The organism is Kribbella sp. NBC_01484, from assembly GCF_036227145.1.
GTDB lineage: Bacteria > Actinomycetota > Actinomycetes > Propionibacteriales > Kribbellaceae > Kribbella.
In genome coordinates this window covers 6,341,214-6,398,373 of record NZ_CP109437.1, presented here as the reverse complement: position 1 = coordinate 6,398,373, position 57,160 = coordinate 6,341,214, and the positions used below count along the sequence as shown (strand labels likewise).

52 protein-coding genes and 2 riboswitches (2 of these 54 only partly in view) are annotated in these 57,160 nt (G+C 69.5%); of the genes, 15 read left to right on the top strand and 37 right to left on the bottom strand.

Features of this window, described 5'->3' with window-relative positions; genetic code table 11:
- The 7 genes in view from OG555_RS31120 to OG555_RS31090 are tightly spaced (at most 11 nt apart) and all read right to left on the bottom strand, a layout consistent with a single transcriptional unit that may run on beyond the window.
- A protein-coding gene (locus OG555_RS31120; protein WP_329476113.1) for an SDR family NAD(P)-dependent oxidoreductase crosses the window boundary here: on the bottom strand, positions 1–529 show its 5' portion. Its footprint begins 200 nt before the window's first position; the window shows 529 of its 729 coding nt (coding positions 1–529); its start codon is at positions 527–529; its stop codon lies off the left edge, out of view.
- Positions 526–1,254: a GntR family transcriptional regulator gene (locus tag OG555_RS31115; protein ID WP_329476112.1), complete on the bottom strand. Its 729-nt coding sequence runs from the start codon at positions 1,252–1,254 to the stop codon at positions 526–528. Before OG555_RS31115 ends, OG555_RS31120 begins: the two co-directional genes overlap by 4 nt.
- A gap of 7 nt (positions 1,255–1,261) precedes the next feature.
- Complete coding sequence (locus tag OG555_RS31110) at positions 1,262–1,657, bottom strand: RidA family protein (RefSeq protein ID WP_329476111.1); 396 nt, start codon at positions 1,655–1,657, stop codon at positions 1,262–1,264.
- On the bottom strand, positions 1,657–2,745 hold the full coding sequence (locus tag OG555_RS31105; RefSeq protein WP_329476110.1) for an Ldh family oxidoreductase: 1,089 nt from the start codon (positions 2,743–2,745) through the stop codon (positions 1,657–1,659). Before OG555_RS31105 ends, OG555_RS31110 begins: the two co-directional genes overlap by 1 nt.
- Positions 2,742–3,521 (bottom strand): ABC transporter permease, encoded by a 780-nt coding sequence (locus OG555_RS31100; protein WP_329476109.1) that lies wholly within the window; start codon positions 3,519–3,521, stop codon positions 2,742–2,744. Before OG555_RS31100 ends, OG555_RS31105 begins: the two co-directional genes overlap by 4 nt.
- Complete coding sequence (locus OG555_RS31095; protein WP_329476108.1) at positions 3,518–4,330, bottom strand: ABC transporter ATP-binding protein; 813 nt, start codon at positions 4,328–4,330, stop codon at positions 3,518–3,520. Before OG555_RS31095 ends, OG555_RS31100 begins: the two co-directional genes overlap by 4 nt.
- An 11-nt stretch (positions 4,331–4,341) precedes the next feature.
- The gene (locus tag OG555_RS31090; protein WP_329476107.1) at positions 4,342–5,367 is read right to left on the bottom strand and encodes an ABC transporter substrate-binding protein; all 1,026 of its coding nucleotides are present in this window, start codon (positions 5,365–5,367) and stop codon (positions 4,342–4,344) included.
- Between the two features lie 378 nt (positions 5,368–5,745).
- Here OG555_RS31090 and OG555_RS31085 point away from each other — a divergent pair, with 378 nt between their 5' ends.
- Complete coding sequence (locus tag OG555_RS31085; RefSeq protein ID WP_329476106.1) at positions 5,746–7,107, top strand: sensor histidine kinase; 1,362 nt, start codon at positions 5,746–5,748, stop codon at positions 7,105–7,107.
- A gap of 1 nt (position 7,108) precedes the next feature.
- The gene (locus tag OG555_RS31080) at positions 7,109–7,765 is read left to right on the top strand and encodes a response regulator transcription factor (RefSeq protein WP_329476105.1); all 657 of its coding nucleotides are present in this window, start codon (positions 7,109–7,111) and stop codon (positions 7,763–7,765) included.
- Between the two features lie 3 nt (positions 7,766–7,768).
- On the opposite strand, the gene OG555_RS31075 is transcribed toward OG555_RS31080, so the two are convergent.
- Complete coding sequence (locus OG555_RS31075; protein ID WP_329476104.1) at positions 7,769–8,320, bottom strand: MarR family winged helix-turn-helix transcriptional regulator; 552 nt, start codon at positions 8,318–8,320, stop codon at positions 7,769–7,771.
- A gap of 115 nt (positions 8,321–8,435) precedes the next feature.
- Between OG555_RS31075 and OG555_RS31070 the strand changes: the two genes are divergently transcribed.
- Complete coding sequence (locus OG555_RS31070) at positions 8,436–9,098, top strand: FMN-dependent NADH-azoreductase (protein ID WP_329476103.1); 663 nt, start codon at positions 8,436–8,438, stop codon at positions 9,096–9,098.
- Positions 9,099–9,138: 40 nt separating this feature from the next.
- Here the strand turns inward: OG555_RS31070 and OG555_RS31065 are convergent, their stop codons facing one another.
- The 9 genes from OG555_RS31065 to OG555_RS31025 form a co-directional block, all read right to left on the bottom strand.
- A complete protein-coding gene (locus OG555_RS31065) occupies positions 9,139–9,972 on the bottom strand; it encodes a putative RNA methyltransferase (protein WP_329476102.1) in 834 nt (277 codons plus the stop codon).
- Between the two features lie 12 nt (positions 9,973–9,984).
- Positions 9,985–10,839 (bottom strand): ABC transporter permease, encoded by an 855-nt coding sequence (locus OG555_RS31060; RefSeq protein WP_329476101.1) that lies wholly within the window; start codon positions 10,837–10,839, stop codon positions 9,985–9,987.
- Entirely contained in the window at positions 10,826–11,746 is a 921-nt protein-coding gene (locus OG555_RS31055) for an ABC transporter ATP-binding protein (RefSeq protein ID WP_329476100.1), read from the bottom strand. The genes OG555_RS31060 and OG555_RS31055 overlap by 14 nt, the downstream gene beginning before the upstream one ends.
- Before the next feature lie 128 nt (positions 11,747–11,874).
- Positions 11,875–12,993, bottom strand: a complete 1,119-nt coding sequence (locus OG555_RS31050; RefSeq protein ID WP_329476099.1) for a LolA family protein — start codon at positions 12,991–12,993, stop codon at positions 11,875–11,877.
- Positions 12,994–13,129: 136 nt separating this feature from the next.
- Positions 13,130–13,732, bottom strand: a complete 603-nt coding sequence (locus tag OG555_RS31045) for a hypothetical protein (protein WP_329476098.1) — start codon at positions 13,730–13,732, stop codon at positions 13,130–13,132.
- The gene (bluB, locus tag OG555_RS31040; protein ID WP_329476097.1) at positions 13,729–15,129 is read right to left on the bottom strand and encodes a 5,6-dimethylbenzimidazole synthase; all 1,401 of its coding nucleotides are present in this window, start codon (positions 15,127–15,129) and stop codon (positions 13,729–13,731) included. The genes OG555_RS31045 and bluB overlap by 4 nt, the downstream gene beginning before the upstream one ends.
- A complete protein-coding gene (locus OG555_RS31035; RefSeq protein WP_329476096.1) occupies positions 15,126–16,478 on the bottom strand; it encodes a cobyrinate a,c-diamide synthase in 1,353 nt (450 codons plus the stop codon). The genes bluB and OG555_RS31035 overlap by 4 nt, the downstream gene beginning before the upstream one ends.
- A gap of 25 nt (positions 16,479–16,503) precedes the next feature.
- Positions 16,504–17,118: a cob(I)yrinic acid a,c-diamide adenosyltransferase gene (gene cobO, locus OG555_RS31030; RefSeq protein WP_329476095.1), complete on the bottom strand. Its 615-nt coding sequence runs from the start codon at positions 17,116–17,118 to the stop codon at positions 16,504–16,506.
- Position 17,119: 1 nt separating this feature from the next.
- Positions 17,120–19,201 carry a putative cobaltochelatase gene (locus OG555_RS31025; protein WP_329476094.1) on the bottom strand — a complete coding sequence of 694 codons (2,082 nt, stop codon included), beginning with the start codon at positions 19,199–19,201 and terminating at the stop codon, positions 17,120–17,122.
- 69 nt (positions 19,202–19,270) lie between these two features.
- A riboswitch (cobalamin riboswitch) is annotated at positions 19,271–19,412 on the bottom strand.
- Positions 19,413–19,727: 315 nt separating this feature from the next.
- On the opposite strand from OG555_RS31025, the gene OG555_RS31020 reads away from it, so the two are divergent.
- Positions 19,728–22,667 carry a helix-turn-helix transcriptional regulator gene (locus OG555_RS31020; RefSeq protein WP_329476093.1) on the top strand — a complete coding sequence of 980 codons (2,940 nt, stop codon included), beginning with the start codon at positions 19,728–19,730 and terminating at the stop codon, positions 22,665–22,667.
- Here OG555_RS31020 and OG555_RS31015 read toward each other — a convergent pair.
- The 3 genes from OG555_RS31015 to OG555_RS31005 all read right to left on the bottom strand — a co-directional run bounded on the left by OG555_RS31015 (position 22,661) and on the right by OG555_RS31005 (position 24,937).
- On the bottom strand, positions 22,661–22,933 hold the full coding sequence (locus tag OG555_RS31015; protein WP_329476092.1) for a hypothetical protein: 273 nt from the start codon (positions 22,931–22,933) through the stop codon (positions 22,661–22,663). The genes OG555_RS31020 and OG555_RS31015 overlap by 7 nt on opposite strands.
- A 100-nt stretch (positions 22,934–23,033) precedes the next feature.
- A complete protein-coding gene (locus OG555_RS31010) occupies positions 23,034–23,906 on the bottom strand; it encodes an LLM class flavin-dependent oxidoreductase (RefSeq protein ID WP_329476091.1) in 873 nt (290 codons plus the stop codon).
- 11 nt (positions 23,907–23,917) lie between these two features.
- The gene (locus OG555_RS31005) at positions 23,918–24,937 is read right to left on the bottom strand and encodes an aldo/keto reductase (RefSeq protein ID WP_329476090.1); all 1,020 of its coding nucleotides are present in this window, start codon (positions 24,935–24,937) and stop codon (positions 23,918–23,920) included.
- Positions 24,938–25,020: 83 nt separating this feature from the next.
- On the opposite strand from OG555_RS31005, the gene OG555_RS31000 reads away from it, so the two are divergent.
- From OG555_RS31000 to OG555_RS30990, 3 genes are all read left to right on the top strand, one after another.
- Positions 25,021–25,620, top strand: coding sequence for a TetR/AcrR family transcriptional regulator (locus tag OG555_RS31000; protein ID WP_329476089.1), 600 nt, complete (start codon positions 25,021–25,023; stop codon positions 25,618–25,620).
- 90 nt (positions 25,621–25,710) lie between these two features.
- Positions 25,711–26,109 carry an ATP-binding protein gene (locus OG555_RS30995; protein ID WP_329476088.1) on the top strand — a complete coding sequence of 133 codons (399 nt, stop codon included), beginning with the start codon at positions 25,711–25,713 and terminating at the stop codon, positions 26,107–26,109.
- On the top strand, positions 26,103–28,622 hold the full coding sequence (locus OG555_RS30990) for a helix-turn-helix transcriptional regulator (protein WP_329476087.1): 2,520 nt from the start codon (positions 26,103–26,105) through the stop codon (positions 28,620–28,622). The genes OG555_RS30995 and OG555_RS30990 overlap by 7 nt, the downstream gene beginning before the upstream one ends.
- 26 nt (positions 28,623–28,648) lie before the next feature.
- Here the strand turns inward: OG555_RS30990 and surE are convergent, their stop codons facing one another.
- From surE to OG555_RS30965, 5 genes are all read right to left on the bottom strand, one after another.
- Positions 28,649–29,413 carry a 5'/3'-nucleotidase SurE gene (gene surE / locus OG555_RS30985; RefSeq protein WP_329476086.1) on the bottom strand — a complete coding sequence of 255 codons (765 nt, stop codon included), beginning with the start codon at positions 29,411–29,413 and terminating at the stop codon, positions 28,649–28,651.
- 22 nt (positions 29,414–29,435) lie between these two features.
- Positions 29,436–33,173: a cobaltochelatase subunit CobN gene (cobN, locus tag OG555_RS30980; protein WP_329476085.1), complete on the bottom strand. Its 3,738-nt coding sequence runs from the start codon at positions 33,171–33,173 to the stop codon at positions 29,436–29,438.
- A 6-nt stretch (positions 33,174–33,179) separates the two neighbouring features.
- A riboswitch (cobalamin riboswitch) is annotated at positions 33,180–33,335 on the bottom strand.
- Positions 33,336–33,405: 70 nt separating this feature from the next.
- Entirely contained in the window at positions 33,406–34,383 is a 978-nt protein-coding gene (locus OG555_RS30975) for a DUF3500 domain-containing protein (protein WP_329476084.1), read from the bottom strand.
- Positions 34,374–35,054, bottom strand: coding sequence for a phosphoglycerate mutase family protein (locus OG555_RS30970; protein ID WP_329476083.1), 681 nt, complete (start codon positions 35,052–35,054; stop codon positions 34,374–34,376). The genes OG555_RS30975 and OG555_RS30970 overlap by 10 nt, the downstream gene beginning before the upstream one ends.
- Positions 35,045–35,974: a cobalamin biosynthesis protein gene (locus OG555_RS30965; RefSeq protein WP_329476082.1), complete on the bottom strand. Its 930-nt coding sequence runs from the start codon at positions 35,972–35,974 to the stop codon at positions 35,045–35,047. Before OG555_RS30965 ends, OG555_RS30970 begins: the two co-directional genes overlap by 10 nt.
- A 42-nt stretch (positions 35,975–36,016) precedes the next feature.
- On the opposite strand from OG555_RS30965, the gene OG555_RS30960 reads away from it, so the two are divergent.
- Genes OG555_RS30960 through OG555_RS30935 form a run of 6 tightly spaced genes read left to right on the top strand, consistent with a single transcriptional unit; the run spans position 36,017 to position 41,132 of the window.
- Complete coding sequence (locus tag OG555_RS30960; RefSeq protein WP_329476081.1) at positions 36,017–36,820, top strand: serine hydrolase; 804 nt, start codon at positions 36,017–36,019, stop codon at positions 36,818–36,820.
- Positions 36,817–37,881, top strand: a complete 1,065-nt coding sequence (locus OG555_RS30955; RefSeq protein WP_329476080.1) for a mandelate racemase/muconate lactonizing enzyme family protein — start codon at positions 36,817–36,819, stop codon at positions 37,879–37,881. Before OG555_RS30960 ends, OG555_RS30955 begins: the two co-directional genes overlap by 4 nt.
- Complete coding sequence (locus tag OG555_RS30950; protein ID WP_329476079.1) at positions 37,878–38,744, top strand: C40 family peptidase; 867 nt, start codon at positions 37,878–37,880, stop codon at positions 38,742–38,744. The genes OG555_RS30955 and OG555_RS30950 overlap by 4 nt, the downstream gene beginning before the upstream one ends.
- A gap of 23 nt (positions 38,745–38,767) precedes the next feature.
- Entirely contained in the window at positions 38,768–40,051 is a 1,284-nt protein-coding gene (locus tag OG555_RS30945; protein ID WP_329476078.1) for an ADP-ribosylglycohydrolase family protein, read from the top strand.
- A gap of 29 nt (positions 40,052–40,080) precedes the next feature.
- Positions 40,081–40,872, top strand: a complete 792-nt coding sequence (locus OG555_RS30940; protein WP_329476077.1) for a class I SAM-dependent methyltransferase — start codon at positions 40,081–40,083, stop codon at positions 40,870–40,872.
- A 53-nt stretch (positions 40,873–40,925) separates the two neighbouring features.
- On the top strand, positions 40,926–41,132 hold the full coding sequence (locus tag OG555_RS30935) for a hypothetical protein (RefSeq protein WP_329476076.1): 207 nt from the start codon (positions 40,926–40,928) through the stop codon (positions 41,130–41,132).
- 357 nt (positions 41,133–41,489) lie between these two features.
- Here the strand turns inward: OG555_RS30935 and OG555_RS30930 are convergent, their stop codons facing one another.
- The 4 genes from OG555_RS30930 to OG555_RS30915 all read right to left on the bottom strand — a co-directional run bounded on the left by OG555_RS30930 (position 41,490) and on the right by OG555_RS30915 (position 44,946).
- On the bottom strand, positions 41,490–42,452 hold the full coding sequence (locus tag OG555_RS30930; protein WP_329476075.1) for a hypothetical protein: 963 nt from the start codon (positions 42,450–42,452) through the stop codon (positions 41,490–41,492).
- A 395-nt stretch (positions 42,453–42,847) separates the two neighbouring features.
- The gene (locus OG555_RS30925; protein WP_329476074.1) at positions 42,848–43,954 is read right to left on the bottom strand and encodes a TerC family protein; all 1,107 of its coding nucleotides are present in this window, start codon (positions 43,952–43,954) and stop codon (positions 42,848–42,850) included.
- Positions 43,955–44,205: 251 nt separating this feature from the next.
- Positions 44,206–44,565 (bottom strand): MmcQ/YjbR family DNA-binding protein, encoded by a 360-nt coding sequence (locus tag OG555_RS30920; protein ID WP_329476073.1) that lies wholly within the window; start codon positions 44,563–44,565, stop codon positions 44,206–44,208.
- A gap of 12 nt (positions 44,566–44,577) precedes the next feature.
- Positions 44,578–44,946, bottom strand: a complete 369-nt coding sequence (locus tag OG555_RS30915) for a VOC family protein (protein WP_329476072.1) — start codon at positions 44,944–44,946, stop codon at positions 44,578–44,580.
- 66 nt (positions 44,947–45,012) lie between these two features.
- Between OG555_RS30915 and OG555_RS30910 the strand changes: the two genes are divergently transcribed.
- Complete coding sequence (locus tag OG555_RS30910; RefSeq protein ID WP_329476071.1) at positions 45,013–45,942, top strand: nitrilase-related carbon-nitrogen hydrolase; 930 nt, start codon at positions 45,013–45,015, stop codon at positions 45,940–45,942.
- A 4-nt stretch (positions 45,943–45,946) separates the two neighbouring features.
- On the opposite strand, the gene uvrB is transcribed toward OG555_RS30910, so the two are convergent.
- The 6 genes from uvrB to coaE form a co-directional block, all read right to left on the bottom strand.
- Positions 45,947–48,052, bottom strand: coding sequence for an excinuclease ABC subunit UvrB (gene uvrB, locus OG555_RS30905; protein WP_329476070.1), 2,106 nt, complete (start codon positions 48,050–48,052; stop codon positions 45,947–45,949).
- A 1,184-nt stretch (positions 48,053–49,236) separates the two neighbouring features.
- Complete coding sequence (locus tag OG555_RS30900) at positions 49,237–50,031, bottom strand: hypothetical protein (RefSeq protein WP_329476069.1); 795 nt, start codon at positions 50,029–50,031, stop codon at positions 49,237–49,239.
- A 34-nt stretch (positions 50,032–50,065) separates the two neighbouring features.
- The gene (locus OG555_RS30895) at positions 50,066–50,953 is read right to left on the bottom strand and encodes a hypothetical protein (protein ID WP_329476068.1); all 888 of its coding nucleotides are present in this window, start codon (positions 50,951–50,953) and stop codon (positions 50,066–50,068) included.
- Positions 50,950–52,011 (bottom strand): hypothetical protein, encoded by a 1,062-nt coding sequence (locus OG555_RS30890; RefSeq protein ID WP_329476067.1) that lies wholly within the window; start codon positions 52,009–52,011, stop codon positions 50,950–50,952. Before OG555_RS30890 ends, OG555_RS30895 begins: the two co-directional genes overlap by 4 nt.
- Complete coding sequence (locus tag OG555_RS30885) at positions 52,008–53,213, bottom strand: zinc ribbon domain-containing protein (protein WP_329476066.1); 1,206 nt, start codon at positions 53,211–53,213, stop codon at positions 52,008–52,010. Before OG555_RS30885 ends, OG555_RS30890 begins: the two co-directional genes overlap by 4 nt.
- A 137-nt stretch (positions 53,214–53,350) precedes the next feature.
- On the bottom strand, positions 53,351–53,968 hold the full coding sequence (gene coaE / locus OG555_RS30880) for a dephospho-CoA kinase (protein WP_329476065.1): 618 nt from the start codon (positions 53,966–53,968) through the stop codon (positions 53,351–53,353).
- Between the two features lie 102 nt (positions 53,969–54,070).
- Between coaE and OG555_RS30875 the strand changes: the two genes are divergently transcribed.
- On the top strand, positions 54,071–54,664 hold the full coding sequence (locus OG555_RS30875) for a hypothetical protein (RefSeq protein WP_329476064.1): 594 nt from the start codon (positions 54,071–54,073) through the stop codon (positions 54,662–54,664).
- A 75-nt stretch (positions 54,665–54,739) separates the two neighbouring features.
- Here OG555_RS30875 and rpsA read toward each other — a convergent pair whose 3' ends face one another.
- A complete protein-coding gene (gene rpsA, locus OG555_RS30870) occupies positions 54,740–56,218 on the bottom strand; it encodes a 30S ribosomal protein S1 (RefSeq protein ID WP_329476063.1) in 1,479 nt (492 codons plus the stop codon).
- A 252-nt stretch (positions 56,219–56,470) separates the two neighbouring features.
- Positions 56,471–57,160: the 3' portion of a phosphotransferase family protein gene (locus OG555_RS30865; protein WP_329476062.1), read on the bottom strand. It continues 201 nt past the right edge of the window; the window shows 690 of its 891 coding nt (coding positions 202–891); its start codon lies off the right edge, out of view; the stop codon is at positions 56,471–56,473.

Below are 57,160 nucleotides of genomic sequence, written 5' to 3'. Positions count from 1 at the left end.
GCGCGACCACGTTCACGCGGACCCGGTGCTGAACCATTTCGGCGGCCAGTGTCTTGGCGAAGGCAGTCAGTGCGGCCTTGCTCGACGCGTACGCCGCCGCACCGGCGTACCCGGTGACAGCCATGCCCGACGTGAACACGACCACCGATCCCGACCGCCGCGCCACCATGTGCGGTACGACGGCCTGGCACGTCCACACCACTCCGTCGAGGTTCACCTGCAGAGTCCTGGTCCACTCGGCCGGGTCCATCTCCAGCACCGGCGACCGAGGCTGGACAGCCGCTCCGGCGACTAGTCCGTCGATCCGGCCGTAGCGGTCGACGACAGCCGAGACACCCGCCTGCAACGAGGACCGGTCCGCCACGTCGACCTCGACGTACTCGACCGCAGCGTCGGCCGGCTTCACGACGTCGAAGACCACCGCCGTGCCACCGGCGGCGTTCACGGCCGCGGCCAGCGCCGCACCGATGCCCTGCGCACCACCGGTGATCACGACGACCTCACCTGTCGCGTCGAAGCTCACCTTCATGACGTCTCCTTCTGCTTCGACGTCTCGTGCTGCTTCCCCTCGGCCCGACTCGTCATAGTCTCGGTGATCCGCTGGAATGCGCCGGCGAGGTGGTTGCGCAAGGCCTGCTCGGCCCCGTCCGAGTCGCGCGCGAGACAGGCGTCCAGGATGGCCTGGTGCTCCTGCCGGTTCCGCTCGATCAGGAAGGCGGTAGGCCGGCTGCCGAACCGGTACCGCTCGCTGTTCTGCCAGACCGGCTCGATCGCTCGCGGCAACCACTGCGACCCGCTCGCCCGGTAGATGGCGAAGTGGAAGTCCGCATGCGCCTGCCGGGCACCCGCCGAGTCGTGCGCCCGGGAGAGCTGGAGGTGATCGGCCAGTGCGGCCGCCGCCTTCTCGAAGTCGTCACTGGTGAACCGCCCCGCGGCGGCACGGACTGCCAGCGACTCCAGGGCCAGCCGGGTCTCGTGGGTGTCGCGCAGGTCCTCCAGCGACAGATCGCGCACCCACGCGCCGCGGTGCGGGATGATCTCGACCAGTCCGAGCGCCTCGAGTCGGCGGAGCCCTTCCCGGACCGGCATCTGGCTCATCTCCAGCCGATTCGCCAGCTCCACCAGGCGCAACGGCGTACCGCTGGGAAGCTCACCGGACAGAATCAGCTGGTGCAGCTCGGCCGCGGCGTGCTCCGCGAGCGTACGACGCCCGCCCTTGCCCCCACCTGGAAGCAACTCCAACGGCCCGCTCATGCGCGGATCATGAGATCACCGCGATCGCGTTGATCTCGATCAGGTAATCAGGGTGCGCGAGCTTGCTGACCTCGATCATGGTCGAGGCCGGCAGCGGTTCGGCGAAGTACTGCGCCCGGATCTCGTGGATCTTGGCGAAGTCCTCCATGTTGCGCACGTACACATCCACCCGGCAGACGTCCGCGAGCGTGCCACCGGCCGCCTGGACCGCGGCCCGCACGTTCTCACACACCTGCCGGGTCTGCTCCCGGATGTCGCCGACGCCGGCGATACCGCCGTCCGGGCGGCGCGCGGTCATCCCGGAGACGAACACCAACCGCCCGGTCGCCTCGATCGTGGTCGCCTGCGAGAACACCCCGTTCGGGGTGTGCAGCGCGGTCGTCGAAACCTGTGTCTTCGCCATCAGCTCAGTAACCCTCCCGCCGGAACGACGGCACCGACCGCCCGCGCGGCCGCCAGCAGCCCGTCCAGCCCCGACCTCTCGATCAGTACGCCGTGCCGCCGCTGATGTGCTGCCCGGTCCGCCTCGATCTCCCCCGGCAGATGCAGCCGGTTCACCCCCGGCGCCGTCGCACTGCCCCGGACCCGCGCGGCCAGCCCGGACGAGCGCCGCCGGAAGCTCTCCACGCCGCCCATCAGCTCCGGGTCGATGGCCAGGAACAGGTGGGCACAGTCGTTCGGCCGGTCCGGCTCCCGGTACAGCGGCCGGACCTGGTCGCCCCAGCCGCCGCCGCTCAGCACGCCGGTCAGTACGTCGATCATCAGCGCCAGCCCGAAGCCCTTGTGACCGGCGGCCGGCAGCAACATCCCGAGCACGGCCTCGTCGGGGTCCGAGGTCGGGATCCCCGACGGGTCGGTCGCCCAGGTGTCCGGGATCGGCCGGCCGGCCGACGCCGCCAGCCGGATCTTGCCCAGGGCAACGGCCGACAGGGCCATGTCGAGCACGATCTCCACGCCGGCCGACGTCGGCACCGCGATCGCCAGCGGGTTGTTGCCGACGATCCGCTCGGCCCCGCCCGGGGCCGGCATCAACGGCGTGGTGTTGGACATTGCGATACCGATACACCCGGCCTGACCGGCCTGCATGGCCCAGCGGCTGGCCGCACCGAAGTGATGTGCGTTGCGGACCGACACCAGGCCGATGCCGAACTGCCCGGCCCGTTCGATCGCGTGCCCCATCGCCTGCGGGCTGGACAGTTGCCCCATGCCGCCGCGCGCGTCCACGACCATCGCGGCGCCGGCGTCGTACAGGATGTCGAGCTCGCGTTCGCGGGTGACGCCGCCGGCGTTCAGGCGCTCGACGTACATCGGGACGAGCATGACGCCGTGCGAGCTCACGCCGCGCAGGTCGGCCTCGACCAGCGCGGCGGCGATCTTCGCCGAGTCGGCCGGGTCGAAGCCGAGCGCACTGAACACCGCCGAGACAGTCGCTTCCAGCCACGCAGGCCGGACCAGAACGCGCGGATCCGCGTCGGAGGCTTGAGCCGTCATCGGGTCTCCTGGGCCCAGGGGAGCAGCAGGTGCTCCAGTAGGACCAGGCTGTAGAACAAGACGATGCTCATGATGCTCAGCAAGGTGATCGCGGCGAATGCCAGCGTGGTGTCGGCACTCGCGCCGGACTGCTGGATCACGTAGCCCAGACCGCGGGTGGCGCCGACGAACTCGGCGATCACCGAACCGATCACCGCCAGCGAGATCGCCACCTTCAGCCCGGTGAAGATCTGCGGCATCGCGTAACGCAGCCGCAGCTTGAAGAACTCCTGGGCCCGGCTCGCGTTCAGCGACCGGAGCAACTCAACCAGTTCCACCGGCGTCGACTTCATCCCCTGCGCGGTCGAGATGACCACCGGGAAGAAGCACATCAGCAGCACCATCACGACCTTGGGCAACTGCCCGAAGCCCATCCACACCACCAGCAGCGGCGCGACCGCGATCTTCGGGATCGCGTTCACCATCAGCAGCAGCGGGTAGACCAGGCGCTCCAGGACCGCCGAGCGGACGATCACGATCGCGATCGGCACACCGATCACGATCGCCAGGACGAAGCCTTCGATCGTCTCCAGCAGCGAGACCCCGGTCTCCTTCAGCAGGTACACCGGCTGCTCGGAGAACTTGCTGATCACATCGCCCGGGCTGGGCAGCAGGAACGGCTCGATCGAGAACACGACCGTGGCCAGCCACCACAGCGCGATCGCGCCGATCAGGCCGATGATCGGAAGGACGACGGCGGCGGCCGGTGAACCGGTCAGCCAGGAGCGCTTGCTCATCGCTGCCGCACCTCGTCGACCGGGCGCTGCGCGGTCTTCTCGGCCAGCAGTCCGTGCAGCCGGACACTGATCTGCGCCACCTCGGTCAGGTGCGCGTCCTGGCCGAGACTGCGCGGCCGCGGGATGTCGATGTCGACGACCTCACGCATCCGGCCCGGCCGCGGCGTCAGCACGACGACCCGGTCGGCCAGCACGATGGCCTCCTCGATCGAGTGGGTGACGAACACGATGGTGGTGGACAGCTCCATCTTGATCCGCTGCAGTTCCTCGGACAGCTCGGTCCGGGTCAGCGCGTCGAGCGCGGAGAACGGCTCGTCCATCAGCATCACCTGCGGGTCGCGGATCAGCGACCGGCACAGCGACACGCGCTGCTGCATGCCGCCGGACAGCTCGTGCGGCAGCCGCCGCTCGAACCCCTGCAGGCCAACCATCTCGAGCAACTCGTGGGCCCGGTCCCGGTACGCCGCCCGGCTCCGGGACTCCCGCCGGTCGCCGGCGCCCCCGTCGATCTCGACCGGGAGCATCACGTTGGACAGCACCGACCGCCACGGCAGCAGGGCCGGGCGCTGGAACATGAACGAGACGTCCCGGCGCGGCCCGGTGACGGGCTCGCCCGCCACCTGGACCGCACCGGACGTCGGGGAGATGAGTCCCGCGATCAGCCGGAGCAGGGTGGACTTGCCACACCCGGACCGGCCGATCAGCGTGACGAACTCGCCGTCGCGGACGTGCAGGTCGATCTTCTCGAGGGCCGTGACCTGGCCCTCGCGTCCGTCGAAGACCTGCCCGACACCGTCCAGCTGGATCATCGACAGGATTCTCAGGCCTTCGGAGCGAGGCTGACGGTGACCACGTCGTCCGGAGTCACCGAGCCGGGCTGCGGAATCGCCTTCGCGTTCTCGAGCAGTTTGATGATCGTCTTCACCCGGTCCACATCGACCTCACCGAGCGGGCCCTTGAAGTCAGTCGGCTTGGTGTAGTCCTTCATGATGGTCAGCTCTTTGGTGGCGACCTCGAGATCGGTGTTCGGCACGTACTTCTTCAGGATCGCGGCGGACCCGGCCGGGTCGTCGACGGTGTCCTGCAGGCCCTTGAGCAGCGCACCGGTGAACTTCTTCACCTGGTCCGGGTGGTCCTTGGCCAGGTCGGACCGGGTGATGATCGCGTTGCCGTAGAGGTCCGGCAGAGCCTTGCCGTACGACAGCGTGATGGCCTTGCGGTGCTTCGGGTCGGCCTTCTCGATCAGCGGCTGGCCGACCACGAACTGGCCGATGCCGTCGACCTTCTTGGTGGCGAGCAGGTTCGGCAGCGCCGGCGGCGGCGACGGGATGAACTTGACCGAGTTCGGGTCGATGCCGACCGCGTTGGCGTAGACCGGGAACATCACCGTGTTGGTCGAGCCCGGCTGGTCGCCGATCTGCTTGCCGACCAGGTCCTTCGGCGTGTTGATGCCGTAGCCCTCGAGCGACATGATCGCGGCCATCGACCGCTGGTGGATCATCCCGACCGTGGTGACCGGCAGCTTCTGCTTGCCCAGGGTGATGACGACCGCGGTGAAGTCGCCGATGCCGTAGTCGGCCTGGCCGCCGGCGACCAGCTTCATCACGTCGACCGTGCCGGAGCCCGGGTTGATCGTGACGTCGAAGCCGGCGTCCTTGAAGTAGCCCTTGTCCAGGGCCACATAGGCGTAGGCCTCCCGGCCGAAGGTGTTGAACGAGGTCAGGTAGCTGACCTTCGTCAGGCCGCTGTCCGCTGCCTTGTTCTTGTCGTCACCGTTGTTACAAGCACTGACCAGGGCGAGCCCCAGGACCGCCACCAGTGCGATGACGGAACGCCTCAACCTCATATCGACCTCTCTCGTTCCGATATTTGATCAAACATCAAATATGGAAAGGTGGTCAATCGGCCCTCCGGGGACTTCACGGTGATTTCACATCCACCGCGCCGATCCTCGCCGAGCCTACCGGCCACCTGTCCTGGAGCCGTTCCCCATACCTGTCCGTGGTCGGACCGGCATCCCGCCCCGACCACAGACCGTACCCGTCCGGACAGCAGATCGCGACGTCCACCGGCTCCGAACCCGTCCCTACCCCGTCAAATTTGCGTTAACCCTCACTTCCGGGACGACTCAGGCCACCCTCCGAGGGGCGCCGGATCCAGGGGGTTTCCCGCGATCCCTCCGGGGAGGGAGGTGGCCGGAGACGGGATTTGACACGATGAGGGGGTGACGTACGGACTGGTGCGTGGGTCGGCGCGTCCCGCGCGCGAGCCGGGTCGCCGGTCGTCGCCGCTGCGCCGCTGGGCGTCGTACGCCGGACACGCGGTGACCAGCCTGGTCCGGACGTCGACGTACCTGCGCTGGGTCTATCTGCTGCTCGGCGCCGCGCTGGTCCTGGCGTTCATCCTGGTGGACAGTGCGCTCGGCTCGGTGGTCGAGGAGCTCCAGCTGCCGAAGGTTGCCGCCGGCATCGTCCTCGCGATCCTGGTGGCCGGGCCGCCGCTCGTGCTCGGCATGCTGCCGGCGGTTCGCGAGGTCGAGGGCATCGCGGTCGAGTCGCTGCTCGACGTGCGGTTCGAGGAGCGTCCGCTCGGTCCGGCGCGGACCGGAGCGCAACGACGGCGTACGGCGGTCTGGTTCTGCCTGCACCTGGTCGCCGGCGGTGTCGTCGGCATCCTCAGCACGATCGTGTTCGGGGTCGGCGCGATGTGGCTCGCGGCGCCGTTCCGCTCCCCCGGCCCGCACGACATCGTCCCCGGGATGTCGTACGACATCAGCGGCACCTGGACCGACATCTGGCTGCCGGCGGCCGCGCTGGCCGGGATCGTCGTGCTGTTCATGCTGTCCGCCGCGGTCGGCGCGCTGCTCGCCCACCTGGCGCCGCGCGTCCTCGGCCCGACCGCCGCGGAGCGGATCGAGCTGCTCGAGCGGCAGACCGCAACCCTTGCCGAGCGCAACCGTCTGGCCCGGGAGCTGCACGACAGCGTCGGGCACGCCCTGAGTCTGGTCACCATCCAGGCCGCCGCCGCGCGCCGGGTGCTGGCGACCGATCCGGAGTTCGCCGAGACCGCGCTGGCCGCGATGGAGACGTCCGCCCGGGCCGCGCTGGCCGACCTCGACCACGTCCTCGGCCTGCTCCGCGACGACCGTCGGCCGGGTTCCCGGACCAGTCCCCAGGCGACCCTCGGCGAGCTCGACCGGCTGGTCGACGCGACCAGGGCCGGCGGGATCACGGTCGAGCTCGAACGCTCCGGCGATCTCGACCAGCTGCCGGCGGCGCTGTCCCGGGAGGCGTACCGGATCATCCAGGAGGGCCTGACCAACGCGATCCGGCACGCCGGTCACCCTGCCGATGCGCTCAGCGTGGACCTGTCGATCCGGCTCGACGCCACCGGACTGCGGCTCGTCGTGACGAACCCGGTCAGCGGGCCGGTCGACGGTCCGGCGGACCACGCGGGCGGCGGCCGCGGACTGGCCGGCATCCGTGAAAGGGTCGCCGTACTGCGCGGGACCGTGGATGCCGGCCTGACCGGAGACACCTGGCGGCTCGCGGTCACGTTGCCGGTCAGCGTGACGACGAAGGGATGACATGAACGTGTCGGTGGTCGTGGTCGACGACGAGCCGCTGATCCGCAGCGGGCTGCGCGCCATCATCAACGCCGAGCCCGACCTGACGGTCGTCGGTGAGGCCGGTGACGGCGCGGAGGTGCTCCCGGTGGTCCGCCGGACCGGCCCCGACGTCGTGCTGATGGACGTCCGGATGCCGGCCGTGGACGGCATCCAGGCGACCCGGTTGCTGCTGGAGAACCTCGACCCGGCGCCGCGCGTCCTGGTCGTCACGACGTTCGAGAACGACGACTACGTGTACGACGCACTCCGCGCCGGGGCATCCGGATTCCTGCTGAAGCGGACGCCGCCGGACGACATCATCGCCGCGATCCGCACGGTCGCCGGGAGCGAGTCGCTGTTGTTCCCGGAGGCGATCCGGGCCCTCGCGCTGGCGCACGTGGGCACGCACGCATCCCGGCCGACCGGCCTGGACGAGTACCAGCTGACCGATCGCGAGCAGGAGGTCCTGCGGTTGATGGCCCGCGGCCTGTCGAACGCGGAGATCGCCGAGGAGCTGATCCTCGGACTGCAGACGGTCAAGACGCACGTCGCCAACGTCCTGGCCAAGCTGAACGCGCGGGACCGCACGCAGGCCGTCATCCGCGCGTACGAGTCAGGCTTCGTACCGCTGCACTGAATCTCAGGTGTCGGCCAGGTCGACGGAGTCGTCAGCCAGGACGCACGCGTTGTGCAGCGGGTCGATCGCGTCGGCCCTCATCGCCACCCGCTGCAGGAGCAGGCGGAAGCTGGAGCGCTCGGACTCGTCGAGGATGCCGAGCACCTCCTGCTCAGCGGTGGCCAGGCGGCGCTCGAGGTCGCAGAGCGTCTCCAAGCCCTGCTCGGTCGGCACGATCAGCCGCGCCCGCCGGTCGGCCGGATCGGGCTGGCGCTGCACCAGACTCGCCTTCTCCAGGTCGTCCAGCAGGTAGGTCATCACCGTCCGGTCCACGCCGAGCAGCGCGGCCAGATCCAGCTGGCGCTTGGGGCCCTCGGAGTTCGTGGTCGCCAGGACCTGGTAACCCCGCGGCCCGCCCGGTATGTCGTCCAGCGCGGCGGCCGCCGCCTTCGCGTACCGCCGGAACACCACGCCCAGCGCCCAACCGAGGTCGGACTCCACGGGCGCGCCGCTGGCGGTCCCGGGCTCGGCCTCTCGGGTGGCCCGGGTCGCGACCTCGGGCGAAGAACTGCTCACGTTCCCATCGTACGTGGTGTATGCCACTCGGAATACGATCTGACTTGAATATGTTCTGCTGCACAGACTATCTTCAGAACAGCCTAACTCTCACACTCCGATGGAGATCTACGACATGAGCACTCTGCTACGCGTCGACGCGAGCATCCGCGTGGACGGATCGGTCAGCCGCGCCCTGGCGGACAGCGCGGAGGCCGCCTGGAAGGCGGAGCACCCGGACGGCGTCGTGGTCCGGCGCGACCTCGGGCTGCACCCACTGCCCGCGACCGCCTGGCCGGCCCTGGCCGGAGCCATGCTGGGCCAGGAGTCCGCTGCCGACAGCATGCCGGTGGCGGAAGCGAAGGCCCTCGCCGAGGAACTCGCGGCCGAGGTCAAGAACGCCGACGCGATCCTGCTCGCCGTACCGCTGTACAACTACGGCATCGCACAGCACGTGAAGACCTGGATCGACCTGTTGCTGATCGACCAGGAACTGGTCCGCGGCCCCAGCCCGACGGCCGGCCGCCCGGTCATCTTCACGCTGGCTCGCGGTGGCGGCTACAGCCCCGGCACCCCGAGGCACGGCTGGGACCACGCCACGCCGTACCTGGAGCGCGTCTTCGGCGACATCCTCGGCATGAACATCCGCACCGCCGCCGCCGAGCTCACCCTCGCCCCGGTCACCCCGGGCATGGAGGAGCTCATCGACGCCTCCAAGGTCTCCGAGTCGGCGGCCCACGTCACCGCCGAGGAACACGGCACCGTGGTAGGCCGCGCGCTCGTCGGCAAGGCCGCCTGACAGGTGTCGGACGCCCGCCATGTGAGTGGCGGGAGTCCACCTAGACGGGCCGCCAGGTCGACAGCGTGACCGACAGCGTGACGATCGCCGGTTCGGGCAGTACGGCGAGCCGCCCGGTGAGCTCCCGGTAGTTGACGTGCCGCGCGCTCGGCGTCATCAGCACCAAATGCTCGACCGCTGTTCGGTCGAGCCGCATCGTCTCCTCGATCACCTCGCTGCCGGACCGGACGAACACCCCGGCGAACGACTCCTGCAGCCGGCGCTCTTTCTCCTCGTCCACCGTCACGAGCCCCAGTACGCCGACCAGCTCGGCAAGGTGCTGCTGATTCGGTGTGACCACCAGCAATGTGCCGTCAGGCGCGAGTACCCGGGCCATCTCAGCGGCGTTGCGCGGGGCGAACACGTTCAGCATCAGCTGGGCCGAGTCGTCCAGCAGTGGCAGCTCCTGCCAGGCGTCGCACACCACCGACCCGATCCGCGGATCCGCCCTTGCCGCGCGGCGAGCGGCGTACCGCGAAACGTCCAAGGCGACCCCGCGCCGGCTGGTTGCGGTGCCGAGGACGCCGGCCAGGTAGTAGGCGGTGCCGGCGCCGACTTCCACCACCAGGTCGTCGTCACGCAGACCCGCGGCTGCCAGGATGAGCGCGTCCCGGATCGGCGCGTAGTGGCCGCTGCCGAGGAACACGGTCCGGGCGCCGATCATCCCGGCCGAGTCGCCGTCGATCCCGGTGGATGCCGAGGGCAACAAGTTGAGGTAGCCCTGCTTGGCCAGGTCGTAGGCGTGGCCGCGCGGGCAGCGCGCGGTCCGGTCGGTCAGGGCGAGGGCGTCGCCGCAGACGGGACAGCGCAGTACCGCTACCAGGTCGGCCTCCACCGGCCCAGCCTCTCAGGTGATGTCGCGGCTGGTGATCCGGGCCCAGGCGGCGGTGTAGAAGACAGCCAGATACCCGGCTTGCAGCAGCAGGTTGAGGCCGATGTCATGCCAGTACGGCGGATCTCGCAACAGGTCGGCGAACGACGACCAGCGGTACATCAGCAACCACGGATGGATCACGTGGATCTGCGGGATCGCGGTCATGATGCCGAGCACGATGAACGTGCCGAACGTGGCGGCCATCGCGGCCAGCGGGGTCGACGTCAGCGACGACACGAACAGCCCGATCCCGGCGAGCCCGAGCAGTGACAGCGAGATCACCACGGCGATCCCCAGCGCGCGGAGCAGGCCGTCACCGAGCGAGACCGTCGTACCGGAGAGCAGGAGTACGTCGCCGACCGGGAACAGTACGAATCCGACTATCAGGCCGGAGACCCAGATCGTCATCGTCGCGGCCAGGCAGAACACGGCGAGCGCGACCATCTTGGCCGCGAGCAACCGGGAGCGCCCGGCCGGCGCGGTCAGCATGACCCGCAGGGTGCCGAGACTGGACTCGCCCGCGAGCGACTCGCCCGAGATGACCGTCACGGCGGTCGGCAGGAAGAACGGCAGCGACAGCCCGAGACTCGCGACGATCAGGAACAGGCCGTTGCCGGCGACCTGGCCGAGGAAGCCCTCGGTGCCGCCTTCGGAGCCGGAGAGCTTGATCGCGATCCCGATCAGCAGCGGGACGGCCGCGAGGACACCGAGGCCGACCTGGGTGCGGGCCCGCCCGAAGACGAGCCGCAACTCTGAGCGGAACAGGCCGAGGGTATGGCGGCCGGCGGACACCGGCCCAGCGACGGCCACTGCACTACTCGGCGACATCGAAGCCCTCCCCGGTGAGTGCGACGAAGGCATCTTCCAGGCTGGGCCGCTCCAGCCCGAAGCCGTGGATGCGGACGTCGGCGGCGACCAGCGCGGCGGCGAACTTCTCGATCGGCAGTTCGCCGGGGTCGCCTTCGACGGTCTCGGCAGTGGTCTTGAGGTCGGTGACACCCAGGCCCTGGAGTGTGTCGGCTGCCTGGCCCAGGTCCGGCGTACGGACGATCAGGCGGGGCCGGAGCTCGGAGCGGAGGTCGGCGACGGTGGACTGGCGGACCAGGCGACCGCGACTCATCACGGCGGCGTGGGTGCAGACCTGCTCGACCTCGGCCAGCAGGTGGGTCGAGGTGAAGACTGTGGTGCCGTCGGCGGCGAGCTCGCGGATCAGGTGCCGGACCTCGCGGGTGCCCTGGGGGTCGAGACCGTTGGTCGGCTCGTCCAGGACGAGGAGTTCGCGGCGCTGCATCAGCGCGACCGCGATGGCCAGGCGCTGCTTCATGCCGAGTGAGTACGCACGGAGCTTCTTGCCGGCCGCGTTCGAGAGGCCGACCCGTTCGAGCGCCTCACCCGCGCGGGCCTTGCGGGTCCGGGGGTCGGCGGTGCGGTCGGCGGCGTCGAACCTGAGCAGGTTGGCCTGCCCGGTCCAGAACGGGTAGAACGCGGGGCCTTCGACCAGCGCGCCGACGCGTGGGAGGACCCTGAGGTGCGCCTTCGGCATCGGCTCCCCGAGCAGCTCGACCGAGCCGGACGTGGGGGCGATCAGGCCGAGCAGCATCCGGATCGTTGTCGTCTTCCCTGACCCGTTCGGCCCGAGAAACCCGAACACACTCCCCGCGGGCACCTCGAGATCAACCGCATCGACCGCTACCTGGCCCCCGTGGAACCGCTTCGTCAGGCCCCGAGTCACCACGGGGTTCCCACCCACCTGCGTCGCCGACGCCGGGGGCGTCCCGACAAACCGACCTGTCGCCGCGAATGCAGGGGCCCCCTCCGCTGCGTGAGGTGACGGCGGAGGGGGCGGGGTCGGTGTGCTCACGGTTAGCGGGGTGCCTTGGCTGCGGCGGCCTGCAGGGTGTCGGGGGTGACCAGGCCGACGAAGACGCGACCGTCGTCGGTGATCAGCACGCTCACCATCTTGCTGGTGAGGACCTTGCCCGTACCCCACGAGCCCTGGACGGTCGGCGCCTTGGCCAGCAGTTGGTCGAGCGCTCCGTTGCCGGTGGTGGCCGGCACGCCACGCACCATCGCGACGCTCTCCCAGCCCTTACCGATCACGGTCGGGCCGTCCGACTTCGCCGTACCGGGCTTGACCGGCTTCTCGCCCTTCGGACCGATCGCCTTCGGCGGCGTGCCCTGCTTCGGGATCTCGCCGGCAGCAGGCGCCTTCTCCGTCACCTTCACACCCGGCGGCGGGGTGAACGCGAAGGTACTGGCAGCCGGTACGTCGAACGACACCGAGGTGAACCCGAGCTGCACGGCCGGGCTGTTCCCCGTCCGCGGCATCACGGTCACCTCGAGCGGGACCCACGTCTTGGAGTCGACCGCCAGCGTGACCGAGCCGACGGTCGTCTTGTCGGTCTTCGGCACCAGGCGCAGCTTGTACGCGTCGCGGCCGGCGACCTTCTCTGTGCCGCTCACGTCAACCGTGGTGGTCGGGTCGATCGCGTCCAGGAACTGCTTGGCCACCGCCTGCGGGTTGTAGTCCTGCGGCGTGGCCTTCTCCGGCTTCGACGTGTGCGCCGGGACAGTCAGCTTCACAGCCTCACGCTTCGACGAGTCGTACGCCCAGGCCGACGTGCCATCCGTCGTCCACATCCGCTCGGCCATGTTGTCGAGCACCGAGACCCGAGCCTTGTCCGGGCTCGCGAACGCAACCCGGGCTGTGTGCTCGCCGTTCAGCAGGTCGAGGATCTGGTTGCTGCCGCCATCGTGCATCCCGGGGAGCGAGGGCAGGCCCAGATCCGTGGCGGAGCGCACGGTGCCGCTCAGGCCGTCCACCTTCGCGGTCTGCACCTTGGCGAGCAGATCCTGCGCGGTGATCCCGGGCAGCTTGGGCGAGGCATCGGCAACAACCGGCCCGAGTGCCCCCACACCTGCCACCACGGCGACTGTCGCGACCGGAACCATCCACCGTCGACTGCGCTGCACTACACCCATGCATCAAGACTCGCACCGGCGCAGGCCGGAACCAAGGGTCTCAGGGTCAGTTCACCCAAAAGAGTGAGCCCGGAGTAAGACCGTGGTAGTACACCGGACTCAGGTTTCCCTCAGCCGGCTCGCCGTACGGCGTGAATCAGCGGCCCTGGAGAGCGTCGAGGGCGACTGTCATTGCGGCGGCGACGCGGAAATCCAGGCGCTGGTCCTGGACGGTGACGTGGTAACGATCCCGGACCGAGATCTTCCGCTCGACCGACAAGACCGGTTGCCCGGTGCCCCGATCGGTGAAGTCGAAGTGGAAGATGAACGGCAGCGGGATCTCTCCGACGAACGGGACGAACTCCCAGACCCGGCGGACGATCGCGACGGTCGGGTTGCGCTCCGTGCCGTCCGCGTCCACGCCGGCTCCGCTCAGTTGCCAACTGGACCGGAACAGGCTTTTGCCGAACTCCTTCTTGAACCACCCGATCTGCTGACCGTTCGCGTCGAACACGTCGTAGCCGGAGCCGAGGTCGATCGTCTTGCGGGCCTTGAACGAGAACACCGGCCGGGACTTGGTGCCGTCGGCGTAGAAGGTGACCTGTTCCTTGAACGCCATCCGCTTCTGCTGCGCGAACGCCAGCAGCGGGCCGTCGCTCCCGTCCGGGTTGGCGGCGATCAGCTCGTACTTGTTGGCCATCATGGTGACCCGCTGCTTCATCGAGAACGCGGGCACGTGCATGGTCGACTCCGGTGTCATGGCGAGGAGTGTGCCATCCCACCCGGCTCATCGACACAGCTCACGCCACAGGCCGAGGCGCCCACTCGCAGTCCGCGAGCCAGCGCGTCCGCCTCCGCTGACTGCCCTGCCGCCCGTACGACGATCTCCCCGACCCCCTGCATCGCCAGATCCCGTGCGATCTCGACTCCGAGCTCGACCGCCTCCACCGGCGTCCGCGCCGGTCGCCACAGCACCCCGAAGTCGGCTGCCGGTTTCTCAGCTCGCAGTACGACGACCAACGCATCGGACTGCTTCAGGTCTGTCGCCGGATCGCCGCCCACGATCACGGTGATTCGCTGACCGCCTGCAACTGGTACGGCGTCCTGCCCGGCCTGCACCGCATCGTCGACAATCGACGCGCGCCGGCCCCATTCCTCGTGGTGAACCGCCCAGGCGAGCGGCCGGCGCGCGGCCCAGCCCGTACGCACCAGCTCGGGCGCGGCGGCGAACTCCTCCACGTGCCCGACACACAGATAACCGACAATCTCAATGTGAGCCGGAAGGTTCAGCACCGCCGCGACCTCATCCGGCGCGAAGAACGAGACCCAGCCGACGCCAAGCCCTTCGGCGCGCGCGGCCAGCCACAGGTTCTGGATCGCGATCGCGGCGGAGAACCACGTCGTCCGCGGATCCGCGTGCCGACCCAGCACATGCCGCCCACCCCGGCCCGGGTCGCAGGTCACCGCAATGTTCAACGGAGTATCGAGAATCGCCTCGATCTTCAGCCCGTCGAAAGCCCCGCGCCGATCCGCCGGCAACGACGCCGCGAACGCATCCCGCTGAGCCGTCGCCAGCTCATGCACCTTCCGCCGAGTAGCCACATCCCGGATCAACAGAAAGTCCCAAGGCTGGCTCAACCCCACACTGGGCGCCCGATGCCCCGCCTCCAGCACCCTCAACAGCACCTCATCATCAACCGGCAGATCCAAGAACCCCCGCCGCACATCCCGCCGCTCAGCAATCACCCGATGCACCACCGCCCGCTCCTCAGCCAGGTAGCCAGGAGCCGGCGGAACTTCCGGCAGTCGGCCGACAGCTGCTGTCGCCTGTGCGGAGCGGCGCTTGGTGACCACGAGCTCTGCTCCGGTCGCAAGGACGGCCGCCTCCGCGACACTTGGGACGCCTGTCAGGTGCTCGACCGCTTGGCTCGGCGTCGGGACCGGGTGGCGTGCCAGCTCTTCAGGTGCGGCGGTTTGGAGTTCGGCGCCGAGTGATGCCGTCAGGCGTTGTAGTCCAGGCTCGGTTTCACGGCCGGCCACCGTGACCACGTAGCGCACTGTCCCCGCGCCTGCTTCGGCCAGCGCACCCGCAACCAGGTCGCGGAGTTCCTGATAGGGGGTGCCGGCGCGGAGGCCTACTCCGACGACGAGGTTCATTTGTCCAGGCCCGTGTGGACGCGGGCCGCGGCGACGAAGCGGGCTGGGATGTCCGGGGTCGCCGTCCAGTGCAGATGCAGGTACGACGCGTGCAGCCGGGGCAACGCGATCCCCTCGACGCCACCCGGCAGGTACCAGGCCGGATCCACCTCGGCGTCGAGCTCGATCGCCGTACGGTGGAACTCGTGGCCCCGAACGCGGCGGCCCTCGTCGAGGAACGTGGTGGTTGTAGCGGCGATCGCCGTCCGGTAGCCGAGGGTCAGACGGCTCGTCATCCGGCCGGCCGCGGGCAGGACGCCGGTCATCGGGTGGCCGTCGAGCTCACGGCAGAGGTACAGCAGCCCGGCGCACTCGGCGATCACCGGGAGCCCGGCCGCCACCTCGGTGGCGACCTGGCGGCGGAGGCCCTCGTTGGCGGACAGCGCCTCGGCATGCAGTTCGGGGAAACCACCGCCGAGGTAGAGCGCTGCAGTTGCCTCAGGCAATGGATCGGACAACGGGTCGAGGGTAACCACTTCGGCGCCGGCGGCGACGAGCAACTCGGTGGTCTCGGTGTAGTGGAACGAGAAGACCGGACCGCTGGCAACGGCAACCACCGGACGCCCGTTCTCGGCCGGAGTCACCTCGGCAGAAGGATCCCAGGCCTCGACGGCGGCCGGCGCCGCAGCTCGGGCGGCCGCGACGAACGCTTCCAGGTCGACCCCTTGGCGGACCAGTTCGGCCGCCGCCTCGACCGCGTCGACAGCCTGCTCGCGTTGCTCACCGGCCGGGACGAGACCGAGGTGCCGGCTGGGCACGGTCAGGCGGGTGTCGCGCCGGAGGACGCCGAGCACCGGTACGCCGGTCGGCGCGACGCCGGCGCGGACCTCGGCCTCGTGCCGGTCCGAGCCGACCTTGTTCAGGACCACGCCGACGATCCGCACCTCGGTGTCGAAGGCAACGAAACCCTGGACGACGGCACCGACACTGCGTCCGGCCGCCGACGCGTCCACGACCAGTACGACGGGTGCCTGAAGCAACTTCGCGACATGGGCCGTGGACGCATACCCCTCGGTCCCGAGGGCACCGTCGTACAGGCCCATCACACCCTCGACGACGGCGATGTCCGCACCGACGGTCCCGTGCGCGAACAGCGGCGCGACCCGCTCCTCCCCCGACAACATCGGATCGAGATTCCGCCCCGGCCTACCGGTGGCGACCGCGTGGAACCCTGGATCGATGTAGTCGGGCCCGACCTTGAACCCCGCCACCGTGTGCCCGGCCTGCCGCAGCGCCGCCATCAGCCCGACGGCAACGGTCGTCTTCCCCGCCCCCGAAGACGGCGCCGCCACCACCACCCGCGGGATCACGCGCCCTCCCCTCGCGACCGTGCGCTCACCACTCGATGCCCTTCTGGCCCTTCTGGCCGACGTCCATCGGGTGCTTGATCTTCGTCATCTCGGTCACCAGGTCGGCGGCTTCGAGCAGCCGCGGATCAGCGTTGCGGCCGGTGATGACGACGTACTGGTGGCCCGGTCGGTTCACCAGCGTGTCGACCACCTCGTCGACGTCGACCCAGCCCCACTTCATCGGGTACGTGAACTCGTCCAGGACGTAGAGGTCGTGCGTCTCCGCAGCGATCCGGCGCTGGATCTCCCGCCAGCCTTCGAGCGCGTCGGCGGCGTGGTCTTCGTCGGTGCCGGCCTTGCGCGACCAACTCCACCCCTCGCCCATCTTGTGCCATTCGACCGGGCCGCCCTCACCCGTTGCCACGTGCAACTGGCCGAGGGCCTTGAAGGCGCTCTCTTCGCCGACCTTCCATTTCGCGCTCTTCACGAACTGGAACACGCCGATGTTCCAGCCCTGGTTCCAGCCGCGCAGCGCCATCCCGAAGGCCGCCGTCGACTTCCCCTTCATCTCGCCGGTGTGCACCATCAGCAGCGGGCGATTCCGGCGTTGCCGGGTGGTCAGGCCGTCCGCCGGGACGACCGTCGGCTGTCCTTTCGGCATCTCAGGCCGCCTTCCGCTCGGTGACGGTGCGGATGAGGTTGCCTGCGGCAACTTCCCCGAGGTCGAGGTACTCCGCGCCCAGGTCCGCGGCGAGTTCCCCGGCCAGGCCGAGCCGGACCCCACGATGCGGTTCGCAGTCGACCACGACGGTGGCGATCCCCTGCTGAGCAAGCCATCCGGCGGCCTGCCTCGCCCGGGCGAAGGCTTGGTCTCCGTGGGTCGCGCGGCCGTCGGTGACAAGCACGAGCAGGGGCCGACGTCGCGGGTCGCGGATCGCGGCGATCCGTAGTACCTCCGCTGCCTGGAGCAGACCTTCGGCGAGGGGTGTGCGTCCACCGGTCGGTAGCGACTCGAGACGTCGTACGGCGGTCTCGACGCTGCCGGTGGGCGGCAACGCAACCGTGGCCGCGGCGCCGGCGAACGTGACGAGGCCGACGGTGTCGCGACGCTGGTACGCGTCGAGCAGCAGCGAGACGATCGCGGTCTTCACCGCCCGCATCCGCTGCTTCGTCCCCATCGACCCCGACGCGTCAACACAGAACAGAACAAGGTTGCCCTCGCGCCCTTCCCGCACGGCGAGCCGCACATCCGAGGGTCGTACGGCGAGCCCGGCGCCGGCGCGACCCCGAGCGTGCTGATGCGGGGCAGCGGACCGGATGGTCGCCAGCAGATGCGGACGCCCAGCCTCCCGACCGATGCGGGCGCGATCACCCACCACGCGCCCGACCTCGGTGATCGCCCGGGACCGCCGCCCGGCGACACCGGCGCCTGCGGCCTGCACGCTGAGCAGGCGCGCCTTGTAGGGCTCGGAGCTTCCGGCCACCTCGCCGACCGGCGCCGGCCGGCCACCCGCCTCGCCGGGATCCGCGCCGTCCTCCAGGCTGGCGCCGGGGGCCGGGGAGTCCGAGTCCGCTCGGCTTCCGTCGGAGCGATCCGCGCCGGATAGGTTCGCGTCCGACTGGTCTACGTCGGACCGGTCTGCGTCAGCCGGGCTGCCGTCGTCTGCGGGGTCCGCTCCCCCACCCGGGCCATCCGGGTCGTCGTCGGGGTTGGGTGCTGGGGTGCTGTCTTGGATGGCTTGTTCTAGTTGGTTCTCGTCGAGGCCGGGGGCGTCGAAGGGGTTCCGGCGGCGGCGATGGGGCAGGGCGAGTTTGGCGGCGGCGCGGACGTCGTCGACCTCGACGACGGTGCGGCCGGACCAGGCCGCGTGGGCGACCGCCGTACGCGCGGTGACCAGGTCGGCGCGCATGCCGTCAACGTCGAAGGACGCGCAGATCTCGGCGATCTGGCGGAGCGCGGCGTCGGTCAGGATGACCTCGGTGATCAGGTCGCGCGCCTTGACGATGCGCTCGGCGAGCTCCCGCTGCGGTCCGTCGTGCCGCGCAACGAAGCCCGCCGGATCAGCCTCGTACGCGAGCCGCGCGCGCATCACCTCCACACGCACGGCAGGATCGCGGCTGGCGACGACGTCGACGGTCAGGCCGAAGCGATCGAGCAACTGCGGCCGGAGCTCGCCCTCCTCCGGGTTCATCGTGCCGACCAGGACGAAGCGCGCCGGGTGCGTGACGGACACCCCGTCACGCTCGACGGTCGCGCGACCCATCGCGGCGGCGTCGAGCAGTACGTCGACCAGATGATCGTGCAGGAGGTTGACCTCGTCGACATACAGAAGTCCGCGGTGCGCGGCAGCAAGCAGACCGGGTTCGTACGCCGTGATGCCCTCGGCGAGCGCCTTCTCCAGATGCAGCGACCCGAGCACCCGATCCTCGGTCGCGCCGACGGGCAACTCGACCAGCCGGGCAGGCCGGTTGAGGGCCTCCGTGCTGTCGTGCGGTCCGTCGGGGCAGGTGTCGTCAGGGTGTTCGGGGTCGCAGGAGAACCGACAACCCGGTACGACGTCCACAGGTGGGAGGATCTCGGTCAACGCGCGGACCGCGGTCGACTTCGCCGTACCCTTCTCGCCCCGGATCAGCACCCCGCCGATCGCCGGCGAGATGGCTGCCAGGATCAGGGCGAGCTGAAGGTCGTCCATTCCGACTACGGCGGTGAACGGGAATCCGGTGGACGGTGAGGCTGGCCGCATCGGCGGTGGGTCCCTTCGTCGAGCGGGTATCCACGCCCGCCACGGCTGGTACGCCGTACCGCGGTGACCGTGGCCCGGCGGACGGACGCGGATGTCCTGGCTCCCGGGCCGCGTCGACTTCGATCTGGCCCGGTCACAGTGGCGGGACCGCCCCGGACTCCCGGCCTCAGCCGGTCACCGGTGTTCCTCCACAACCGTCGGCCCGATCATGGCACACCCCACCCGCCCGGCAACCACCACGGTCACGTGGCAACCCCCACGTCGACACGAGCCTCGCGAAGTGCGTCGGCCAACGGAGCGTGCGGCTCGCGGTCGGTGACGCGTGCCGAAGGACGGGTAGTAGTCCGCCGAGCGCCCCGTCGCCGCCGCGCTGCACGCGGGGACGCCAGGGCTGGGGCTGACCACTACCCGTCCGTCGGTACACCGGCAGCCCGAGAGGCCCTGGTCGAAGCCGTTTGCGTCCGGGCGGTAGTCGACCAGGTCGAGGGCTCCCGTCGGCCTGCCTGAAGGTGTTGACTGGGGACGCATGGGGGGTCTGCGGCCCGATCATCGCTTCGCCGGACGCGCAGCCGAACAACGGTTCCTCGGCGATGTGCTGCTCGACGCCGTGGGCGGCGTACCGCACGCGATCGTCATCCATGGCGAAGCCGGCATCGGCAAGACCCGCCTTGCCCGTGAGGTCTGCGGCGATTCGCAGCTGAACGTGCTCTGGGGATCGAGCGTGCACTTCGGTGGCGCGTCGGTCCCGTTCGCCCCCATCGCCGGCGCCTTGCAGGACTGGCTGAGCCGAGCTGATGCCGACGAGAGGGCCGACACTCTCGCCGGGACCGACGGGCTGAGTGCCTTACTGCCCTCGCTCGGCGTCAGCGGCGGCGTCGACAGCACGAGGCTTCCGATGCTCGTCGACCTCGTGCTCAACCGGATCGCAGTACGCCGGCCGACAGTGGTGGTCGTCGACGATCTGCAATGGGCCGACGTCGCCTCGCTGGACGCGATGGCCTATCTGATCGCCGGATTCCGCTCCCAGCCGTTGGTACTGCTGGCGACGTGCCGGACCGAGGAACGCGGCGAGGGGCATCCCCTCCACTCCTGGCTGGCCGATATGCGCCGGATGCCCTTCTTCGGTGAGCTCCGGTTGGATCCGCTGGACCTGGACGGCACCAGCAGCGAGATCGAAGGACTGCTCGGCCAGGCGCCCGACATCGAACTCGCCGCCGAGGTCCTGGCCAGATCGGACGGCAACCCCTACCTCGTCGAACTGATGGTCAGCGGTCTGTCCGGTGCCGAGCGCACTCTTCCGGCCACCGTTCCCGCTGCGCTCCGCGAAGCCCTGCTCGCCGCCTGGCACAGCCTGTCGGACCAGGCCCGCTTGGTCACCAGAATCCTCGCCGTCGGCGGCCGACCGACCTCCTCGGCCGTACTGACCGAGGTCGCCGCCAGCCACGGACTCGAGGCGGGCTTGATCACCCCATGCCTGGCGGAGGCCCAAGACCGCGGTGTAGTGGCGACCGCCGCCGACGGCACCTCCTGGTTCCGGCACCCGCTGCTGGCTGAGGTCCTGTATGACGGCCTGCCACCCGACCAAGCCACGGACCTCCACGCCGACTACATCCGCGTCCTCGAATCACGCCCCACCGAGGTTGAAGCTGCCGACCTGGCGATCCACAACGAACGAGCCGGGAACGTCGACGCGACTTACCACTGGTCCCTCGTGGCTGCCGATCAGGCACATCGTCTGCGCGCGCCGACGGAGGAGGCGATCCAGCTCCGCCGGGCTTGCGCTATCTGGGAGTCCGTGTCACCGACCGTGCGCGGAACGCGAGACGAGAGGATCGGCCTGTTGCGGCGGACGAGCTCCGTCTGCGAGCGGGCCGGCTGGCCAGAGGTTTCGGTGACGCTCCTCACCGAGGCGTTGAGTCTGCTGGACAGGGAACAGCAGCCGTTGGCGGCCTGCGATCTCCTGGTGCTCAGGGCCAACTACCGCTGGCAGACGACGTCGCCGGGGATGGCCGACCTGGACGAGTTCCTCGAACCGATCGAGCTCACGACGGGGTTCCCCGACAGTGCGGAGCGCGCCGTCGCGTTCGCCGAGCTTGCCGAGACCGAAACGCTGCACGGTCTGCCGGGTGACCTGGTCCACGCAGAGGAAGCCGTCCGGATCGCGCGCAGGTCAGGTTCGGCGCAGGCCCTTGGGCGGGCACACTGCGCCCGCGCGGCGGCGCTGGAGCCTTCCGCGCCGCTGGCCTCGCTCGCCGAGGCGGAGCAGTCAGTGCGCTTGGCGACAGCGTGCGGAGATACCGACACCGCCAACAACGCCGCCATCGGTCGTTTCAACGCCCTGCATGCGCTCGGCCGGTGGGCCGATGCAGCCGAGGTCACTCGGGCGGCCTACTTCGACGCCGTCGCCGCCGGCGCCGGCTCCTGGGCGCACTTCCTCGCCGGCATGGCCGCGCTCGAGTTGATCGGCATCGGCCGCTGGGACGACTGCCGGGCCTTGCTGCGGTCAGCGTTGGCGCGACGATCCGCCGGGATCCCTGGAGCTGCTGTCAGGCTGGCAGCGAGCCTGTTGGCCGCAAGGTCAGGGCGGACCGGGGAGGCCCGACAGCATTTCGATCGGGCACTGGAGTTGATCTCCGAAGACTTCAACCCACTCCGCCCGACCGTAACCCGCGCCGGCATCGAGCTGATGCTCGCAGAAGGCACGGTTGCGGACGCCGCGACCTGGGCACGCCCGCGGCTGACGGCTCTGGATCAGCCGCCCGACTCCTGGGACGAGGAGGCGCTTCCGGTCTACGCCCAGGCGGCGGCCGAGGCAGCTCGCGTTGCCCGGGATCGCGGTGATCCTGCCGAGGTGGCCGCGGCGGTGGAGGCACTGGACGGGGTTATCGACGACTGGTCGCGGGAGCCGTTCGACAACGCCTGGGGTGGGGCGGACGTCCAAGCGATGAAACAGGCGCTCTGGGCCGCCGAGATCAGCCGCTGCCGGGATACTCCGGATCAGCCCGAGCGTTGGCGCCGGGCCGTGGAGACCTGCGGTGTCGCGGGATGTCGTTGGCACCAGGCTGTTGCCCAGTGGCGGTGCGCCGAGGCCGAGCTGGTCACTGGCTGGACCTCGCCGGAGGCGCGCGATTTGCTGCGTCAAGCACACGGATGCGCGGTCGAGCTCGGCGCCAAACCCTTGCAGACCGAGGTCGAAGCGCTGGCCCGGAGGTCGAGGATCGATCTTCACGAGCCGGTCCCGGTTGCGCCGGTGGTCGATGACCCGGTCCTGGCAGGACTCACTGGGCGGGAGCGGGAGGTGCTGGCTTTCCTGGTGGCCGGGCGGTCGAACGGTGAGATCGCGAAGGAGCTCTTCATCAGTGACAAGACGGTCAGCGTCCATGTCTCGAACATCCTCCGGAAGACCGGCACCACGAGCCGGGTGGCAGCCGCCGCCCTGGCTGAGCGACGGCTGCCGGATCAGTGAACGCTGATCGGATGGCGGCGCCGGTAAGCCCACAGGGCCGCCAGCGCGATCCCGGCCCCGCCGATGGCACTTGCACCTGCCTGCACGCTCTCGGCGACGTTGTCGTCGACCTGCACGGGTGGTCCCGGCTGGGGGACGACCACGGCAGGGTCGCCGTGGGTGCCACGCTCGGGATCGGCATACTGAGCCGACGCTTGGGTCGCCCCGGCCAGCACGAACCCACAGGTCACTGCCGGTACAGCGATCAGGGTACGGACGTGCTTCATAACTCCTCCTCACGGCGTGGATCGCCGTCTGCATCCACCGTGCGCTGAGCGCTGCGACCGCCACATCAGGCGCCCTCCCTTAGATCTGCGCCACACCCCCTTAGGTCAGGCCCGAAGTCGCGATGAGCTTGTCGGCGACCCATTGGGCGACGTCGGGCGGGTAGGGAGCTGACAGGCCGAGGACGATGTGCCGGAAGCCGGCGCCGAGCGCTTCGTCGATCGCTTTCCGGGTGACGTCAGGCTCGTCGTAGGAGATCTGCAGGTGGATCGAGCGGGTGATCGAGGCGGGGTCGCGGCCGATCTCGGCGCAGTAGCGGTCCAGCAGTGCGCTGCGGCGTACGGCGTCGTCGATGTCGCCTCCGGGGATGTTCCACAGGTCGGCATGCTCGGCGACCACGCGGAGCACAGCGGACGAGCGTCCGCCGATGAGGATCGGCGGGTGCGGACGCTGAACGGGCTTCGGGTTGCCGAACGCTCCGGTCAGGCGGACGTAGCTGCCCTCGAAGTCGAACGGCTCAGCCTCGGTCCACAACCGCCGGATGACTGTCAACGCTTCGGCGAGATTCCCCACCGAGTGTGCGAAGTCGTCGTACGGCAGGCCGTGCGCCTGGTACTCGCGCCGGGCCAACGGGTGACTCGGTCGTGAACCCGCGCCGATGCCGAAGTCGAGCCGCCCGCCGGAGACGATGTCGACGGTCGTGGCGATCTTGGCGAGCATCGCCGGCGGCCGGAAGCGGTTGCTGGTCACGAGCAGGCCGAGACGCAGTCGTTCGGTCTGTGCGGCAAGCGCCGACAGCAGTGTCCAGCCTTCGTACGTCGGTCCGCCCGGGTCACCGCCGATCGGCATGAGGTGATCGAACAACCACGCGTGCTCGATCTCCGGGATGGCGTCCGCCTCGCGCCACACCCGCAGTACGTCGTGATAGTCGACCTGCATCGGCGCGGTCATGATCCCGAAACTGGGTTGCGACATAGCTTGTCCTTTCACCGGCGCCGCAGCGACGGCTCGAGCAGCGCCGGTGGTGTGTCGAACTTCTCGTGCGGTGCAAGGTCGATGCCGGGGGCAACGATGGCGTCGATCGCGTCGAGGACGTCAGGGCTGAGGACGGTGTCGGCAGCGGCGAGCTGCGAGTGCAGGTGATCCAAGGTCCGTGGGCCGATGAGGGCGCTGGTGACGGCCGGGTGGGCGGTGACGAAGCCGAGAGCCAACTGGATCAGCGTCAGGCCGGCCTCGTCGGCCACCTTCGCCAACTGCTCGACCGCATCGAGCCTGGCCTGGTTGTACGGAAGCGTGGTATCGAAGCGTTCCGGCGCGAAGACCGAGCGGCTGGTGCTGATCTCCTGGCCCGCGCGGACCGCACCCGACAGCCAGCCCGATGCCAGCGGACTCCACGCCAGCACCCCGAGACCGTACTCCTCGGTCACGGGCAGGACGTGGGCCTCGATTCCGCGCTGCAGGATCGAGTAGCTGGGCTGCTCGGTGACGTAGCGGCCGAGGTGGTGCTCGCGGGCAGCCCACTGGGCCTGCACGATCCGGTACGCCGGGAACGTCGAGGAGCCGAACGAGCGGATCTTCCCCGCGCGTTGCAGGTCGGTCAGCGCCGACAGCGTCTCCTCGTCGCTGGTGCTCGGGTCCCACCGGTGGATCTGGTAGAGGTCGACGTGATCGACGCCGAGCCGGCGCAGGCTGTCGTCGAGCGCGGTGACCAGCCAGCGGCGCGAGCTGCCCTGGTGGTTGCGCTCGTCACCCATCGGCATGGTCGCCTTGGTGGCCAGTACGAGGTCGTCGCGACGGCCGGCGATCGCCTTGCCGACCAGTTCCTCGGACTCGCCCTGGCCGTACATGTCGGCGGTGTCGATCAGGTTGATGCCGGCCTCGAGAGCGGCGTCGACGATCGCGGTGGTCTCGTCCTGGCCGGTACGGCCGATCGCGCCGAAGTTCATCGCGCCGAGCGCGAGGGTGCTGACCTGTACGCCGGTGCGGCCCAAGGTGCGGTACTGCATAACGGTGCTCCTCCTGGCATGATGGGCGGATACGGAACGATGTTCCGTTACCCAAGATACGGAACGACGTTCCGCTTAGCAAGGTGGGAGACAGCGAGAGCATGGCCGACGACGGATCAGCGCAGCCTGCTCAGCGGAAGCGGGCCGACGCCCGGCGGAACGAGAAGACACTGCTGGACGCCGCCGCAGCGGCGTTCGTCGACTCCGGCGTCGATGCGCCCGTCCGCGACATCGCCGCCCGGGCCCGCGTCGGCGTGGCCACGATCTACCGCCACTTCCCGACCCGGGCCGACCTCATCATCGCCGTCTACCGGCACCAGGTCGAAGCGTGCGCCGAGGCGGGTCCGGCGCTGCTGGCGGACAGCACGTCACCGCACGCCGCCCTGGCAAGTTGGATCGACCTCTTCGTCGACTTCCTCGTCACCAAGCACGGTCTCGCCGAGGCCCTCCAGTCCGACGATGCCGCCTTCCAGACGCTGCACACTTATTTCCTCGACCGCCTTGTGCCCGTGTGCGCCAAGCTGCTCGAGGCGGCCGCCGCGGCCGGCGAGATCCGCGCCGACGTGGACGCCTACGAACTGATGCGAGGCGTCGGCAACCTCTGCATCGGCGCCGAGAACAACGTCCGGTACGACGCCCGCCGCATGGTCGGCCTCCTCATCGCCGGACTGCGGCTCACCTAGGAGCGTTCACCTCGGGGGTCGAACGCTTGATCACGGCCCACTTCGCCGAAGGGTCCCGCCAAGGCGCTGCAGGGTGTTCACTGAGTACCCATGGGGGGTCTGCAGCCCGATCGTCGCTTCGCCGGACGCGCTGCCGAACAACAGTTCCTCGGCGACGCGCTGCGACACGCCGTTTCCGGCGGTCCGCACGCGATCGTCATCCATGGCGAAGCCGGGATCGGCAAGACTCGACTGACCCGGGAAGTCTGCAGAGCCTCAGAGTTGAACGTGCTCTGGGGATCCTGCGTGCACTTCGGTGGCGCGTCGGTCCCGTTCGCCCCGTTCGCCGGTGCGCTACAGGACTGGCTCAGCCACGCGGATGCTGACGAAACCGCCGAGGTCTTCGCCGGCGCCGAAGGCCTGAGCGCCTTGTTGCCCTCACTCGGCCGCAGCGACAGCGAACCTGGCAAGAGTTCTCGAGACTGCCGGTGCTGGTTGACCTTGTGCTGAATCGGATCGCGGAGCGGCGGCCGACCGTGGTGATCATCGATGACCTGCAATTGGCGGACGTCGCGTCGCTTGACGTGCTGGCCTACTTGATTGCCGGGTTCCGGGGGCAGCGTCTGGTGGTGATAGCGACCTGCCGGACCGAGGAACGGCCCGAGGGGCATCCGCTGCACTCGTGGTTGGCGGATATGCGCCGGATGCCGTTGTTCAGTGAGGTTCGGCTGGAGCCGCTCGACCTGGAGGCCGCCGCCCACCAGATCCAAGGATTGCTGGGCAGACCGCCCGACATCGAGCTCGTCAGCGAGGTTCTGACCAGGTCGGACGGCAACCCCTACCTCATCGAGCTGATGGTCCGCGGTCTGTCCGGTGCCGAGCACAGCTTGCCTGCGACCGTCCCGGCAGCCCTCCGCGACGCCTTGCTTGCGGCGTGGCACAGCATGTCCGAGCAGGCCCGGCTGGTCACCAGAATCCTCGCGGTCGGCGGCCGGCCGACGTCATCCGCCGTACTGACCGAGGTGGCGACCGGCCACGGACCCGAGACCACCGCTTCTCTGTCGGAGGCGCAGGACCGCGGCGTCGTGCACACCGATGGCGACAGCTGGTGGTTCCGCCATCCGCTGCTGGCCGAGGTCTTGTACGACGGCCTGCCGCCCGGACAAGCCGCGGCCCTCCATGCCGACTACCTCCGCGTCCTCGAAGCGCGACCAGGTGAGGCGACCGCCGCTGATCTGGCAGTCCACAACGAAAAGGCCGGCAACATCGACGCGACGTACCGCTGGTCGCTGATCGCGGCCGATCAAGCAGCGCAGCTCCGGGCACCCGCCGAGGAGGCGATCCAACTCCGCCGGGCGTGCGCGCTCTGGGAGACGGTGTCACCGGCCATCCGGGGCGGGCGGAACGAAAGGATCAGCCTGTTGCGACGGACGAGCTCGATCTGCCGCCGGGCAGGTTTGCCGGAGGTGGCGGTGACACTCCTCACGGAGGCGTTGAGCCTGGTGAACAAAGAGCAGGAACCCTTGCTGGCCAGCGATCTGCTCATCAAATGGGCTGATGCTCGCTGGCAAGTGGATACGCCCGGGGAGGCAGACCTCGACGACTTCCTCGAGGCGATCACGCTCACCGAGGAGTACCCGGACAGCGTGGAGCGTGCTGTTGCGTTCGCCGAGCTTGCCGAGACGGAGACCATGTACGGCATGCCGGACGCCGGGGTCCACGCGGAGGAGTCCGTCCGGGTCGCGCGCAGGTCCGGCTCGGCGCAGGCCCTCGGACGAGCCCTCAGCGCCAGCGCCGCTGTGTCGGACCGCAGTGCGCCGGTGGCCGCGCTCGCCGACGCCGAGTTGGCGGAGAGGCTGGGTCGGTCGTGCGGGGATCTCGACACCGCCACCGGGGCCGCGATCTGGCGCTTCGACGCTCTGCGAGCGCTCGGCCGGCGGACCGAGGCCGCCGATGTCACTGTCGCGGCGTACCAAGACTCAGTCACCGGCGGTGCCGGCACCTGGGCCTACTTCCTTGCCTTCCAGGCCTCCGATCTGTTGATCGACCTCGGCCGCTGGGAGGAGTGCCGGGCCTTGCTGCGGTCGGCGTTGGCCGCACGCTGCACCGGTATCCCGGGAGCGGGTGTCAGGTTGTCGGCGAGCCTGCTGGCGGTGCGGTCCGGGCGGACCGAGGAGGCACGGCAGCACTTCGATCGGGCGTTGGAGCTGGTCTCCGAGGACTTCAACCCGCTCCGCCCGCCCATGACCCGCACCGGTATCGAGCTGATGATCGCCGAAGGCCGAGCCGCTGAGGCTCTCGCCTGGGCACGCCCACGGCTGTCCGTTCCGGATCTTCCCGAGCCGGACGACGACGAGGTGCTTCCGGCCTATGTCCGAGTAGCGGCCGAGGCCGTCCTGAACGGCGGGGAACACAACCCTGCGGAGATGGTCGACAAGGTCCTCGACGACTGGCCGTGGGAACCTTTCACCGTCTCCTTGGACGGCGCTGACGCCCAAGCGATGTATCGATCGCTCCTCGCGGCCGAGCTCGCTCGCTACCGGAACAGCGCGGATCAACCCGAGCGCTGGCGGGAGGCCGTGGAGACCGCCGGTGCGGCGGGAAGTCGTTGGTATCAAGCGATGGCGCAGTGGCGGTGCGCTGAGGCGGGGCTGGCGAGTGGGTGGACTCCGTGGAGTGCGCGTGAGCTTCTGCGTCAGGCTTATCGTGGCGCGGTCGAGCTCGGAGCCAAGCCCATACAGGTCGCGATCGAAGCGTTGGCGCGGCGATCGAGGATCGATCTGCAGGAGCCGGTTCCGGTGGTGCCGGCGGCCGACGACCCGGTCCTGGCGGGGCTTACCGGACGGGAGCGGGAGGTGCTGGCGTTTCTGGTGGCCGGGCGGTCGAACGGCGAGATCGCCAAAGAGCTGTTCATCAGCGACAAGACGGTCAGCGTGCATGTCTCGAACATTCTCCGGAAGACGGGTACGACGAGCCGGGTGGCAGCCGCCGCCCTGGCTGAGCGACGGCTACCGGATCACTGAGCGCCGACCGGATGCGCTGAAGAGCCTCAGGACAGGCGTTTGGCGAGGGCGGTGGCGGCCGCGTCGTCCTTGACCTCGCGGATGCCGACGATCGGGGTGACGGCGACGTAGCCCTCGCGGAGGAGGGCCTCGTCGGAGCCGGGGATCGGGTTGGCGTGCGGTGGTCCGAGTTCGATCATCGGGTCGCCGTTCGGGGCGGTGGTGCCGACCAGGCGGGAGCGCTTGATCGGGGCGAGCGAGGCGTGGCGAACGCCGGCCAGCCGGTCGAGCGGCCGGTCGGGCACGTTGATGGCGAGCACTGTGCCGGCCGGTTCGGGGACGATCCAGGTGAGCGCCTCGGCGGCCACGGTGGCAGCGGTCGCCCAGTGGTCGGGATCCTCCGAGTCGATGCTGATCGCAACGGCCGACAGTCCCTCCTCAGCCGCGGTGAGCGCGGCCGCCACGGTCCCGGAATGGAAGATCGGCACGCCGATGTTGGCGCCACGGTTGATCCCCGACACCACCACGTCCGGGGTCCGCCCGAACGCCCCGATGGACGCCAGCGTCACCGCGAGGGCCGGCGTGCCGTCGATGCCGATGTAGGTGACCCCGGCCTCCTCCTCGGTCGCCGTCCGGATCGGGCGGCCGACCGTACCGGCCATGGCCGATCCGACCCCGCTCTCGTCGAGCAGCGGAGCCACCACCAGTACGTCGTGCCCGAGCTCGGCGATCGCGGGTGCGAGCGCCCGGATCCCCGGAGCCTGGTAACCGTCGTCGTTGGTGATCAGGACTCTGAGCTGTTCGGGCGCCATGCCACTACCCAATCACACAGCCTCAGCCTCGATCCTCGATGTCACCTTCCGTCTCAAGGACCGCACTGCGCAGCGTCTCGAGGGCCTCGTCGGTCGGCGCCGACCACAGACCGCGCTGCGCCGCCTCGAGCAGCCGCTCCGCGATCCCGTGCCGGGCCCACGGGTTCGACTTCCGGAAGAATTCGGCCATCTCGGGATCGGCGACGTACTCGGTGGTCAGCGTCTCGTACATCCAGTCGTCCACCACGCCCGCGGTCGCGTCGTACCCGAACAGGTAGTCCACCGTCGCGGCCATCTCGAAAGCACCCTTGTACCCGTGCCGCCGCATCGCCGCCATCCACCGCGGGTTCACCACCCGGGCCCGGAAGACACGCTTCGTCTCCTCCTCCAGCGTCCGCGTCCGAACCTGCGCCGGTACGGCGGAATCCCCCACGTAAGCCTTCGGATTGGATCCGGTCAGGTGGCGGACCATGGCGATCATGCCGCCGTGGTACTGGAAGTAGTCGTCGGAGTCCATGATGTCGTGCTCACGAGTGTCGGCGTTCTTCGCCGCCACCTGGATCCGGGCGTACGCGCGTTCCATCGAGCCGCGCGCCTCGGCCCCGTCGAGGTCCTTGCCGTACGCGTACCCGCCCCAGACCGCGTACACCTCGGCCAGCTCGGCGTCGGTGCGCCAGTTCCGCGCGTCCACGAGCGGCAGCAGTCCGGCGCCGTACGAGCCGGGCTTCGAGCCGAAGACCCGCGCGGTGGCGGAGCGTACGTCGTTGCCCGCAGCAACATCGGCGTCGACGTGCGCGCGCAGGTAGTTGCCGGCCGCATCCTCATCCAGGGCGGCGACCGTCCGCACGGCCTCGTCGAGCAAGGCGACCACGTGCGGGAACGTGTCCCGGAAGAAGCCGGAGATCCGGATCGTCACGTCGATCCGCGGCCGGCCGAGCTCCTCCGGACCGACCATCTCGAAGCCGGTGACGCGCCGAGACGCCTCGTCCCAGACCGGGCGGCAGCCGAGCAGCCACAACACCTCGGCGAGATCGTCGCCCTGGGTGCGCATGGCCGACGTGCCCCAGATGGTCAGGCCGACCGATCGCGGCCACTCCCCTGTCTCGGCCTGGTGCCGGGCGAGGAGCGAGTCGGCCAGCGCGACCCCGACGTCCCAGGCGTTGCGGCTCGGGATCGCCTTCGGGTCGACAGCGTAGAAGTTGCGGCCGGTCGGCAGCACGTTGACCAGACCACGCGTCGGCGAGCCCGACGGTCCGGCCTCGACGAAGCGGCCGTCCAGCGCGCGAAGGACGTTGGTCAGCTCGTCACCAGTCCGTGCGAGCCGCGGCACGACCTCCTCGGCGGCGAAGGTCAGGGACGACTCGACCTGCGCCGACGACCGCCCGAGCACCTCGGTCACGACGACCGGGACCTTCGCGGCGTCCCAGCTCAGGGTCTCCATTGCCACGACGAGCTTGCGCGCGACCGCTTCGAGCAGATCCACTCCATCGGCCCCGCTCACTGCGGGCAGATCCGCCAGCGTTGCGAGGTCGGCCAGGTCCGCGGCTCGTCCCGGGCTCGCGAGCAGCTCGGCCTCGTCCACGCCGAACGTCTCCCCCAGCGCTGTCCGCAGACCGGGGATCGAGTACGAACCACCCCACAACTGACGAGCCCGCAGTACGGCGAGCACCAGGTTGACGCGCGCATCGCCGGCCGGCGCACCGCCGAGGATGTGCAGCCCGTCGCGGATCTGCACGTCCTTGATCTCGCACAGATACCCGTCGAGATGCAGGACGAACTCGTCGAACTCCGCGTCGCCCGGCTTCTCGTCCGTGTGCAGATCATGGTGCAGCTGCGCCGCCTGGATCAGCGTCCAGATCTGCGCCCGCAGGGTCGGCACCTTCTCCGGATCCAGCGCCGACACGGTCGCGTACTCGTCGAGCAGGTACTCCAGCTTCGCCATGTCGCCGTACGTCTCGGCCCGGGCCATCGGCGGCACCAGGTGGTCGACGACGGTCGCGTGCGCGCGCCGCTTGGCCTGCGTCCCCTCGCCGGGGTCATTGACGATGAACGGGTAGACCATCGGCAGATTCCCCAGGACGGCGTCCGGCGCACAGTCGGCCGCCATCCCGATCCCCTTGCCCGGCAGCCATTCGAGCGTCCCGTGCTTGCCCAGGTGGACGACGGCGTGCGCGCCGAAGCCGCCCTCCTCGGCCGGGGCCTCGAGCCAGCGATACGCCGCCAGGTAGTGGTGCGACGGGGCCATGTCCGGGTCGTGGTAGATCGCCACCGGGTTCTCGCCGAAGCCACGCGGCGGCTGGATCATCAGCACGACGTTCCCGAAACGCAACGCCGCCAGGGCGATCGCGGGCTCGTCGCCGGAGGTGTCGACGTACAGCTGGCCCGGCGCCTCGCCCCACGCCTCGGTCATTGCCGTACGCAACGATTCCGGCACTCGCCCGAACCACTGCTCGTAGATGCTGAGCGGGACCTTCGCGACGGCGTTCGCCAACTGCTCCTCGGTCAGCCAGTCGACGTCGTGACCACCTGCGGCGATGAGCCGATGGATCAGCCCGTCGGCGCCGTCCGGCCCCTGGAGCTCACTGAGATCGAGGTCGCCGAGGTCGTACCCGGCGTCTTGGAGTTGACCGAGCAGGACCACGGCCGACGCCGGTGTGTCGAGACCGACCGCGTTCCCGATCCGCGCGTGCTTGGTCGGGTACGACGACAACACGAGAGCCAATCGTTTGTCGTGAGCCGGTACGTGGCGGAGGCGAGCGTGCGCGACTGCGATCCCGGCCAGCCGGGCGCACCGCTCCGGGTCCGGCGCGTACCGGGCCAGCCCGTCGGCGTCGTACGACTTGAAGGAGAACGGGATCGTGATCAGCCGCCCGTCGAACTCCGGGATCGCGACCTGGGTGGCGGCGTCGAGCGGGCTGACCGCGGCGTCACTGGCCAGCCACTGCTCACGGGTCGACGTCAGCGCGAGGCCCTGGATCAGCGGGATGTCGAGCGAGGCGAGCGCCCCGGCATCCCAGGAGTCGTCGGAACCGCCGGCGCTCGCGTTGGCCGCGACGGATCCGCCTGCGGCGAGCAGGGTCGTCACCAGGACGTCACACTTGCGCAGCAGGTCGAACAGTCCGGCATTCTCGGACGACGTCGGATCCAGTCCACGCAGGGTCCCGCAGTACACGGGCAGCGGCTGCGCACCCGCCGCCTCGACCGCAGCGGCCAGCGTGTCGACGAACGCGGTGTTCCCGGAGATCTCGTGCGCGCGGTAGTAGACGATCCCGACCACCGGCCGGTCGTCCACGACGTACGTCCCGCGGACGCCGTACGCCGGGAGGGCGCGCGGCGGCTCGAATTCGTCGCCGGTCAGGAGCAGTGTGTCCCGCAGGAAGCCGGCCAGGTTGCGCAGGTTCTCGGAACCGCCCTCCCGGAGGTAGGCGAGCGCCTCGGTCACCGCGCCCGCGGGCACGGTCGACAGCGACATCAGCTCGGCGTCGGGTGCGGCCTCACCGCTGACCACGACGGCCGGCTTGCCGGACGCGATGACCGCGTCGAGACCTTCCTCCCAGGCGCGGCGTCCGCCGAGCAGACGGACCACGACGACCTCGGCGGCGGCGAGCAACGGCGCCAGGCCGTCGAGGTCGAGCCGGGCCGGGTTCGCGACCGTCCAGCCGGAATCCGCCTCGGCGGCGGCGAGCAGATCGGTGTCGGCGGTCGAGAGCAGCAGCAGGTTCGCGGGCACGCGTAACCGGTCCTTCCTCGGGGTGTCCACGCCCCGACCGGAGGTACGACGGCGGCAGTTCCTGACTCCCCCTCGGGTTCGAGGGGTTCACAGTGGCGGGACCGTCCCGGACTCACACCGGGTTCCTGCTGATGCCGTCGATTGACTCCGTGACTCTATCGGACTGCGTGGACCGCCAGGCCATCACAATCGGCGCGACCGGGCGCACGTGAGCGACGCGACACCTTGCGGGCGGCAGTTGTGATGGCCTGGCGGTCCGGCCTCAGCGATGCATTGCGTAGTGGGCGGCGAGGAGGTCGGTGGCCCAGTCGTTGCGGAGATCTCGCCAGACGGAGTGGATGTGGTTGGCGTTGTCCTGGGTGTTGTCGTACTCGGCGAGGAAGGTGGGGCCGGCGATCGAGTAGTAGTGGCGGTGGCCGACGCCGGGTTCGGTCTCGCCGGCCCACGCGAAGGTGAGGCGTTCGATGCCTTGGTCGGTGATGTCCTGCCAGGTCTGCAGCCCGATCGGTCCGGCGGCGCGGCCGACGTACTGACCGATGAGGAGGCTCAGGAGTTGCCGTTGCTCCGGTGTCATGTCGCCGTACGCGAGCCCGCGGTGCAGCAGGGATGCGTCGGCGACCGGATCGTGCCGGGTCAGGATGTCGTCCGGCGCCGCGTCGGAGACCAGCGCGACGGACAGCTGGGCCGGCTCGAGCGCGTGCAGGAGCTGGAAGCCGAGGTCCTGCTCCGCGGCGAGGAACCGTCGCCCGGCGTGCGGGCCGGTGCGGACCTCCGCCGGGTTCGAGCCGAAGAACTGCGGGGTGAACGAGATGGCGCCGTCGACGAGCGTGACGTGCAGCGCGAGATGGTGACCGTTCAGCCGCCACGCCCACGGCCCGGACCCGGCCGGGTCGCCGAGCACGCGGAGGTAGTAGCGATCGCCGACCGTCGAACCGGCCCAGCCACCGACCTCCGCGACCTCCATCGGATCGGCGAGGCCGCGGACGATGATCTCGGCCGCCATCACCCCGCGGAAATCGGCCAGACCGCGCTCGCTGTAGACGAGCCCGAGCAGGCGCACGACGAGAGCCTCCTGCGCCGCCGACAGCTCGTGCAGCGGCAGGCCCGGAACGGCACCGGGCAGATACGTCCATTGGTGGTGATCCGGCGTGTCGAACGCCGCCGTGATCTTGTCGAGCTGGGCGGACGAAAGACTCGCCAGCAGCTCGAGGACCGCTTCCCGGGTCTGTTCTACAACCATGCCGATCGCTCCCGTTCCGTCGGTTCGTGATGCGTCCACTGTTCGAACGGCCGGTCCAGCTTGTACTGGAAATCCGGCTGCCGCAGCAGGACGCGTGTTTCGGCGTTGTGCGGGTTGCGTAGCGTCTCGAAGAACCGCACCGACCAGTGGAACCAGCGCATGCAGAACAACCGCATGGTCAGCCCGTGCGACACCAGCAGCACGTTGCGCGGAACCCCCGGGGTCTCGAAGTCGCGGTGCATCGTCTCCAGGAACGACGACACCCGGTCGTACACGTCCGCGCCCGACTCACCGTCCGTGAACCGGTAGAAGAAGTGCCCGTACCGGTTCCGCAGCTCCTTCTGCTGCTCGATGTCCGCGGTGTCCTGGTAGTTGGCCCAGTCCTGCTCCCGCAGCCGCGGCTCCTCGCGGGCGAGGCCGATCAGATCGTCCAGACCGAGCGAGTCCAGCGTCTGCAGGGCTCGCAGGTACGGCGAGACGTACACGCGGACAGGCTCGTCCTCGAACAGCTCCCGCAGCTCCTTCCCCGCCTTGGCCGACTGCTCGTGCCCGTGCGGCGTGAGCGGGATCGCGTGGTCGGGGACGCGCTCGAAGATCGTCTTGTCCAGGTTGGCCTCGGACTCGCCGTGCCGGATCAGCGCGATCCGCAACGGCCGCCGACTCAGATCCATCGTGTCCCTTTCCGACGTACTGCCAGCATTGCGGCGACCCCCGCCGCCGCGACTCCGACGCGCCGGGCAAGCGCGGCGGTACGGCGTACGTCGGCAACCGCCGGCGTGGGTCCGTTGCCCAGCGTGCCACGGTCCTCCTGATACGACCCGTAGCTGTTGGTCCCGCCGAGCGTCAGATCGAGGGCTCCGGCGAACGCAGCCTCGACCGGTCCGGCGTTCGGACTCGGATGCTTGGGCGCGTCCCGCCGCCACACGGTCACCGCCTGCCGCGGTCGCCCCGCCGCGAGTCCGGTGAGCAAGGCGCAGACCCGGGCGGGCAACAGATTGAGTACGTCGTCCAGCCGCGCCGATGCCCAGCCGAAGTTGAGGTACTTCGCCGACTTGTAGCCGACCATCGCATCGAGCGTGTTGGCCGCGCGGTAACCGAGCAGCCCGGGTACGCCGAGCACGCCGCCCCACAGCAGCGGCGCGACACAGGCGTCGGACGTGTTCTCGGCGATCGACTCCACGGTCGCGCGAGCGAGTTCATCGGCTTCCAGGTCGGTCGCGTCGCGGGCGCAGAGATGGCTGAGGCGGTCTCGCGCGGCCGGGATGTCCTTCTCCTCGAGCAACCCGGCCATCACCTCGGCCTCACGCTCCAGGCTGCGCGCGCCGAGCACTGTCCAGGTCGCGGCCGCGGTGACGATCGTGTGGACAATCGGACGATTCCGGGTGAGCCGTTCGGCGATGACTCCGGCGGCGGTCGCCGTACCGACCAGGACGGTCGCGTACGCCGTACCCGTCGCGCGCGAGTCGTCGTACCAGCGAGACTCGAGCCGGGCGGCGGCCTGGCCGAAGCCGGCGACCGGGTGGAAGCGGCGCGGGTCGCCGAGGACACGGTCGGCGGCGAACCCGAGGAGGATGCCGAGAGCCCTGGACACCCTCGGCAGTCTGCCAGGTGGGGTTGTGATTGGGTGATCCGCATGGGAATCGCGGAGCTGCTCCGGGAGGTCGACGGGAGCGGGGAGTTCGGGGTCTGGCTCGGACGGCTGGACGGCGTACCGGTGTTCGAGCACGCGGCGGAGCGGACGCATTACGCGGCCAGCACGATGAAGCTGCCGGTGGCGATGGCGATGCTGCGGAAGGTCGAGGCGGGTGAGTTGACGCTCGACCAGCCGGTGACCGTGCACAACGACTTCGCGTCCGCGGCCGGCGGCCGGTTCGGGGTGAATCCGGACGAGGACGAGGCGCCCGCGACCTGGACGAAGCTGGGAACGCCGGTGCCGCTCGGCTGGCTGGCGAGCGAGATGATCACCCGCTCCAGCAACCTGGCGACCGACCTCGTGCTCGAGCAGGTCGGCGTCGACGCCGCCCACGCGGTGCTCGCGGAGTACGGACCGGGGGACAGCGCGATCCGGCGCGGGATCGACGACGCCGCCGCTCAGCGGGCCGGGATCAGCAACACGATGAGCCCGGCCGGACTCGCCGGCGTACTGGTTGCGGTCGGCAACCAGAAGGACGACTACCTGCGGGACCTCCTGGCCGGCAACCAGTGGAACGGCGAGATCCCGGCCCTGCTGCCGACCGGCACGCGGGTCGAGCACAAGAACGGCTGGGACACCCGGATCCGGCACGACGGCGGCATCGTCCGGCCCCCGGATGCGGACCCGTTCGTCCTGGTCGTGTGTACGACGTCCGACCTGCCGGACTCCGAGGCGCAGAAGCTGATCGCCGCGATCGCCCTCGAAGCCTGGAATCACCGGCACGACCTGGAGGCGATCCGGTGAAGATCACGACGCACCTGGTGTCGGCGCCGCTGCACACGCCCTTCGTGACGGCTCTGCGAACGGCGACGCACGCTGACTCGTTGCTGGTCGAGATCAGCGACGGTGAGCTGAGCGGCTGGGGCGAGGCCCCGCAGGTCTGGAAGGTGACCGGCGACTCGCTCGCCGGCGCCCAAGCCTGCGTCGAGGGCCCGATCACCACCGCACTTGACGGTCTCGGCCCGGACGATCTGACCGAGGCACTGCGCCGCGTGCAGAACGCCGCCGCCGGCAACTTCGGCGCCAAGATGGCCGTCGACGTCGCCCTGCACGACCTGGCCGCGCGCCGTCGCGGTCAGACGCTGCACGGGTTCCTCGGGTCGACGGTCGACGTCGTGCGCACCGATGTGACGCTGTCGGTGGGTGACGCCGAGGCGCTGGCGACCGCCGGACGAGCCCGGGTCGCGGACGGTTTCGACGTACTCAAGGTCAAGGTCGGCACCGACGCCAAGGCCGACGTCGAGCGGGTCCGGCGGGTCCGCGAGGCGATCGGCCCGGGGCCGACACTCCGGCTGGACGCCAACCAGGGCTGGTCGCGACGCGACGCGGTCACCGCGATCCGTGCGCTGGAGGACGCGGGCTGCGCCATCGAGCTCGTCGAGCAGCCCGTCGTGGCGGCCGACCTCGACGGGATGGCGTGGGTGACCGATCGGGTCGGTACGCCGATCCTCGCCGACGAGTCGGTGTACGGCGTGCGCGATCTGGTGGCCGTGATCCGGCAGGGCGCCGCGGACCTGGTCAACGTGAAGCTGGCCAAGTGTGGCGGGCTCGGTCCGGCGCGGACGCTGCTCGAGCTGGCGCGGGAACACGGTCTGGGCATGATCGTCGGCTCGATGATGGAGAGCCACGTCGGCGTCGGTGCGGCGGCCGCGCTGGTGTCGGCGTACCCGACGACCGCGGTCAACGACCTGGACGCGGCGTGGTGGCTTCGCGAGGCTCCGGTGGCCGGCGGCATTCGTTATGAAGGCTCGCTGATCCACCTGCCTGCGGCTCCTGGGCTGGGCGTGACAGGCTTGACCGTATGAAGCTAGTCGCCGCCAAAGTCCCGGTCAGTACCGTGTGGACTTCTCCGGATGCGCCGCGTGACATCGACGCTCCGGCAACCGCCGCCCGGCCCGACGTGGCCGCCTGGGCCAAGTCCATGGACACCGAGACCCGCCTCGGCCTGCACGGCCGGACCCTGACCCAGCTGTTGTTCGCCGAACCCGTGCTGGTCCGTTCCGAACGGGACGGCTGGTCCGAGATCGTCGCCCCGTGGCAGCCGTCCTCCCAGGACGAGCTGGGCTACCCGGGCTGGGTCCCGTCGAGCCACCTGGGTGAGTTGCCGGGCAGCGCCTCGGCTCCGGTCGCGATCGCCGTACCGACGGCATCGCTGACCGCCGAGCCTGGCGGTGCCGCGCTGACCGAGCTGTCGTTCGGGACCGTGCTGGCGTCGATCGAGCACGCGGACGGGTACACGCGGGTCGCCACTCCGGATGACGGGTCCGGCTGGCTGGCGGACGACGTACTGCGGTCTGTCGAGGACCCGGCGACTCCGGAGGACCGGCTCCGGCTGGGGTCGATGTTCCTCGGACTCGAATATCTGTGGGGTGGTACGTCCGCGTACGGACTGGACTGCTCTGGTCTGATCCACACGGTCGGGCGCGTCCTCGGCCTGCGGACGCCGCGGGACGCCCACGACCAGGCCGCCGCGATGGAACACATCCCCGTCGACGAGGCTCGGCCCGGCGACCTCTACTTCTTCGGCCGCCCTGGCCAGCAGGTCCATCACGTCGGCTTCGTCTCCGCCGAAGGCATGCTGCATGCCTCCGAGACAGGGAAGAAGCTCGAGAACGCACCCCTGACCGACGACCGCCGAGCCACGTTGGTCACCGCCGCACGCTTCTGACCGCCACTTTCGGAGGAGATGTTGTGCACAATGCGTTGGATCCGCGCGACCTGATTCCGGACGAGGCCGAGCAGCTGGTCAGCGCGGGCTATCCCGCCGCGGACCTGCTGGAGCGAGCCCGGCAGGCTGCCGCTGACGATGACCTGACCGCGCTCGCCACGGTGGAGACCGAGCTCGCCGCCCTCGAGCAGCCGGCGGACTGGCCGTACGACGAACCGGCGGCAGCACCCGTGGAGTTGCGACCGGCACCGGTCGACGAGGACACGCTGGCGGACCGGATCAGCGGCGCGTGGCTCGGGCGCTGTATCGGCAACACCATGGGGAAACCGGTGGAAGGTCTGTCCCGGGCGGACGTGCAGACCTACCTGCGAGCCGCCGATGCGTGGCCGTTGACCGGATTCGTGCCGTATCTGGAGACACCACCCGACGGGCTCCGCCCGCACCTGTCAGCCGGCGAGGCGTCGGACGGGCGGTTCGACGCGATCCCGCGCGACGACGACATCGACTGGACCATGCTCGGGCTCCACTTACTGGAGACGTACGGCCGCGGGCTGACGACCGACGACGTCGCCCGCGAGTGGCTGGACCGGATGCCGTTCACCCAGACCTACACGGCCGAGCGTGTCGCCTACCGCAACCTTGTCGCGGGGCTCCGGCCGCCGCTGACGGCTACGGTCCGCAACCCTTACCGGGAGTGGATCGGCGCCCTGATCCGCGTCGACACCTATGGCTATGCGAACCCGGGCGACCCCGCCGAGGCCGCCCGGCTCGCGCTGGTGGACGCGTCGTTGTCCCACACCGCCAACGGCGTGTACGGCGCACAGTGGGCCGCCGCCCTGGTCGCCCAAGCACTCGTCGCCGATTCGGCCGCGGACGCGCTGCGCGTCGCCGTCGAGGTCGTCCCGCCGAACTCGCGGCTGGCCGTCAGCCAGCGTGCCGTCCTCGAGCTGCGCACCGACGGCGCCACCGCTGAGCAAGCCCTCGACTGGGTCGACTCGGCCCTCGACTACAACTGGGTCCACACGCTCAACAACGCGGCGATCATCAGCATCGCCTTGCTCTGGGGCGACGGCGACTACCGCCGTACTCTCGGCCTGTCAGTCTCCGCCGGCCGGGACACCGACTCCAACGCCGCCACCGTCGGCAGCACCTTCGGCGCCCTCCACGGCGCGTCCGCCGTCCCCGCCGACCTGGTAGCCCAAGGCAATCGCATCGTCCGCAGCGCCGTCCGAGGATTCGACCGCATCACCATCGACGAACTGACCACCCGGACCCTCGCCGTACGCCAGGCCCTCTCGCAGAGCTGATCAGCACGCTTCGCGCCTACGCTGGCTGGATGGAGGGGAAGCGGGCTGACGAGATCGCCGTGAATCGGGCGCTGTGGGCGGTGGTCAACGAGCGCTTCACCGGTCCGGCGGCGGAGGGGCTGTGGTCCAGGCCGGAGCTGGTGTGGGGGCTGTTCGAGGTGCCGGAGCGGCGACTCGGCGTGCTCGGGGAGGTCGACGGCCTCGACGTACTCGAGTTGGCCTGCGGTACGGCGTACTGCTCGGCCTGGCTCACCCGGTCCGGCGCCAGCGTGGTCGCCGTGGATCTGTCGGAGGAACAGCTGCGGACGGCTCGCGGGCTGCAGCGCCGTACCGGACCCACTTTCCCACTGGTGCAGGCGGACGCTGACCACGTGCCGCTCGCGGCCGCCTCCTTCGACCTCGTCGTCAGCGAACACGGCAGCGCCGCGTGGTGCGACCCGGAACGCTGGCTCGCCGAGGCGGCCCGAGTACTGCGGCCCGGTGGACGACTCGTGTTCCTCACCAACAGCCTGTTGTCCGCACTCTGTGTGCCAGAGGACGAGGGCGTCGCCACCGCCAGCCTCCACCGCGGACAGCGCACCGCCTACCACATTCGCTGGCCGGGCGGCGGCGCCGAGTTCCACCCCTCGCACGGCGACTGGATCCGCCTCCTGCGCGGCTTCGGCTTCAGTGTCGAAGCCCTGCACGAGCTCTACGCCCCACCGGACGCACCAGACCACCCGTACTACGAGATCGTCAGCACCGCCTGGGCCTCGCAGTGGCCCGCCGAAGAACTCTGGGTGGCCCGGCTCACCGCGGCGGCAGCCATCCGCAACGGATGAGGTCCCCACCGCTGATCCCGCCGAGAATCGACAGCGAGCGGGAGGGGTTCAGCATGTGGTACGTGTTCATTTTCTCGGGGCTGGCGATCCTTTGCGTGGTCGTTGTTCTGATCCGGAACGCCCGCACGAAGGCCGCCGAAGACACAGCGTCCGCGAGCGGCACCGACCACCACCACACGGACACCGAGCAGGACCGTGCTCGCCGCGAGCGCAAGCGCCGCCGCGCCCAGTCGAAGGCTGACCGCCGCAAGCGCCATTGAGTAGCTCAGCGCCTGGGCCTGGCCGGTGTAAGGGGGGAGCTTGGGACCTTGCACACGTGCTGCGGCGTGCACCGTTCCCGGTTCTTGTCGTCCCGGGCCAGGGGCGGTTCCGACGAATCGGCGGCGCAGGTCCCGGGGCGCTGATCAGGTTGCGGGGTGCCGGCTTGCCGGGTGCGGGCTTTGGGCGTGCCGGCTTGCGGGGTGCGGGCTTGGGGGCAGGCGGGTCGGGCAAGGGCCTGGCCGACTACTTGGCGCATCGCCGGGGCCCAGCCGACCGCGGCTGTCGTCGGCTTCCGCTCCAGGGTGCGTTCGGCGGACGGTGCCGCCGTGGGTGATCCAGTCCCGGCCGACCCGGGCTCAGACGGTTGATGCTCGGACGCCTGCGGCTGAGACGGCTTCGGCTCGGACGGTCTGGGCTCGGATGGCTTCGGGTTGATGGTCGGCCGGGAGGTGGTCGCGGGCAGTTTGGGGGCGGCGGTCTTGCTGGGCCGGGGGGCTAGCGGGTTCGGCTGGGTGAGCGGCGGGGTCGTCGTCCGCGGGCGGGTCACCGGGCGTGGTGGCGCCGCAGGTTCGGTCCGTTGCGTCGGGGCGGGCTTGGCGAGCACCGTGTCCCCCGGCGGCGCGGCGGTCGGCCAGGAGCCAACCGCTGGCGGCGCGTCGGTGGGCCAGGGGCGTAGCGCCGGCGGCGCGGTGGTCGGCCACGGGCGTAGCGCCATCGGAGTCGCGGATCAGCGCGACGTTCGGCCGGCCGTCGAGCGGGATGCCGCGGATCCGTCGGGTCGCCGAGCCGTCGTCGCGCAGCTGTGCACCACCGAACCGCCCGTGGTCGGACTCCACCCGTCCGATCGCTGCAAGCAGCGACCACGGCACCCCGCAGCCGGGATCGCCGACGGCCAACCGCGCCTCGGCTTGCTTGTACGCCCGCACGGCGACGTCGGGGATCCCGCTCTCGCCGAGCGTCTTGATCACCGGCGCACCGGAGAGCACCATCTGCACCGGTTTCGCCACCCGGCCAGGCCCGACTGGGACCGCGATCAGCTGCTCCGGCTTGACGAACTCGTTCAGCACCTCGTCATCGATGAACGGATCGACCGCTGACGCCTCCGCGGCCCCGGCCGCGTCGTACCGGCCGGCCGCCTCGGACCCGCCGGCCGGCGGGCGGTCGGGAAGCTGCGCTGTCGCCAGCGCGGCGAGGGTGACCACCGCGGCGACCGAACCCGCCAGCTGCCAGCGACTCTGGGCCGCCGGCCGGCCGCGGCGATGCCGTCCCTGGTCTCGGCCGGGTCGCTTGATGAGCTTGTGCAGTCCGGGCACGCGCATGATCTCGATCCCTCCGCCAGTCCGCCGTCGGGAGAGCGGACTCCGCCTTCTCCAGCGGTTCGGGGCAGACCACACCCCGGATCGGTCCGTCCACACCAGATCGCTGGTACGACGGACGGTGTGCGAGTGAGCGCTCGGGTGCCTCACAAAGAACGACGAGGTCGTTGCCGCACTGGCTTCCGCACGGGGTCAATTTGAGGGGGGAACCTCCCAGCTGGACCGTTCCCCCACCGCATACCTGGGGTGAAGGGTCCAGATCAGGGGTGAACCCCGCATCTGGCCGCCGGACCGGATTCGGGGGCACTGCGGATTACCTCCGCAGCCCTGTTTGACGCGGCACTGGCACAGAGGCGTCGCCCCGGACCGAAAGTCCAGGGCGACGTGGGTAGATCAGATCAGGACTTCTTGGCGTCCGACTCGTGGGGCTCCGGCGGGCGGATCGCGTCGAGTTCGGCTTTGGTTTTCGGGTCGAGCTCGGGCTCCGACGGGGCGGGCGAGGCTTCCGGGGTGGTCGCCGTACCGTCGGCCTCGGCCTCCAGTGTGCGGGACTTGCGGAGGCTGGCGACGGTGGTGATGCCGAGGGTGATGATGATGAAGCCCAGGGAGAACCAGATCGGGATCTCGGGGGCCCAGTCGATGTGGTGGCCGCCGTTGATGAACGGGAGTTCGTTGACGTGCATCGCGTGCAGGACCAGCTTCACGCCGATGAAGGCGAGCACGACCGACAGGCCGATCGACAGGTAGACCAGGCGCTTCAGCAGATCGCCGAGCAGGAAGTACAGCTGCCGCAGGCCCATCAGCGCGAACACGTTCGCGGCGAAGACCAGGAACGGTTCCTGGGTCAGGCCGTAGATCGCCGGGATCGAGTCGAGCGCGAACAGCAGGTCGGTGGTGCCGAGCGCGATGATCACGATCGCCATCGGGGTGACGAGTCGCTTGCCGTTCTTCAGGATGGTGAGCTTGACGCCGTTGTACTCGTCGGTGGCGTTCAGCCGCTTCTTGGCGAACCGGATGACCGCGTTCTCCTTGAAGTCCTCGTCGTCGTTCTCCCCCTGCCTGGCCAGGTGGATCGCGGTGTAGACCAGGAACGCGCCGAACAGGTAGAAGATCCAGGAGAACTCGTTGATCGCGGCCGCGCCGACCGCGATGAAGATGCCGCGGAAGACCAGCGCCAGGATGATGCCGATCAGCAGCGCGGTCTGCTGGTATTTCCTCGGCACCCCGAACCTGGCCATGATGATCAGGAAGATGAACAGGTTGTCGACACTCAGGCTGTACTCGGTCAGCCAGCCGGCGAAGAACTGCCCCGCGTAGTTGCCGCCGGAGAACACCCAGACCCCGAGGCCGAAGAGCACCGCCAGACCGATGTAGAACGCGATCGCGGTGGCCGACTCACGGGTGGTCGGCTCGTGCGGGCGGCGGCCGATGATGAAGACGTCGAAGGCCAGCAGCGCGAGCAGCACGCCGACCGTGATGTACCAAACGTAGTCAGCAACGTGCACAGAAAACCTCCGGAGCTCAGACGAAACAGGACTCCGAAGGTCTCTTCCGCCGGACTCACCGAGTGAGCCTGGCCGGCGGCACCGGGCGCGGGACACAAGCCCTTGACCGTGATGACGATGCCACCGCGAAGGAATACTCCCCTTCTCCACGACCATTCTGACGGGTGGACGTACGAGTCTCCAAATCCGGGACACCGTGTCCGGCTGTCGAAATGATCACAGCCGGTTCGGGGAATAGTCGCGCCGAGTGATCAGTCATCGACTTTCGGACGCCTGCTCTTCGGCAACTTGGCCACGATCGTCTCGTACGACGCGTCGATCAGCTCGAGGATCTCGTCGTCGGGGACGCTGCCGCCGAGGCGCACCGTGTTCCACCCCGAGCGCCCGATGTACGCCATCTTGCTGACGTCGCCGGGATAGGTGTCGACCAGTTCGTCCGCCTCGTCCCGGTTGGCGCCGCACTTGAGTCCGACCCCCTCGCCGCCACCGAGGAACGCGAAGATCTTGTCCCCGACTTTCGCGACGACATCCCCCTCCCACGGCTCGTCCTGCCAGGCACCCGGCTTGCCCAGGCAGTGCGCGAGGATGTCGTCCCCACTCAGCCTCGCCATCGCGTGCACCTCTCAGCTGTGGGAGACGACCTCGACGTTGTTGCTGTCGGGGTCGCGCATGAAGACCGCGTAGTAGCCGGCGTGGTACTCCGGCCATTCGCGAGGCTCGTGCAGGATCTCGGCCCCGAGCTCCCGGACCGCGCGATACACGGTGTCGACGGTCGCACGGTTGGGGGCCGTGAACGCCAGGTGGATCTCCCGCTGAGCTCCCCCGGTGGTCGTCTTCCCCAGCCAGAACTTCGGTACGCCGTCCTGCCCGGACAACCCGAGGACGTCGCCGAACTCCATCGACACGCTGATGCCGAGCGGTGTCAGGACCGTCTCGTAGAAGCGACGGCTCGCGCCCACGTCGTCGCATTGCAAGGACAGGTGGTCGAACATGGTTCCTCCCCTGGTGGCTCTGAGAGGCACAGTAGACCCGTCGGGGACAGAACTACGCTGCTCGACATGACTTCCGTTGTCGTCGCCGCAGTACAGGCGGGTTCCACCCTGTTCGACACGCCCGCGACTCTGGCCAAGGCCGAGCGGTACGTGCGCGAGGCAGCCGCGGCCGGCGCCCGGCTGATCGTGCTGCCCGAGGCGTTCCTCGGCGGCTATCCGAAGGGCCTCGACTTCGGCGTGACGGTTGGCTCCCGGTCACCCGAAGGACGTGACGTCTTCCGGCGCTACCGCGAGGCCGCCGTTCAGCTGTCCGGTCCGGAGATCGCCCGGCTGGCGGACCTCGCGGCGGAACTCGGTGTTCACCTCGTCGCCGGCGTGATCGAGCGCGATGGCGGGACGCTCTATTGCACCGCCGTCTTCATCGACCCGCGGCACGGGCTGGTGGCGTACCACCGCAAGCTGATGCCGACCGCGGCCGAGCGCTTCCTCTGGGGTCAGGGCGACGGCTCGACCATGCCGGCGGTGCACACCGAATTCGGTGTGCTCGGCGCGGCGATCTGCTGGGAGAACTACATGCCGCTCTTCCGCCAGGCCATGTACGCGAAGGGCGTCGAGATCTGGTGCGCGCCGACGGTGGACGATCGCGACCAGTGGCAGGCGACCATGCGGCACGTCGCACTCGAGGGCCGCTGCTTCGTGATCGGCGCGAACCAGTACCTCACCCGCGCCGACCTGCCCGACGACGTCCACCCGATCCAGGGCGACGCGCCGGCGACCGTCCTGATCGACGGCGGCAGCGTGATCGTCTCCCCGCTCGGCGAGATCCTCGCCGGCCCGTTGCGGGGCGGCGAGGGTGTCCTCGTGGCCGAGCTCGATCTCGGCGACCTGGATCGGAGCAAGTTCGACTTCGATGCCGTCGGCCACTACTCGCGGCCGGACGTGTTCACCCTGTTCGCCGACGAGTCGCCGCAGCACACCGTCGTACCCAATCAGTAGCCGGCTACTTCATCCCCGCGTTCGTCATCTGGCGGAGCTCCTTCTTGAGCTCGGAGATCTCGTCGCGGTAGCGGGCCGCGACCTCGAACTGCAGCTCGGCCGCAGCATTGTGCATTTGGTCGGTGAGCTGCTGGATGAGGTCGGCCAGGTCGGACGACGGCAGGCCGCCGGCCAGCTCCTTGGCCTTCTCCCCCGCCTTCGCCTTGCCGCCGCCCGGCACCGGCGCCTTGCCGCGCGACTGCGTCCGCCCCGAACCGAGCAGCTCGGCGGTGTCGGCGTCCTCGCGGGCGAGCATGTCGGTGATGTCGGCGATCTTCTTCCGCAGCGGCTGCGGGTCGACGCCGTGCTCCTCGTTGTACGCGATCTGCTTGGCGCGGCGCCGGTTCGTCTCGTCGATCGCCATTTCCATCGACGGGGTGATCTTGTCGGCGTACATGAACACCTGGCCGGACACGTTCCGGGCGGCGCGGCCGATGGTCTGGATCAGCGACCGGCCCGACCGCAGGAAGCCTTCCTTGTCCGCGTCCAGGATCGCGACCAGCGAGACCTCCGGCAAGTCGAGACCCTCACGCAGCAGGTTGATGCCGACGAGTACGTCGTACTCGCCCATCCGCAGCTCGCGGAGCAGTTCGACCCGGCGCAGGGTGTCCACCTCGCTGTGCAGATACCTGGTCCGGATGCCCATCTCCAGCAGGTAGTCGGTCAGGTCCTCCGACATCTTCTTCGTCAGCGTGGTGACCAGGACCCGCTCGTTCCGCTCGACGCGGCCGCGGATCTCGTGGATCAGGTCGTCGATCTGGCCCTTGGTCGGCTTCACGATCACCTCGGGGTCGACCAGACCGGTCGGCCGGATCAGCTGCTCGACGTACCCGTCCGACTTGTCCTGCTCGTACTGCCCCGGGGTCGCGGACAGGTAGACCGTCTGGCCGATCCGCTCGAGGAACTCCTCCCAGCGCAGCGGCCGGTTGTCCATCGCCGACGGCAGCCGGAACCCGTGCTCGACCAGCGTCCGCTTCCGGGACATGTCGCCCTCGTACATGCCGCCGATCTGCGGCACGGTCACGTGCGACTCGTCGATGACCAGCAGGAAGTCCTCGGGGAAGTAGTCCAGCAGGCAGTGCGGCGCCGTACCGGCCTCGCGTCCGTCGGTGTGCCGCGAGTAGTTCTCGATACCGGAGCAGGTGCCGATCTGACGCATCATCTCGATGTCGTACGTCGTCCGCATCCGCAGCCGCTGGGCTTCCAGCAACTGGCCACCGCGCTCGAGCTCGGCCAGCCGCTCCTCCAGCTCGGCCTCGATCGAGGTGATCGCGCGCTCCATCCGCTCCGGCGCGGTCACGTAGTGCGTCGCGGCGCCGATGTAGACCTCGTCCTCCTCGCTGATCACCTCACCGGTCAGCGGGTGCAGCGTCATCACCCGCTCGATCTCGTCGCCGAAGAACTCCACCCGGACGGCGAGCTCCTGGTACACCGGGAAGACCTCGAGCGTGTCGCCACGGACCCGGAACGTGCCCCGGGTGCCGGCCAGATCGTTCCGCGCGTACTGCACCCCGACGAGCTGGCGGAGCAGGCCGTCGCGGTCCATCTCGGTGCCGACCTTCACGTGGATCATCCGGTTCAGGTACTCGTCGGCGGAGCCCAGGCCGTAGATGCAGGAGACGGTCGCGACCACGACCACGTCGCGGCGGGTCAGCAGCGACCAGGTGGCCGAGTGCCGCAGCCGCTCGACCTCCTCGTTGATCGAGGAGTCCTTCTCGATGTAGGTGTCCGTCTGCGGGACGTACGCCTCCGGCTGGTAGTAGTCGTAGTAGGAGACGAAGTACTCGACCGCGTTCTGCGGGAAGAAGTGCCGCAACTCGTTCGCGAACTGGGCGGCGAGCGTCTTGTTCGGCTGGAGGATCAGCATCGGGCGCTGGATCTTCTCGGCCAGCCAGGCGATCGTCGCCGTCTTACCCGTGCCGGTGGCGCCCAGCAGGACGACGTCCTGCTCGCCGGCGTTGATCCGCCGCTCGAGGTCCGCGATCGCGGCCGGCTGGTCACCGGCCGGATCGAAATCGGACACCACCTTCAGCGGGGCGACCATACGCTGGAGATCCGAGACCTGTCTCATGCCCCCAACCGTACGACCCGCCGCCGACAATTTCCCGTCCCCGCCCCTCTGCCCCGGTCTCGTCGGTCGTCCGGCGGTTCGGCACCTCGCTCAGGTGGTAGGCGGCCCGCTCGCGCATTTCATGGGTTGACGTCCCATGTGGTGGGTTGCCGTACCGGATTCCGGGGCGCCCACCATCTCGGACGTCAACCCACCAAAGGGGACGCTCGGGACATGTCCGCGCCGACACACAGCATCGGGCGGGGACCGGAACCGGTGGGCTGGGGCCGGTGAGCTGGAACCGGTGAGGTGGAACCGGTGAGCTGGAACCGGTGAGCTGGAACCGGTGAGCTGGAAGCGGTGAGCTGGAAGCGGTGAGCTGGAACCGGTGAGGTGGAAGCGGTGAGCTGGAAGCGGTGAGGTGAAGCCGGTGAGCTGAAACCGGTGGGTTGGGGCCGGTCGTGGTGGGGTGGGACACCTCCCCGGGGGCGTGAACACGAAATAACGTGTGCCGGCCCACCACGTCTTGTCCGAGGCCCCGGCAGTTGGCTAGCGACTGGCCCAACCCCATCCCAGCGGACACCACCCGCCAGCGGACACCACCGCCCAGCTTGACAGCAGCCCGGCTGCACAGCAGCCCGGCTGCACGGACCTCGTCCGGGCCGATCACTTTGTGCACCAGATCCGTACGCCGACCACCTCGGCGTACGGATCCGGTGCACAAAGACGATCCCCGCCCTCGACCACAGCTCCGATCCACCCCGGCCGAGGACGGCGCCGGCGAGGGCAGCGCACGGAACCGACGTCACCACCACGGGGCGGTTCGGATCCGTGGCGCGGATCTGGGCCACTCACCAAGCAGACACCGCCCCCGACCGGTCACGCTCAAACCTGCACCCGTGATGACGCTGCAGTGGGGTTGGTGAGTGCCCCAGGTCCGCACCAGCAACGATCCGGGCACACCGGTCTCCAACACCGCCAGGACCAGTCGCCCACGGAAACGACACAAGACCCGGAATAACCTGTCGCAGCCCACCACGACCTGTCCCAGCCCACCAGACGTGGACCGATCCGCGGGGAACAAGCCCGCCACAACCGCCCGGCCCAGCCTCGACACACCCTCCACGCTGCCCATCCCGGACATCGCTCGCTATCCCGACCAGCACACCCCGCCGACGACCACCCACATCGAGCAGGAGAGCAGGTCAGAAGCTCTTTACCACCGAATTGTTCATGTACATCAGCTCGTTGACGCGCCGCTTGTAGACGCGGGTCTCGAGGGCGGCGTCGGTGGCGGTGACGCGGTCGAACTGGTCCTGGTAGGCGGTGACGAAGCCCTGCATCGCGATCTTCTTGCCGTTCTTGGCCACCCACACCCCGGTGTACGACAGCGCGTAGCAGGCCTTGACCGCCGGGGTGGCCGGCTTGCACGCCACGCCCTTACCGATCCGGACGCCCTGCATGCCGTTCGACTCGATGTCGACCAGGTGCTCGGCGAACCCCTTCGCGTCGTACAACTCGGTCTGCCGGACCCAGTAGTACCCGTCGATCAGGCCGCGCGCGTTGAACTGCTGCAGGATGTAGTTCTTCCCGCCCTTGGACTTGTCCCAGTCCGGCAGCCAGCCCTTGGCCGGGGTGAACCAGACGCCCCAGCCGACCTCGACGCCGGTGTCGTTCGGACCCTTGGAGTCGTTGGGTGTGGGCGTGGGCGACGGCGTGTACAGCGTGCCGACGGGATCCGGGGTCTGCTGGGAGACCGGGCCTGCGTCCTGGCCACCGCCGGTCACCAGCAGGACCACGCCGACCGCGACGAGTACGACGGCGAGGACGGCGCAGCCCATGATGATCCACTGGTTCCGGCTCGACTTGCGCGGCCGATCCGGCGGCCGGCTAGGCCCCGGACCCCAGCCACCAGGACCCGGAGTACCTGGTCCGGGTCCCCAGCCGCCAGGAGCGGGGGCGGGCGGCGGTCCCGGGGGCGGCCCGTACTGCTGACTCATAGCTGATCCTCGCGGTGTGTCTCTGGTTTCGTCATCACAGGCTGTCGAGCACGGACTTCTTCATCGTCGCGGCGTCGGCCTCGGCCTTCGGGGCGAAGTCGACCCGGGTCCGGAAGTCCAGCGCGGTGACCACCTTGTCCTTGCGCCGGTACGCCTCGACGTAGCCCTGGACCCTCACGTCCGCGCCGGTCTTGTCCTTCGCGGTGGAGGTGTAGCTGATCGCGACGCACTCCTCCAAGACGTCCTTCGGGCACGGCAGGTTCCGCACGTTGCCCAGCTGGGCGATCTCGTTCTCGGTCTCGCCCTCGACGATGCCGAGCACGTACGCCTGCGCGGTCACGTTCTCCTTCTGCCGGACCCAGAAGAACGCCCGCGGATCGCCGTTCGGTGCATAGGTGACCAGCTCCTTGCCGCGGGTCTCCTTCTCCAGCAGGCTCCACCCCTCCACCGGTACGACGGAGACGCCGAAGCCGACCGCGATCGCGTTGGCCGGCAGCTGGTACGACGTCGTCGGCGTACTCGCGGTCGGCGCCGGGGACTGGCTCGGTGTGGGGTCCGCGGTCTTGTCGCCACCGGACAGCAGGACCAGCGCGACCGCGACCAGCACGACCACGATCAGGCCGGCGCCGATCGGGATCAGCAGCGGCGGGAACCGCGGCCCCTTCTTCTCCGGCGGCGGCCGCCGCAACGACGGCGGCCCGACCTTGTCACCCCACGCCGAACTCGTCTCCGTCGCCGGTCCGGGTCCCGGCCCGGCGGTGTTCGGGTCACCCCACGGCGACGGCGGCGGTGGCACCTCCAGGTTCCACGGCGACGGCGGCAGAGCCGGTTCAGTCGGCTCTGCCGCGTCGTCCACGTCCGGACCGGGCTGGTTGACCCAGGGGTTGCCCGTTCCGGAACCCTTGTCGCGCTTTCCGCTCACTGGCTCTTGACGACCGACTGCAGCATCGCCGTCGAGTCCGGCTGGATCGTGGACACCTTGTCCTTGCGCCCGTACACCCGGATGATCGTGATCACGCCGTCGTTGCGCTCGATCACACCGACGAACCCGACCACCGGCAAGCTGCCGTTCTGGGAGCTGGAGACCGCGTCGAAGCTCTGGGTGGTGACGACCTTGACGTCGGTCTTGTCGTCAGGACCCGGCTTGCTCTCCTTCGGCTGGCCCGTCTTGACCGAGGACAGGTCCTTGGTCTCGGCGGTCAGCAGCTGCGGGAGCACGGTCGCGGTGTTCTCGTCGGCCTCCGCCTTCCAAGCGTTCACCATGAAGTAGGCCTCGCCCTGCTTGAGCAGGTAGACGCCGGTGAACTTGTCCAGGCTCTTGCGGATGTAACCGGGCTGGGGCTTCACGAAGACGCCCTCGGCGACCTCGATGCCCTCGTCGACGTTGACGGTCGGCTGGGTGCTCTGGCTGGTCGTCGGCTGCGGGTCCGGCTCGGCCTTCTTGTCGTCGCCACCGCTGAAGATGAGGGCGAGGACGACACCGATCACCGCGACGACGGCGAACGCGCCGCCGGCGATGAACAGGATCTTGTTACCGCCCTTGCCGCGCGGGGACCGGCCGCCGTACTGACCCCACTGCTGCGGGCCGCCGCCGTACTGCTGCTGCTGACCCGGGTAGCCCTGCTGCTGGCTCGGGTACTGCTGCTGGCCGGGGTATTGCTGCTGGCTCGGGTACGGCGGCTGCTGACCGGGGAAGGTCTGCTGACCCGGCTGACCTTGGTACTGCGGTTGGCCCGGCTGCTGGCCGTATCCCGGGGGTGCCTGCGGCGGGCGCCCGTAGCCTGGCTGAGCCTGCGGCGGCTGCTGCCCGTACCCAGGTTGCCCTTGCGGTTGGCCCTGCGGTTGACCATAGCCCGGCTGACCCTGCGGCCGGCCCGGCTGCTGGCCGTAACCCGGCTGGCCCGGCTGACCTTGCTGCCCCGGCTGGCCGCCGTACGGCTGCTGACCGCCCGGACCGTAGGGCGGTTGCTGGTTGCTCATGCCTGCGTCTCCCCAGTCGTCGCTTCGTAGCCACTCGCACCCGCCATGGCCGCCAGGCCGCGGGCGGACTTCGGCACGGAGCGAACCGAGTTGCCGCACGCGGAGCAGAAGTCGGAGTGCGGGAGCAGCGGCATCTCACAACGCGAGCAGAAGGCCAGGTCGCCCGACGCGTGGTTGGAGCCACCGCGTGCGGCCGACTCCAGGGCCGCCTCGAGCAGACCCTTGTGCAGCACGGTCCGCACCCGGATGATCAGCGCGCCGAGCAGCAACAGACCCCAGACCACACCGAGGATCGCGCCGATGGTCGAGCCGTGGCCGCCGACGAAGCCGAGCAGGTAGACACCGCCCTGGAACAGCGCGTTGACCGCGATCGCCTGCAGCACCGCGAACACCCAGCGCGGCGTGAAGCCGTCGTATCCCTCGCCCAGGCCGGAGAACTCCGCACCCGCGAGGCCGGTCGCCGATCCGTAGATCAGCGGCTTGATGAAGCCGTGCAGCACCACGATCGAGATCCATGTCCCGGCACTGCTGCCCGGACCGGCGAAGCCGCCGCTGATCCAGCCCCAGTGCAGCACCAGCGTCTCGAAGCACGCGTAGCCGACACCGGCCACCACGCCGAACGTGAAGCCGTCCATCAGGTCGTCGTACCGCGGCCGGGAGGCCAGATAGAGCGGGCCGATCTGGCGGATCAGCTCCGACACCACCGGCACCAGCAGGAGCAGGATCAGCAGGTCGCGCCCGGACGGGCCGGCGTGGTTGCCGCCGATCGTGTCCAGGGAGAGTGCGAGCTTGTCCGACCAGAGCCAGGTGAACACCGCGGCCAGGACGCCGGTCAGCACGAACGCCGCGGCGACGACCGGGATCGGCTCGTCCTCCCAGAGGTTCACGTCGTACAGGTAGAGGATGTAGACGATCGGAATGGCGAACGCCGCGATCATGATCGCCACCGGCAACGCGCCGAGCGCGGCCGTCACGACGGTCAGCAGCAGGGCGATGCCCAGCGCGACCTTGTACGTGTAGGGCTGTTTACCCGAGCCCTGCGGCATGATCGTGGACACCAGCTTGAACGACGCGACCGGCTCATCGGGCCTGGCGGCGTACGCCTTCTTCCGCTCCGCATCCCCGGAGCGCACGTCGCTGCCACAGTGATGGCAGAAGTGCGACACCTCGGGGACGTCAGAGTTGCAGCGCGGACAAACCACGCCATCCTCCCAACCTCGGACATCATTCCGGACCGGCGCGGGGCGCGCCGTCGGTGGTCACGGCCCGATCACCCCGGGCCGAACCGGGACAGATTCTCGTACAGCTGGTCCCGGGATCATCATTTACCGCGCGAGGGTCACCTTTTCGTGTCCGGACCGTGGCCTGCGCGCTGTTCGAGGGTGGCCCACACCTCGTCGATCCGGCGGTCCAGGTCGGTGAGCGTGCCGGAGTTCTCGACCACCAGGTCCGCCGCCGCGAGCCGGTCCGCGCGCGACGCCTGGCTGGCGACCCGCCGCTTCGCTTCCTCGTCAGTCATTCCACGCTGTGCGGTCAGCCGTTCGAGCTGTACGTCGACCGGCGCGTCGACCACGAGGACGAGGTCGAACCGATCCACCTGACCGGTCTCGACCAGCAACGGGATGTCGTGCACGACGATCGCGGCGACCGGCGACTGCGCCTCGATCTCGGCGGCCCGGGCGCGAACCCGCGGATGGACGATCGCCTCGAGCCGCCGCCGGGCCGACTCGTCACCGAACACGATCCGCCCGAGCGCCGGCCGATCCAGCTCGCCCTCGGCGGTCAGTACGTCGTTCCCGAACGCCTCCACCACCTCGGCGAGTCCATCGGTCCCCTTGGCGACCGCCTCGCGCGCGAGTACGTCGGAGTCGATCACCACCGCCCCACGAGCGGCCAGCCGCGACGACACAGCGCTCTTCCCGGACCCGATCCCACCAGTCAGTCCCACTCTCAGCACGCCAGCACCTTAGTCACACCCTGCCTAACATGGCTTATGGGGTGGTTTCGATTGGGGTGGTTTCGACGGACGGCCGCACTCGATCTGCGGCAGGTTCGATCGATGGCCGAAGAGGACGTGATCCAGTTCGGTGAGGAGCTCGCGCGCTTCGGCGAGGTCCGGGCCGGCGAACTCGACGCCGAGACGCGGCAGGACTACCAGACTGCGCTCGATGCCTACGAGTCTGCCCGGCGGATGGTCGACAAGCTGACGTCGGCCGAGTCGGTCAGCACCGTGGTCGACACCCTCACCGCCGGCCGGTACGCGCTGGCGTGCGCCCGGGCCCGGGTCACGGGCGCTCCCCTGCCGGAGCGGCGTACGCCGTGCTTCTTCAACCCACAGCACGGACCGTCGAGCACAGATGTCGTCTGGACGCCGGCCAGCGGACCGACCCGCCGAGTGCCGGCCTGTGCGCAGGACGCGGCCCGCATCCGGGCCGGCGAGGACCTACCGGTCCGAATGGTCCGGTACGGCGAGGTGCAGGTGCCGGCGTGGGAGGCAGGCGCGCCGAACGAGCCGTACAAGGTCGGTTTCTTCTCCGCGAGCCCGGCCCGGGCGCAGGTGATCGAGCTGAAGAGCCAGTTGAAGGGCGAGGGCCGCGGCCGCTGGGGCATCGACTTCGGCAAGCAGAAGAAGCCCCGCCTCCCCTACGACTGACCACCCGCGGACAGGCGAGACCCCCGCATCCAGTACGGGGATGCGGGGGTCTCAGGCCTTACTTACCGGTCAGGATCAGCCCTGGCCGGTCAGCTTCTCGCGGAGGGCCTGCAGCGCCTCGTCGGAAGCGAGCGCGCCCTCGACGGGAGCGTCGTCCTTCGGAGCCGCGGCGGAGGAGTACGTCGACGCCTCGCCGGCCTCGACGTCCGCCGTCTTGGCGTCCTCGATCTGCTTCTTGTGGGCCTCCCAGCGCGCGTGGGCCTCGGCGTACTGCCGCTCCCACTCCTCACGCTGCTTGTCGAAGCCCTCGAGCCACTCGCCGGTCTCCGGGTCGAAGCCCTCGGGGTAGACGTAGTTGCCCTGGTCGTCGTACGTCGCGGTCATGCCGTACAGCGTCGGGTCGAAGTCGTCCGAGACCGGGTCGACACCCTCGTTGGCCTGCTTCAGCGACAGCGAGATCCGACGCCGCTCCAGGTCGATGTCGATGATCTTGACCATGACGTCGTCGTTGACCTGGACGACCTGCTCCGGGATCTCGACGTGCCGCTCGGCCAGCTCGGAGATGTGCACCAGACCCTCGATGCCCTCCTCCACGCGGACGAACGCACCGAACGGAACCAGCTTGGTGACCTTGCCGGGCACGATCTGGCCCATCTGGTGGGTCCGGGCGAACTGCTGCCACGGGTCTTCCTGGGTCGCCTTCAGCGACAGCGAGACACGCTCGCGGTCCATGTCGACGTCCAGCACCTCGACGGTGACCTCCTGGCCGACCTCCACCACCTCGGTCGGGTGGTCGATGTGCTTCCAGGACAGCTCGGACACGTGCACCAGACCGTCGACGCCGCCGAGGTCCACGAACGCACCGAAGTTGACGATCGAGGACACGACGCCCTTGCGGATCTGGCCCTTCTGCAGCTGGGTGAGGAAGTTCATCCGCACCTCGGACTGCGTCTGCTCCAGCCACGCCCGGCGGGACAGGACCACGTTGTTGCGGTTCTTGTCCAGCTCGATGATCTTGGCCTCGATCTCCTGGCCGACGTACGGCTGGAGGTCGCGGACCCGGCGCATCTCGACCAGGGAGGCCGGCAGGAAGCCGCGCAGGCCGATGTCCAGGATGAGTCCACCCTTGACGACCTCGATGACGGTTCCGGTGACGACGCCGTCCTCTTCCTTGATCTTCTCGATCGTGCCCCAGGCCTTCTCGTACTGGGCGCGCTTCTTCGAGAGGATCAGACGGCCTTCCTTGTCCTCCTTCTGGAGAACCAGGGCCTCGACGTGATCGCCGACGTGGACGACCTCGTTCGGGTCGACGTCGTGCTTGATCGACAGCTCGCGGGAGGGGATGACGCCTTCGGTCTTGTAACCGATGTCGAGCAGGACCTCGTCCCGGTCGACCTTGACGATGGTGCCCTCGACGATGTCGCCGTCGTTGAAGTACTTGATGGTCTGATCGATCGCCGCGAGGAAGTCTTCCTCCGACCCGATGTCATTGACCGCTACCTGCGGGGTGCTGCGTACTGCGGGGTCGAGAGGTGCCTCGATGCTGGCCGTCATGTGGTGGGTTGCTCCGTGGACTGGTGGTGTTGTGCGGTCGCGTCATGAACCGTTGGATCGCATCAAACCGCTGGATTGCCTGAAGAGAGCACAGATTCACCACCGACTGCTGCGAGCACGAGCCTGCTCCGTCCGAGGTCGCGCGGGCCCATAGCGCACCTGACAGAATACCGGTCTCGACGAAGGCAGCACAACCTGGGGCACCCGGTGCCTACCGGCCGCCCGCCGAGGTCTCCCGACGTGCCATCCATCTCAATGTACGACGTCCAGGGCGGGTCGTCGTCCGGAGAGGGTACTCGTGTCCGCCATTCGGGCCACCAGGTCGTGCGCGGCGGCCGCGATCTCGTGCTCGGTCGACCGCGCGGCGAGGTCCAGCAGCGCCCACAGATCGGCCGCCTGGCCCAGGTCCACCAGCGGCTCACCGAGCGCCAGCCCGCTCCCTCGCAGGACGCTCAGCACCGCCCCGGCCAGCACCGGGTCCACGCAGAACCGGAAAAGGTTTCCCAGATCCGTGTACGGCGACCCCGCGTGGGCGAACTCCCAGTCGATCAGCCCGGTGATCCGCGCGGTCGCCGGGTCCACCAGCAGGTTCTTCGGATTGAAATCGCTGTGCACCAGGCAGACCCGGTCCACCCCGTCGGCCAGCACGTCCTCGGCCTCGGCGATCACGCCGGCGAACCGCTCGGACTGCTCCGGGCTCAGCCCCAGGTCGAGGCCCGCGACGTACCGCTCCAGGTCGCCCATCCCGAACGGCTCGATCGCCAGCTCGCCGTCACGGAACATCCCGAAGGTGAGGAACGGCATCCCACTCAGCCGCACCAGCAGCTCACCCAACTGCTCCCCAACCGTCCGGCGCTCGTCCTCCCCCGCCGTCTCCAGATAGAGCTGCAGGTTCACCCCCGGCAGCCGCTCGGTCAGCAGATAGGGCGGGTCCTCGGCGGA

Coding starts and splice junctions, on each gene's coding strand:
- OG555_RS30940 (WP_329476077.1), top strand. CDS start 40,081: ATGGAGGGGAAGCGGGCTGACGAGATCGCCGTGAATCGGGCGCTGTGG.
- OG555_RS30890 (WP_329476067.1), bottom strand. CDS start 52,011: ATGAGCAACCAGCAACCGCCCTACGGTCCGGGCGGTCAGCAGCCGTAC.
- OG555_RS31115 (WP_329476112.1), bottom strand. CDS start 1,254: ATGAGCGGGCCGTTGGAGTTGCTTCCAGGTGGGGGCAAGGGCGGGCGT.
- OG555_RS31105 (WP_329476110.1), bottom strand. CDS start 2,745: ATGACGGCTCAAGCCTCCGACGCGGATCCGCGCGTTCTGGTCCGGCCT.
- OG555_RS31080 (WP_329476105.1), top strand. CDS start 7,109: ATGAACGTGTCGGTGGTCGTGGTCGACGACGAGCCGCTGATCCGCAGC.
- OG555_RS30995 (WP_329476088.1), top strand. CDS start 25,711: ATGGGGGGTCTGCAGCCCGATCGTCGCTTCGCCGGACGCGCTGCCGAA.
- uvrB (WP_329476070.1), bottom strand. CDS start 48,052: ATGAGACAGGTCTCGGATCTCCAGCGTATGGTCGCCCCGCTGAAGGTG.
- OG555_RS31020 (WP_329476093.1), top strand. CDS start 19,728: ATGGGGGGTCTGCGGCCCGATCATCGCTTCGCCGGACGCGCAGCCGAA.
- OG555_RS31050 (WP_329476099.1), bottom strand. CDS start 12,993: ATGGGTGTAGTGCAGCGCAGTCGACGGTGGATGGTTCCGGTCGCGACA.
- OG555_RS30975 (WP_329476084.1), bottom strand. CDS start 34,383: ATGGTTGTAGAACAGACCCGGGAAGCGGTCCTCGAGCTGCTGGCGAGT.
- bluB (WP_329476097.1), bottom strand. CDS start 15,129: ATGAACCTCGTCGTCGGAGTAGGCCTCCGCGCCGGCACCCCCTATCAG.
- surE (WP_329476086.1), bottom strand. CDS start 29,413: ATGGCGCCCGAACAGCTCAGAGTCCTGATCACCAACGACGACGGTTAC.
- rpsA (WP_329476063.1), bottom strand. CDS start 56,218: ATGACGGCCAGCATCGAGGCACCTCTCGACCCCGCAGTACGCAGCACC.
- OG555_RS31010 (WP_329476091.1), bottom strand. CDS start 23,906: ATGTCGCAACCCAGTTTCGGGATCATGACCGCGCCGATGCAGGTCGAC.
- OG555_RS30950 (WP_329476079.1), top strand. CDS start 37,878: ATGAAGCTAGTCGCCGCCAAAGTCCCGGTCAGTACCGTGTGGACTTCT.
- OG555_RS31015 (WP_329476092.1), bottom strand. CDS start 22,933: ATGAAGCACGTCCGTACCCTGATCGCTGTACCGGCAGTGACCTGTGGG.
- OG555_RS31070 (WP_329476103.1), top strand. CDS start 8,436: ATGAGCACTCTGCTACGCGTCGACGCGAGCATCCGCGTGGACGGATCG.
- OG555_RS30960 (WP_329476081.1), top strand. CDS start 36,017: ATGGGAATCGCGGAGCTGCTCCGGGAGGTCGACGGGAGCGGGGAGTTC.
- OG555_RS31025 (WP_329476094.1), bottom strand. CDS start 19,201: ATGCGGCCAGCCTCACCGTCCACCGGATTCCCGTTCACCGCCGTAGTC.
- OG555_RS30930 (WP_329476075.1), bottom strand. CDS start 42,452: ATGCGCGTGCCCGGACTGCACAAGCTCATCAAGCGACCCGGCCGAGAC.
- OG555_RS30900 (WP_329476069.1), bottom strand. CDS start 50,031: ATGAGTCAGCAGTACGGGCCGCCCCCGGGACCGCCGCCCGCCCCCGCT.
- OG555_RS30920 (WP_329476073.1), bottom strand. CDS start 44,565: ATGGCGAGGCTGAGTGGGGACGACATCCTCGCGCACTGCCTGGGCAAG.
- OG555_RS30970 (WP_329476083.1), bottom strand. CDS start 35,054: ATGGATCTGAGTCGGCGGCCGTTGCGGATCGCGCTGATCCGGCACGGC.
- OG555_RS31060 (WP_329476101.1), bottom strand. CDS start 10,839: ATGTCGCCGAGTAGTGCAGTGGCCGTCGCTGGGCCGGTGTCCGCCGGC.
- OG555_RS31110 (WP_329476111.1), bottom strand. CDS start 1,657: ATGGCGAAGACACAGGTTTCGACGACCGCGCTGCACACCCCGAACGGG.
- OG555_RS30910 (WP_329476071.1), top strand. CDS start 45,013: ATGACTTCCGTTGTCGTCGCCGCAGTACAGGCGGGTTCCACCCTGTTC.
- OG555_RS30935 (WP_329476076.1), top strand. CDS start 40,926: ATGTGGTACGTGTTCATTTTCTCGGGGCTGGCGATCCTTTGCGTGGTC.
- OG555_RS30875 (WP_329476064.1), top strand. CDS start 54,071: ATGGCCGAAGAGGACGTGATCCAGTTCGGTGAGGAGCTCGCGCGCTTC.
- cobO (WP_329476095.1), bottom strand. CDS start 17,118: ATGCCGAAAGGACAGCCGACGGTCGTCCCGGCGGACGGCCTGACCACC.
- OG555_RS31045 (WP_329476098.1), bottom strand. CDS start 13,732: ATGACACCGGAGTCGACCATGCACGTGCCCGCGTTCTCGATGAAGCAG.
- OG555_RS31005 (WP_329476090.1), bottom strand. CDS start 24,937: ATGCAGTACCGCACCTTGGGCCGCACCGGCGTACAGGTCAGCACCCTC.
- OG555_RS31100 (WP_329476109.1), bottom strand. CDS start 3,521: ATGAGCAAGCGCTCCTGGCTGACCGGTTCACCGGCCGCCGCCGTCGTC.
- OG555_RS31095 (WP_329476108.1), bottom strand. CDS start 4,330: ATGATCCAGCTGGACGGTGTCGGGCAGGTCTTCGACGGACGCGAGGGC.
- OG555_RS31090 (WP_329476107.1), bottom strand. CDS start 5,367: ATGAGGTTGAGGCGTTCCGTCATCGCACTGGTGGCGGTCCTGGGGCTC.
- OG555_RS30915 (WP_329476072.1), bottom strand. CDS start 44,946: ATGTTCGACCACCTGTCCTTGCAATGCGACGACGTGGGCGCGAGCCGT.